The organism is Micromonospora mangrovicola, from assembly GCF_047200535.1.
GTDB lineage: Bacteria > Actinomycetota > Actinomycetes > Mycobacteriales > Micromonosporaceae > Micromonospora.
Window position 1 is genome coordinate 56,203 of sequence record NZ_JBJZOG010000003.1, and the last position, 55,209, is coordinate 111,411.

The following is a 55,209-nucleotide window of genomic DNA, read 5'->3' on the forward strand; positions in this document are numbered from 1 at the left end:
CGTCCGGCCCGACCAGGCACAGCCCGCCCCGGTCGTCCAGGCCCAGCACGGTCACCTCGTGCGTCGTCCCGTTGTTGTCACGGGTCAGCACCGGCGCGCCGTCGGCGGTGAGCGCGGTGCGCAGCGCCGCCACGTCGACCGGGATCCGGTACGTCGGCGCGCCGCTGAACTGCCCGTGCAGCAGCCGGCGGTAGTCCGGGAAGTCGTACGGCAGCGCGGCGGCGGCCACCGGGCGGCCGGCGACCGAGACCGCCACCCGGTCCGGGGCGACGGTGAGGTGCGCCTCCCGGGTGATCCCCACACCGGTGTCGAGCAGCGCGCGCAGCTCGTCGACCGCCTCGACCGGCAGCAGCGCGCGCACCGGCGGGCCGTCGACCTTGCCGCCCGCCCGGGCCACCGCCAGCCGGTGCCGGTCGGTGGCGACCAGCCGTACGCCGTCCGGCTCCACCTCGAGCAGCACGCCGGCCAGCACCGGCAGGTCGGGGTCGGCGCCGACGGCGAACCGGACCGCGTCCACGGCGGCGGCCAGGTCGGTGCGGGACAGCACGAGTCGGGTGGTCACAGGGATCTCCTCCGGGTCGAGCAGGGTACGGATCCGGGAGAGCTCGCGGCGGGCATCGGCCAGGCCGTCCTCCAGCCGGCGCAGGTGCGCGTCGAGCAGCCGATGCACCACCGCCGGCTCGTGCCGGTGCCGCAGCGCCTCGGCGATCCCGGCCAGCGGCATCCCGACCCGGCGCAGCCCGGCGACCAGCCGGGCCGGGCCGACCTGATCGTCGGTGTACCAGCGGTAGCCGGTGGCCGGGTCGACCAGGGCCGGCACCAGCACGCCGGAGCGGTCGTAGAACCGCAGCGCGCTGACCGTCAGCCCGCTGGCCCGGGCCAGCCCGCCGATGCTGCGCAGTTCACTCTCCACGACGTCCGATGCTGGGCCCTCAACCCGGTCGAGGGTCAAGCGGTCGCACCCCCGTCGAGCACCCGGAACGTGATGCCGGCCTTGACCAGCCGGTCCAGCAGGGCGTCACCCATCGCGGTCACCGTGGTCACCTGCCCGGCGGTGGGCGGCAGGTCGTCGAAGGCCAGGCAGAGGGCCGACTCGGCGAGCATCTTGGCGGTCTCGTCGTACCCGGGATCGCCGCCGGCCACCTCGGTGCGCACCGTCCGGCCGCCGCCGGTGCCGACGAACCGGACCCGGAACCAGGACTTCGCCCGCTGCTCGGCGCTCGGCCCCTGCCCGGAGGAGAGCCGGCCGAGCAGCCAGCGCCGGGCGGGCGGTAGCTTCACCAACCCGACCAGACCGGCCATCCCGACCCCGGCGGCCAGGATGGTCGGCAGCCGCTTCACCGCGGCGAAATGGCGGTAGCGGAAGTCCGGGCCGTACTCGGGCCGGGCCGCCGCCGAGCGGCGGACCACCTGCGGGTCGATGGTGGGCAGCGGCACCGCCCACAGGCCGAACTCCTTCACCCGGCCGACCTTCCCCGGCACGGCGCGGACCCGCCGCCCCGCCGGCCGCGGCTCGACCGCCTTGCGGGCCTTCGCCGCCCTGCTCATCTCCCCGGTCCGGGAGAACGCGGTGAGCGCCGAGTGGTACGTCCCGGCGGAGAACCGGCCGCCGGCCCGGACGTAGCCGTCGACGGTGACCGGCCCGTCGGTGGGCAGCTGCCGGACGGTGAACCAGGCGCCCAGGTCGTGCGGGATCGAGTCGAAGCCGCAGGCGTGCACCAGCCGCGCCCCGGTACGCACGGCCTCGGCATGATGCCGCACGTACATCAGGTCGACGAACTCCGGCTCACCGGTGATGTCCAGGTAGTCGGTGCCGGCGGCGGCGCAGGCCGCGACGAGCGGCTCCCCGTGGTGGACGTACGGGCCGACGGTGCTGGCGACCACCCGGCCGCTCTCCGCCACGGCGCGCAGCGAGGCCGGCTCGGTCACGTCGGCGGTCAGCAGCGGCAGGTCGGCCAGCTTCGGGTCGATCGCGGCCAGCCGGTCGCGTACCCCGGCCAGCTTGCCGGGGTTGCGGCCGGCGAGCGCCCAGCGCAGCCCGTCCGGGGCGTGCCGGGCCAGGTACTCGGCGGTGAGGCCACCGGTGAACCCGGTGGCGCCGAAGAGAACGAGATCGTACGAGCGGTCGTCGGGCATCCGCCGAGTGTGCCACCCGCGGCCGCGCCGATCACGGGGCGAAGACCGCCCGGACGCAACCGTCGGCCCGCTCGCGGAACAACGCGTACCCGTCGGCGCCCCGCTCCAGGGGCAACCGGTGGGTGGCCAGGTGCTCGGTGCGCAGCTCGTCGCGGGCCATCCGGTCGAGCAGCGTCGGGATCCAGCGCTGCCCGTGCTGCCGGGCGCTGCGGACCGTCAGTCCCTTGCTCAGCACCGCGCCGAGTGGGAACGCGTCGACGAATCCGGTCCAGGTGCCGAGCACCACCACGGTGCCGCCCTTGCGGCAGGCGTGCACCGCCTCGCGCAGCGCCAGCGGCCGCTCCGCGCCGCCACCGAGCCGGCCCAGCAGCCCTGGCGGTTCGGCGGCCATCCCGACCGCCTCCACGCACACGTCCGGGCCCCGGCCGCCGCTGCGCTCCCGCAGCTCGGCGGGGACATCCGCGTACCGGTAGTTCAGCGGCTCCGCCCCGACGTGCAGCTCGGCCATCCGCAGCCGGTCGTCGTGATCGTCAACCACCACCACCCGGTCCGCGCCACGGGCCAGAGCCGCCCCGGCGGTGAGCTGGCCGACGGCGCCCGCGCCCCAGACCGCCACCACGTCGCCCGGCCTCACCTCGCCCAGCTCGGCGCCGAGCCACCCGGTCGGCGCGGCATCCGAGGCGAACACCGCCCGGTCGTCGCTGACCGCCTCGGGCACGGTGAACGCCCCGACGTCGGCGTACGGCACCCGGACGTACTCGGCGTGGCTGCCGGCGAAGCCGCCCGCCCGGGCCGGGTGGCCGTAGCAGCCGCCGGTGGGCTGGTCCCAGGCAGACTCGACCTCCGGCGCGCCGGGCGTGCCGTTGTCGCAGCAGGCGAAGAGGCCCTGCCGGCAGAACCAGCAGGCCCCGCAGGCGATCGTCGCGCAGACCACCACCCGGTCGGCGACCCGGTGCCGGAGCACGTGCGGCCCGACCTCGACCACCTCGCCGAGGAACTCGTGCCCGAGCACGTCCCCGGTGGCCAGGTACGGCAGCCGCCCGGCCAGCAGCGGCAGGTCCGCCCCGCAGGTGACGCTGCGGCGGACCCGGACGATCATGTCCTGCGCGTTGCGCAGCTCCGGGTCGGGGACCTCGCGGACGGCCAGCTCGTCGCCGCCCACCCAGCAGAGCGCCCTCATCCGGCCACCTCCGACCGGTCGAGCCGGGACCGGTCCGCCCGGAGCACCTCGCCGGTCTCGGCGAGCTGCTTGGCCTCCCGCAACGCCTGCCGGATGAACCGGCCCGGATCGTCGCCGACCAGGTGGGCGGCCATCCCGGGGAAGCCCCGGTCCCCGCCGAGCGGCCGGGCGGCCAGTTCGGTGCCGCGTCCGCCGGGCGCCGGGCGGGCGTACAGCTCCACCGCGCCGTCCAGCCGGCGCAGCGGCTCGGGCCACCGGCCGAGCGGCAGTACCTCCTCGGGCCGGCCGGCCACCGTCACCACCTGCCAGCGTCCGGGTCGCGGATCGGTCCGGGGCGTGCCTGGCGAGCGCCTCAGACGGCGTACCAGGGCGCGTGCGGCGGTCGCGCCTGCCGCCACGAGGGCGATCCCGGATCCGGTCAGCCGTCCCATCCGTGCCACCTGCCCCTCACGTCGCCGCGGGCCGCCGGGCGGCCGGTCACGCGCGGCCGGCCGCCCACGGAGGCGTTCCGCCCCGTGCCTCCAGGGTCCGGCGGCCCGGGTGAAGCGGGTTCGCCCCGAAGGGGTGAACCGGCCCGCGCCGGGTAACCGGGCCCGGCACTGGCGGAGTGGACGCGACGGGGAGGGCCGGATGCCGGAACGGGCTGACCGCGTCGAGGTCGCGGAGACGCCGGGCGATGTCACCGGACCGGCGAGGGGCAACGCCCCGGCGGGCGGCGCCGGGGCGGTCGGCGGGATCGTGCGGGCCGACGCCGGCACCGACGCGCCGGCCGGGGGCGCCTGGCCGGCGGCCCGGCCGCTGCTGGCGTCGCGGTTGGCCGCGCCCGCGCCGCCCGAGCCGGTGCTGGTCCGGCCCCGGCTGCTGGACCGGCTGGATCAGGGGGTGGCCGGACCGGTGACGCTGGTCTCCGGCCCGGCCGGCTGGGGCAAGACCACGCTGCTCGCCTCCTGGGCGCGTGCCTCGCGGGCCGAGCCGCCGCCGGCCTGGGTGTCGGTGGAGGGCGGCGACACGGGGGAGCGGCTCTGGTCGTACCTCGCGGCGGCGCTGCGGGCCGCCGTGGCGGGTGGGCCGGACGGGGGATCGCAGCCACCCGTGCCCGACGTACCACCCCGGCCGGACCAGCTCGAACTGCTCGCCGCGGCGCTCGCCGGGCGGGAGCGCCCGGTGCTGCTGGTCCTGGACGACCTGCACCGGGTCACCGATCCGGCCGTGCTGACCGGCCTGGAGTTCCTGCTCCGGCACGCCGAGGGGCGGCTGCGGCTGGTGGTCGGGGCGCGGACCGGACCGGCGCTGGCCCTGCATCGCTGGCGACTGGCCGGCGAGCTGACCGAACTCGGCCCGGCGGAGCTGGCGTTCACCGACGACGAGGTGGCCGACCTGCTGGTGGCGCACGGCGTGCCGCTGCCCGCGGCGGCGGTGCCCGGGCTGCGGGAACGCACCGGCGGGTGGCCGGCCGGGCTGCGCTTCGCCGCGCTGGCGCTGCGCGTCGAGGCCGACCCGGCGCGGGCGGCCGAGCGGTTCGGTGGCGACCAGCCGGACGTCGCCGGCTACCTGCGCGACGAGGTGCTCGCCCCGCTCGACCCGGCGGCCCGGGAGGTGCTGCGCCGCAGCGCCGTCGCGGCGGCCGTCTGCCCCGACCTGGCCGACGCGGTGACCGGGCGGTCCGACGCGGGCCAGTTGCTCGCCGGCCTGGCCCGGGCGGGCGGCTTCCTCCAGCAGGACGGCGGCAGCCCGCCCTGGTACCGGTGCCACCCGCTGCTGGCCGACCTGCTCCACGACGAGCTGGGCCGGCTCCCCGGCGACGAGCTGCGCGAGCTGCACCGGCGGGCGGCCGACTGGTACGCGGGCAACGGCCGGCCGGCAGAGGCGTTGCGGCACGCGCTGGCCGGGGGCGAGTGGAACCGGGCCACCGAGCTGCTGATCGCCCGATGGCCGGAGCTGATGGCGTACGACCGGGACGTACCGGCCGGGCCACCCCCGACCGGGCCGCCCGCCGAGGCGGTCCACCGGGATCCGGAACTCGCGCTGGCCTGTGCCGCCGAGCGGGCGTACGCGGGTGACGTCGAGGCGGCGGCCGGGCACCTGCGGCGCGCCGTCGAATCCGGACGCGACCTGCCCGCCCCGCGCCGGGGCCGGTTCCGGCGACTGGCCATCGCGCAGGAACTCACCCTGGCCCGGCTCACCGGCGACCACGAGGAGGTACGGCGGGCCGCCGAACGGCTGCTCGCCACCGGTACCGGCCCGGCCGGACCGGGCGACGACCCGCGGGCCGGGGCGGCGGAGGACGCCGATGTCCGGGCGGTCGCCGGGACCGCGCTCGGCCTGGTCGCGCTGGCCGAGGGGGAGCTGCCCGCCGCCCGGGAGCGGTTCGCCGAGGCGCTCGTGGCCGCCCGCGGGGCGGGCCGGTCGCGGACGGCCCTGGTCTGCGCCAGTCGGTCGGCGTTGCTGGACGCGGCCCGGGGCGACCTGCGGGCGGCGGAGCGGACCGCCCGGGAGGCGCTGGCGATGCCCGCCTGCCAGGGCTGGTCCTGCCGGCTCGACTGCGGCTACGCGTACCTGGCGCTGGCTCTGGTGGCGTGGCACCGGGACGAGCCGACGGACGCGGCGGCGAACCTGACCCTCGCCGGCCCGGCCACCGGGGAGCCCGCTGCGGGCGCGCTGGCCGTGCTCTGCCGGGCTGAGCTGCTGGCGGCCGGGGGTGAGCCGGCGGCCGCCCTGCGGGCCCTCGCCGCGGCCCGGGAGACCGCGCCCGGGCCGGAGCTGGCCGTCTGGCTGACCGCGGGCGAGGCGCAGCTGCGCGCCCTGGTCGGTGACGTGGACACCGCCCGCTCGATGCTCGGCGACGCCCTCGCCCGGCTCGGTGGCGCCGGGGAGCGGAGGCCCGGCGGCGTCCTCGGGCGGGCCGTCCTGACCGGAGGAGTGGGCGGGGATCGGAGCGTCGCCGGGCCGGCCGTGCCGACGACCGGAGGAGTGGGCGTGGACCGGAGCGTCGCCGGAGGACGGGCGGGCCCGGCGGCCGGCTCCGGGCCGGACACACGCGCGGCGGCGCTCGGGGTGGCGCTGGGCCGGGTGGAGCTGCGGGCCGGCGATCCCCGGGCCGCCGGGCGGACGGTGCCGGACTGGGCCGGGCCCGCCGCCGGAGCCTGGCCGCTGCCGCTGCGGCTCGCGGCCGGCCTTCTCGACGCGGTCGTGGCGCACGACGGGGGCGACGACCGGCGGGCCGGGCGGGTCCTGGAGCAGGTGCTCGACCTCGCCGAGCCGCAGGGCTACCGGCGGATCTTCACCCACGCCGCGCCGGTGGTACGCGACCTGCTCGCCGCGCACCTGGACTCCGGGACGGCGCACTGGGCGACGGTGAGCGACCTGGTGCGCGGGGTGGACGAGCGGCGGGCCGACGAGTCGGCCGAGCGCTCCGCCGCCCCGGCGCGGGCGCTGGACGAGCCGCTCACCGAGCGGGAGCTGACCATCCTGCGTTATCTGCAGAGCATCCTGTCCAACGTGGAGATCGCCGGTGAGCTGTCCCTGTCGGTCAACACGGTGAAGACCCACGTCCGCAACATCTACCGCAAGCTCGACGCGACCCGCCGGCGCGAGGCGGTCCGGCGGGCGCGCGAGCTCCGGTTGATCTGACGGCGGAGCCGTCCGGCAGGGTTGATCTGACGGCGGGGTCAGGTGGTGGCGGCGGCGTCGACGGCGGCCAGCAGGTCCGCCAGGTCGTAGCCGCCGTCGTGGCGGACGTCGTTGAAGAAGAGCGTCGGGGTGCCGTTCACCCCGCTGCGGATGCCGCCGACGAAGTCCCGCCGGACCCGGTCGGCGTGGGCCTGCCGCCCCACCTCCGCGCCGACCTCGTCGGGTGGCAGCCCGAGCTGCTCGATGCCGAGCGACAGGTGCACCGGATCGAGCTGGTCCTGGTGTTCGTAGAGCCAGTCGTGCATCTCCCAGAACCGGCCCCGCCGGGCGGCGGCCTCGGCCGCCTCGGCGGCGCTCTCCGCGTACGGGTGCACGTTGGCGATGGGAAAGTGCCGGTAGACCAGCCGGACGGTGTCCGCGCGCTGGCGCAACACCTCGGCCAGGTTCGGGTGCGCGGCCCCGCAGAACCGGCACTGGAAGTCGCCGTACTCGACGATGGTGACCGGCGCGTCGACCGGCCCGCGGGCGTGGTCCGTCTCGGTCACCGGGGTCCGCAGCCGGGCGGTGGTGACCTGCAGTGGCGTCGTCATCAAGTGGCCACCTGCCGATCCGCGTCCAGCCGGTCGAGGACGTCGAGGATGCCGTCCACCCCCGGGTTGACGTCCATCGGCGAGAGGTGGCTCCAGGCCACCGTGCCCGCCGGGTCGATGACCACCAGCGCCCGGGCTGCCTGCTCCTGCGGGGTGTACGCGCCGTACCGGCGGGCCACCTCGCCCTTGGGCTCGACGTCGGCCAGCAGCGGAAACCGGATCCCCCGGCTCTCCGCGAAGGCTTGGTGCGAGTCCACGCTGTCCACCGAGATGCCCAGCAGCACCGTGTCGTACCGCTCCAGCTCGGGCATGGCCGCCTGGTAGAGCGCCATCTGGTCGCCGCAGACCGGCGTGAAGTCGGCCGGGTAGAAGGCGAGCACCACCGGGCGGCCGGGGAACTGGCCGGGGCCTACCTCTCGCCCGTCCGGGGTCGCCGGCAGGGTGAACCCGGGCGCGGGCCGCCCGGGTCTGATCAGCCCGTTCGGATCAGTCATGGCTCCCACACTGGCGCGCGCCGGGGTGAGCGGGGATCACCCGCCCTGGGTGGTTCGGCTCAGCGCCCCACCGTCACGTGGTTGTGCACCTCGCGGATGCCGGGGGCGGACCAGACCACCCGTTCGATCTCCTCCCGTTCCGGGATCGAGTGCACCAGGCCGGCCAGCACGGCGGTGTCGCCGTGGACCCGGACGCTGATCCCCTCGGCCTCGGTGGCGCCGTTCCGGGCGAGCGCGTCCACGATCCGCTCGGCCAGGTCGCGCCCGTCGAACCCGACGGACGGCCGGACGGTGATCCCGTTGCTCACCCCGCGTACGCCGCTGAGCCGGCCGACCGCCCGTTCGGCGGCCCGGCGCTGGTACTCCCACTCGACTTCGCCGTGCAGGGTGACCCAGCCGTCCGCGACGGTCACGTCCAGCGCCTCGATCGGCACGAACGCGTCCCACTCGAGGGCCCGGCTGGCGGCGGTGGCGATCTCCGGGTCGCTCTTCTCGGCGGAGGTGGCGATCCGCACGGCGAGGTCGTTGGCGACCGCCCGGACCCGGGAGACCCGGTGTGCGGCCCGCTCGGCGGCCCACTTCTTGGCGTAGCTGTCCACCCATCCGGTCAGCGTCACCACCCCCTCGGTGACGGTCACCCCGATCTCGTTGGGGCGTACCCGGGGTTCCCAGGTCAGCTCGTCGAGGACGTCGGACTGGATGTCCTGGTCGGTGCGGGTGATCGTCGTGGTGGCCATGCGGTGGCTCCCTCCCGGATCGGTTGGCGGCACGAGCCGCCGGCGGCGGCGTCGAGGCGGTGCGGGCACGGGCGCCCGCACCACGATCCTGTCCGCACCCCGGGTGACCTGCCCTCATCCCTTCGGGGTGAGGGAACTGGTTGGGAGCGCTTCCAAATTCGGGAGCGCAGCGGTTAGGGTGAATGCCCCTCGGCCTGCGGGAGCCGAGCACGCCGACGGGGAGCCCCGGGCAGCTCCCCACCGTCCCCACGTCGCTCCCGTCACGGGCAACCGAGAGGAACCCGCCCATGCGCAGAAGTCTCGCCGGCGCGGCCGCAGCCGCGCTGGCCGCCACCGCCGCGGCCGTCGCCGTGCAGTTCGCCGCCGCTCCCGCCACCCCGGCCGCCGCCGCCTCGGCCGAGCCGTACACCTGGAAGAACGTCCGGATCGACGGCGGCGGCTTCGTTCCCGGCATCATCTTCAACCAGACCGAGAAGAACCTGATCTACGCGCGCACCGACATCGGCGGCGCGTACCGCTGGGAACAGGCCACCCAGTCGTGGACGCCGTTGCTGGACTCGGTCGGCGCGGACAAGTGGGGCCGGAACGGAGTGGTCAGCCTCGCCACCGACCCGGTGCAGACCAACCGGGTGTACGCGGCGGTCGGCATGTACACCAACGACTGGGACCCGAACAACGGGGCGATCCTGCGCTCCACCGACAGGGGCGCCACCTGGCAGGCCACCGAATTGCCGTTCAAGAACGGCGGCAACATGCCCGGCCGGGGCATGGGTGAGCGGCTCGCGGTCGACCCGAACAAGAACAGCATCCTGTACTACGGCGCCGAAGGCGGCAACGGCCTGTGGCGCAGCACCGACTACGGGGTGACCTGGGCCAAGGTGGCGAACTTCCCGAACGTCGGCAACTACCGCGCCGACCCGAACGACAGCAGCGGCTACCAGAGCCAGAACCAGGGCCTGACCTGGGTCAGTCTCGACAAGAGCACCGGCACGGCGGGCAACGCCACGCAGACCGTCTACGTCGGGGTGGCGGACAAGCAGAACCCGGTCTACCGGACCACCAACGGCGGCGCCACCTGGGAGCGGATCGCCGGGCAGCCCACCGGGTACCTGGCCCACAAGGGGGTGGTCGACCCGGTCGGCGGCTACCTCTACATCGCCACCAGCGACACCGGCGGTCCGTACGACGGCGGCAAGGGTGACGTGTGGAAGTTCAACCGGGCCACCGGCGCCTGGACGCAGATCAGCCCGGTTGCGTCGTCCAGCGGCGACGCGTACTTCGGTTACGCCGGCCTGACCATCGACCGGCAGCACCCGAACACCCTGATGGTCGCCACGCAGATCTCCTGGTGGCCGGACGCGATCTTCTGGCGGAGCACCGACGGCGGGGCGAACTGGACCCGGATCTGGGACTGGTCCAGCTACCCGAACCGCAGCAAGAAGTACACGATGGACATCAGCTCGGTGCCGTGGCTGACCTTCGGCACCAACCCGTCCCCGCCGGAGGAGAGCCCGAAGCTGGGCTGGATGAACGAGTCGGTGGAGATCGACCCGTTCGACAGCAACCGGATGATGTACGGCACCGGCGCCACCATCTACGGCACCACCGACCTGACCAAGTGGGACACCGGCGGCACATTCACCATCCGGCCCATGGTCAAGGGGCTGGAGGAGACCGCGGTGCTCGACCTGGTCAGCCCGCCGTCGGGCGCCCCGCTGGTCAGCGCGCTCGGGGACATCGGCGGCTTCCGCCACACCGACCTGACCGCGGTGCCGTCGATGATGTTCACCCAGCCGAACTTCACCAGCACCACCAGCCTCGACTACGCCGAGACCAAGCCGTCGATCATGGTTCGGGCGGGCAACTTCACCGACGCCGACCGGCCGGGCGACAGCCACGTGGCGTTCTCCACCGACGGCGGCGCGAACTGGTTCCAGGGCACCGAACCGTCCGGGATCAACAGCGGCGGCACGGTGGCCGCGTCCGCCGACGGCAGCCAGTTCGTCTGGGCGCCCGGCGACGCCGGTCAGCAGGTGGTCCGGTCGTTCGGCTTCGGCAACTCGTGGACGCCCGCCACCGGCATACCGGCCAACGCCACGGTCGAGTCCGACCGGGTCAACTCGAACAGGTTCTACGGGTTCAGCAACGGGAAGTTCTACGTCAGCACCAACGGCGGGGCGGCCTTCACCGCCACCGCGGCGAGCGGCCTGCCCACCAGCGGGGTCAAGTTCAAGGCGCTTCCGGGCGTGGAGGGCGACATCTGGCTGGCCGGCGAGGGCGGCCTGTGGCACTCGACCAACTCCGGCGCGAGTTTCACCAGGATGACCGGTGTCGACACCACCATCAACGTCGGCTTCGGCAAGGCCGCGCCCGGAAAGACGTACCCGGCGCTGTTCACCATCGGCACGGTGGACGGCAAGCACGGCGTCTACCGCTCGGACGACACCGGCGCGAGCTGGGTCCGGATCAACGACGACCAGCACCAGTACGGCAACGCCGGCGAGGCGCTGACCGGTGACCCGCGGGTCTACGGCCGGGTCTATCTCGGCACCAACGGCCGGGGCATCCTGGTCGCCGACCGGCTCGCCGGCACGCCCAGCCCGTCGCCGACCTCGGCCAGCCCGTCCCCGTCGCCCACCTCGCCGAGTCCCTCCCCGACCTCGCCGACCCCGTCGCCCACCTCGCCGACCCCGTCCCCGACCTCGCCGAGCCCGTCCCCGACCAGCAGCGGCTGCGCGGCGACGTACGCGGTGACGAACTCCTGGCCGGGCGGCTTCCAGGCGGAGCTCACGGTCCGCAACTCCGGCGCCGCCCCGATCGCCGGCTGGACCCTGTCCTGGACCTTCCCGGACGGGCAGCAGATCACCCAGCTCTGGAACGGGTCGTACACCCAGTCCGGGGCGGCGGTGACGGTCCGGGACGCCGGCTGGAACGGCAACCTCGGCGCCGGTGGGAGCACCACCGCCGGCTTCACCGGCAGCTGGACCGGCGCGAACCGGGTGTCGGCGGTGTCCTGCACCGCCCGCTGACCCAGCCCGGCCGCGGTGGCCGTCCCGGCCGCGGGGCGGCCACCGCCGCGTCCGGGTCCGCCGGGTTCGATCTTGGTGGGTAGGCTCGGCCCGGACCGTGACGAGAGGGGTACGTCCGATGAACCCGATCAGGACCGCCTGGCTGACTGCCGCCCGCTCGGCGGCGGCGCTGCTCGCCGACCCGGCGGTGGCGGAGAAGTGGGACGCGCCGAGCGCCCTCCCGGAGTTCCGGGTCGGCGGGCTCGCCGGCCACCTCGCCTCCCAGATCCTCGCCGTGCCCGGGGTGCTCGCCGAGCCGGTCCCGGCCGACGAGCCGATCGGCCTGCTCGACCACTACGCCCGGGGTACCTGGATCGGCGCGTCGGTCGACGACGAGGTGAACGTGGGTATCCGCGCCTCCGGCGAACGGATCGCCGCCGACGGCCCCGAGGCGCTGCTCGCCGCTGCCCGGGCCGCGCTCGCCGGGTTGGCCGTCGCGCTGCCGGCCGAGCCGGACGGCCGGGTCGTCCACCTGGCCCGGGGGCCGTGGTCGCTGAGCCTGGAGGACTACCTCACCACCCGGCTGATGGAACTCGCCGTGCACTCCGACGACCTCGCGGTGAGCGTCGGGGTACCCACCCCGGAACTGCCCACCGAGGTGCTGGACCCGGTGCTGGCGCTGCTCGCCCGGCTCGCCGTACGCCGGCACGGGCAGCCCGCGGTGCTCCGCGCGCTCAGCCGCGCCGAGCGGGCGCCGGCGACCGTCGCCGCCTTCTGACGCACCGGCGGCGTCCCCGGCCGGGGACGCCGCCGCCGGTGCGTCAGGGGCGGGTCAGTCGTCCAGGCCGACGGGGGAGTCCGGGCGGTCGACGTCCACGAACTCGATGTCGTCCAGCTCGCGGGCCCGGCTGCCGGCGGCCCGGGCGGCGGTGCCGGCGGCCCAGCCGAGCGCCGCACCGGCCAGGGCCGCGGCGATCAGCAGCGTCCAGGGCAGCGCCGGCCGGCGGCCAGCGAGGGCGTCGAAGGCGAGGCCGGCCCGGCGGCGGGCTTCGTCGGCGGCGGAACCGACCAGGCCGGTGGCGTCATCGGCCAACCCGGAGCCGTTGCGGCGGGCGGAGCGGGCGGCGTCCTTGACGCTGTCCCCGGCGGAGTCGAGGGCGGAGATCAGGTGCTGCCGCGCCTGGTCGGCGATCCGCTCGGGCTTGCTCCGGCGGTCCAGCAGATTGCTTCCGAACATCGTGCTACCTCCTTGGGGGTGCCGGAGGCCCGGCGGCGGCCGGACTCCGGTGCTCAGCCAGCGCGTGACGGTCTCCTGACCGGCCAGTGCCCGTCCCGGACCCGGCGCAAACCACGCCCGCCGGCCGGGGGCCGCCGAACGGCGCAGGCCGGGAGGAACCAGCCTAACGCGCCGGGGCGGGCTACCGGCCGGACGAGCGGGGGGCCGCTACCCTGGTTCGGCGGATCGGCCGGGGTCGGACGATCGTTGGATGAGCGGCGACACCTGTCGCAGGGAAATGGGAGCTGGAAGGTCCGGATTGGGATGCCCAGGTGTGCCCAGTCCGCGAATTGCTCATCCCGAGGGGTGGCGACCGAGGCGGTTGGAGGAATACGCTCGGTCGCGGCCCGCGTACTGATGAGGCGCCCGTACGGGCGAGTGGAGGTGCTCGCGTGAGCCTGTCGATCGTGAAGTCGGTTCTGCCGGGTGGTGTCATCCAGATCGCCCCGCGGGGCGAGATCGACGTCGATACCGCGTACGAGGTACGGGAAGCGATTGCCGAGGTGCTCGCGAAGGGCCGTCCGGCCCGGATCGAGCTGAACATGCGGTTGGTCACCTTCATCGACTCCGTCGGCATCAGCGCCATGGTCGCCGGTTTCCAGACCGCCGAGGTCAGCGGCGTCAAGCTGGTGGTCACCGAGCCGAGCCGCTTCGTGCACCGGCAGCTCTGGGTCACCGGCCTGCTGGGCCTCTTCGGCGCTCCCGAGCCCTACTTCGCCGACAGTGGCTCCGAGGTCCTCCCCGGGGCCTGACACCCACGCTCAGCCTCCGAGGCCGGACAGGTCGACGTCGGCGACCTCGGTGACCGCCCGGACCGCGGTGACCGAGGCGTACCCGCTGGCGAGCAGGGCCAGATCCGTGCCCGGCTGGACGGACTGTCCGGGTTCCTCCAGTGAGGTGCGGACGAAGCCGTGGCCGGTCTCGGCGACCGTCATCTGCACCTGACCGAAGCTGGCCAGCGAGCCCTTGCGCACCCCACGCAGCCGGCCGTGCGGCAGGTCCGGGGCGTTCACGTTGAGGATGCTCTCCACCGGCCCGGCCAACAGCCGGGGCAGCAGGTCCAGGGCCACCCGGGCGGCGGTGGACCAGTGCCGTTCGGCGTCGCGTACCCGAGCGGCGGCGGCCACCGCGGCCCCGCCGCTGGCCGCCGTGGCGTCTCCGGCGGAGAGCACGTCCAGCGACACGGCCATCGCCCGGCAGCCGTTGGCGGCGGCGGTGAACGCGGCGCCCACCGTGCCCGAGTGCAGCACCGCCCGGCCGGCGTTGGCCCCCCGGTTGATGCCCGAGAGCACCACCGTCGGCGGTGGCCCGAACGCGCCGTGCACCGCGATCAGCGCGATGAAGCCGGGCGAACCGCCGACCCCGTACGCGGGCACCCCGGGCAGCTCCGGCAGCGGGTGGTCACGGACCACGACGTGCCCGTTCTGCTCCACCGCGGTCATCGCGGCGCTGGTGCCGCTCGCCTCCTCCAGCGGCGCGGCCACCACCACGTCCAGCCCCCGGTCCACCGCCGCCTTGGCCAATGCGCCGATGCCCGGTGCGGCGATGCCGTCGTCGTTGGTCACCAGGATCCGTGGCATCATCGCTCGGCCGCCCGCTCGGCCAGCTCGTCCGGGGTGGTCCGCTCCTGCGGCCGGGAGCCCGCCGGCACCAGCCGGACCCGCTCCACCAGCCCCGTGATCGAGTCCAGCCGTCCGGTGCCCAGCCCGTGTCGGGTGACGTTGAGTGCCCCGGCCGCCGCGCCGGTGCGGATCGCGGTGCGCACGTCGCCGCCCCGGGCCACCACCGCGGCCACCCCGGCGGTCATCGAGTCACCCGCGCCGCGCGGGTCGGCCGCCTCCAGCCTCGGCATCTCCACCTCGAAGACCTCCCCGTCGACCAGGGCCAGCGCCGGCCGCTCGGCCCGGCTCACCACCACGGTCTCCGCGCCGGTGGCGTGCAGGTCGTACATGGCCCGGGTGAGCTCCTCCTCGTCGTCGCCCCCGACCCGGCCGTCGGCGATCAGCTCCTCGTGGCTGATCTTGAGGAAGAAGACGCCGCTGGCCAGCACGGCGGCGAGGTGCTCGCCGCGCAGGTCCACCACCACCCGGCTGCCGTTGGCGCCCAGATCGGCGGCGAAGCGCCGGTAGAGGTCGGCCGGGACCAGGTCGGGATGGCTGGGCCCGCTGAGCACGCTGACCGGGGCCCGCAGCCCCTCGCCGAGCGTGAGGTTGTAGAGCTCGTCCAACTCGTGCCGGCTCAGCGGGTGGCCGGTCACGTCGACGATCTCCCGCCGGCTGCCGGCCCGGCGGTCGTGCACGTAACCGCCGCTGCCGCCGGAGTCGCGCACCACCACCCTCAGTTGCACCCCCTCGCTGATCAGCAGCGGTTCGAGCACCTGGCCGATCTCACCGCCGAGGCTGGTGCAGAGCGTCACCGGCACGCCCAGGGAGAGGATCATCCGGGCCTGCCACACCCCCTGCCCGCCGGGGTGAAGGTGCAGTTCGGGGTGGTCGGCCGGCTGGTCGACGGTGACCGTGAGCCGCGGTGTCGGCGCGAACACCATCACGTGCGCGCTCATCCGGCGTACCCGTCCATGCCCGGCCTCCTTGTCGCGCCGTCCCGGCGCGCCGGATTCCCCGCCCGCCCCCGTGTCATGCCGGCACGGTGGGGACCTTCGACCGTTGCCAGGCCGGCCCGGGTACGGGACGATCGTGCGGACCGTCGACGGCGAGGGGGAAGGCTTGCTCAGCAGCGACAGCTTCAGCTACACCGTGCAGGCCCGCTGCCCGCGGGCGGAGGCGTCCGCTCTGCTCAGCGACCTGACCCGGCAGGACGAGCTGCATCCGCTGATCGTCCGGGTCCGTGAACTGCCGCCCCGGCCCGGCGCCCTGGCCAGTTACGCGATCACCGACCGGCTGGAGTTGGGTCCGCTGCACTTTCCGGTCACCTACCAGGCCGACGTGCTGATCGCGAACGACGACGAGGTGGTAACCGTGGCCCGGCAGCAGCCGGCCACCACCGTGCGCAACCACACCCGGCTGCGGGACGAGCCCGACGGTGTGGTGCGGATCGACGTCGAGATCACCCTTTCCGCCCCGGCGCCCCTGTTCGGGTACGCCTTCCGGCAGGCCCGCGCGGCCCACCTCGGCCTGGCCAGCCGGCTCGGCGCGACCCTGGAGCAGGGGCGCGCCGGCTGACTCAGGCCCGCCGCCCGGCCGGCACCGCCTGCCGGGCCGCCGGCGCGGTCGCCCGCCGCAGCCGCCCCCACGGCTTGTAGGTGGACAGCACGGTGGCGACGAGCAGCAGGGTGGTCGAGACGGCCGGCGCGACGACCAGATCGGCCCGCAGGTGCGGGGATGCGTCCGCGCCCAGCGCGCCGAGTTCCCGGACTCGTGGGGTGAGCGCCAGCAGCACCAGGCCCAACATCACCGTGGTGATCGCGAACTTCACCAGCACCCAGCGCCAGCGCAGCAGGCCCCACGGGGTGAGCAGCGCGCTGATTACCCCGATCAGCCAGACCGCCACGCTCAGCGGGGCGAACAGCCAGGTGACCAGCAGCCCGGCGGTCGGGTAGACCACCTCGGGGTCGGCCCCGCGCAGCCCGGCGACGCCCAGGGTGAGCAGCACCAGGTCCGCGCCGAGCCAGCCCAGCGAGGTGACCAGGTGCACGGTGAGCAGGGCCTTGCGCCCGGCGGGGGAGAGTCGGCTCATGCTGCCGATCCTGCGCCGCCGGACGGGTGGCGTCGTGGGGCCGGAGACGACATCCGGTGTACGCCGCCGGACGTACGGTGGCCCGCCGCACGGCGGGCCACGGTACGTCAGTAGACCGACAGGTGGACGTGGTTGGTGTGGTCGCTGGACGGGTCACCGTTGCCGCCGCTGTACGCCTTCCACCCGCTGCTCGGCAGCCAGATCTGCTTGTACCAGATCACGTAGAGCACGGCGAGCGCGTCGGAGTTCCGGATGAAGTACGCCGCCAGGTTGTTGCCGTACGTCTTGTCGCCGCCGGTGGCCACCCCGCCGAAGCCGTCCTTCTGGGCGGCGAAGTCGCAGGCCCGGCCCTTCGGGTGCTCGCCGGATCCGCTGGGCCGGTAGCAGGAGACGTACCGGGTGAACCCGGCGGCCTTGGCCTGCTGGAGGGCGTGCAGCGTGCGTGGGGTGATGCAGCCGTCGGCGGGCGTCGGGTCGTTGACGCTGCACGACTCCGGCGGCCAGGAGCCGTCGGCGTTGCGCGGCGCGGGAGTGGCGGTCGCGGTGGACGTGCCGCGGGTGCCGCTGCTGTCCGTGGTGGCGGCCTTCTTGTTGGCCACCTCCAGCGCGTGCTCGGCCTGCTGCTTGCGCTTGGCCATCACCGCGACCTGCTTGCGCTGTTCCTGGATCTCACCGTTCAGCGCGGTCTGGGTGCGGGTGGCCCGGTCCCGGGTGTCGATCAGATCGCGCAACGCCCGGTCCTCGTGCGCGGCGACCTGCCCCAGCGCGGCGGCCCGGTCGAGGAAGCCCTCCGGGCTGCCGCTGCCGAGCAGCGCCGAGGCGGTGCCGAGCCGTCCGCTCCGGTACGCCACCGCGGCGATCTCGCCGACCTTGTCGTCGCGGGTGCCCAGCTCGGCGTCGATGGTGACGAGTTGGGCGGCGAGCTCCTTCTGCCGCGCCACCGAGCGGTTCAACGCGGTCCGCGCCTCCAGCCAGCCCTTGCTGGCCGCGTCGAGCTGGGCGCGCAGGGCGGGGGTGCCGCCCTCGTCGTCGCCGGGCGCGGCGGCGAGCAGGCCGGTCGGGGAAGCCGCCGAGGCGGGGGAGACCGGCACGGTCGCGACGCCGAGGGTGAGCGTCGCGACGAGCAGGGCCGCCAACCGGGCGGCCGTCCGTCGTACAGGTGCCACTGATGGCATTCACGTTTCCTTCCGTCAACCGCCGACCGGGTTAGCTGACGGGTTCGGGACGGAAGATCCCTACCGCTGGCGCGGATGCACCCCAGGTACGTGGTTCCCCGGCTCGCCGTGCTGCGGCGATTAGGCGACGGCCGCCCCTGGCGCCGGCGGGCGCCGCCCGGCGGAGGCCGCGACCGAGCCTACCGGCGGGCCCTCGACCGGGCCCGGGTGGCGGGGCGGTCAGTCAGGGTTAAAACCGGCATAGCCACACAATAGCCACTTGGATTTAAGATTGTCCTAATTACCACTCGACCGGCCTGCAGGCCCCGGGGGACGCTCCGGGTTCGGTCTGCAACGTGGCGTGATCGATGCCGAAGTCCTCGTGCAGCGCGGCCCGGGCCGCCGCGAGGACCTCGCCGACCTCCGCGCCGGGCGTCATGGTCAGGTGCGCCGAGGCCACCTCCATGCCGGAGGTGAGCGTCCAGACGTGCAGGTCGTGCACCTCGGCGACGCCGGGCACCGCGGCCAGCCGGTCGTGCACCGCGGTCACCTGGAGGTGCTCCGGGGCGGCCTGCACCAGGATGCGCACCGCGGCCCGGCCGAGCCGCCAGGTGCGCGGCAGGATGAACAGCCCGATCGCGACCGCGACCACCGGGTCGGCCCACCACCAGTCGGTGAGCGCGATGACCAGGGCGGCGCCGATCACCCCGAGCGAGCCGAGCAGGTCGCCGAGTACCTCCAGATACGCCCCGCGCAGGTTGATGCTCTCCTGGGCGCCGCTGCGCAGCAGCGCGAACGCGGCGACGTTGGCGAGCAGGCCGAGCACCGCCACGACGAGCATCGGGCCGGCGAGGACCTCCGGTGGCTCGCCGAACCGGCGGACCGCCTCGACCAGCACGTAGACCGCGACCGCGCCGAGCAGCACCGCGTTGGCCAGGGCGGCCAGCACCTCCAGCCGGTAGAGCCCGAAGGTGCGCTGCGGGTCGGTGTCGGCGCGGCGGGTGGCGGTGATCGCGGCCAGGGCCATCCCGATCCCCAGCACGTCGGTGAACATGTGCCCGGCGTCGGAGAGCAGGGCCAGCGAGCCGGTGATGAACGCGGTCGCCGCCTCGACCAGCATCAGGGCGGTGAGCAGTCCGAACGCGGCCCAGAGTCGACCCCGGTGGCGGTGCGCGGCGTTGGCCGCCATCCCGCTGTGGTCATGACCCGCGCCCACGTCCACACCCTCTCGTCCCGCGCCCCGGCCGGGCTCAATCTATGCTCACATCGCTATGTGTGCAAATGAACGCCGGATGTCCCCGGCCCACCCGCACGGGGGACACTCAGCGCACCGGATCGAGGGTGACGAGGCGCTGGGTGGCGCGGGACAGCGCCACGTAGAGGGTCCGCACCCCGGAGCCCGGGTCGGCCCGGATCTCGCTCGGAGCGACCAGCACCACGCCGTCGTACTCCATCCCCTTGGCCTGGAGGCTGGTCACCACCTGGAGCCGGCCGCCACCGAGGTCACCCAGCCAGCCGGCCACCTCGTCGCGGCGCGGCACCGGACTGATCACGCCGACCGTGCCCTCGACCGCGTCCAGCAGAGTGCGGGCCGCCTCCACCGTGGCGTCGGGCAGCCCGGCGGCCGGCACGGTCCGCTCGATCGGAGCCACCCCGGTGGAGCGCACCGCGGTCGGCAGCGCCAGGTCCGGGTAGAGCCGGCGGATCTCCGCCGCCGCCACCGCGAAGATCTCCGCCGAGTTCCGGTAGTTGGTGGTCAGCTCGTACCGGTACCGGCGACGACGTCCCAACGCCTGGTCGCGGGCCCGGGTCAGCTCCTGCGGGTCGCCGGTCCAGGCCGTCTGCGCCGGGTCGCCGACCACCGTCCAGGAGGCCAACCGACCCCGCCGGCCGATCATCCGCCACTGCATCGGCGAGACGTCCTGGGATTCGTCGACCACCACGTGGGCGTAGTCGCGGTAATCCTCCGGCCGCTCCCGGGCCGCCGCCCGGGCCGCCCGCTGCCGGTCGGCGTACGTGCTCAGCTCACGGACACCCCCGGCGAGCTGGAACGGGTCGCGCCGGGGCTTCGGCCGCCGGACCGGCTTGCCCAGCAGCGCGTCCAGCTCGTCCAGGAGCGCCACGTCAGCGATGGTCAGTCCCTCGGTGTCCAGGCTCCGGTACGCCCCGGCGAGCAGCCGGATCTCCGCCCCGGACAACACGCCGCCGGCGTACCGGCGCAGTCGCTCCGGACGGGCCAGCCAGCCGAGCACGTGCCGGGGGTGCAGCCGGGGCCACCACGCCTTCAGGAACTCCCGGAACTCCGGCCGCTCGATGATCTCGTCCTCGAACGCGGGCTGCTCCGGCAGCCGGCCCACCCGCAGGGTGCGGGCCTGCGCGTACAGGGCGGCGAGCACGGCGTCGAAGCCGACCCGGCGCACCTCGTTGCGCCGCGCCCCGCGGGGCAGCGCCCGGTCCCGGATCGCGTCCAGCTCGGCCCGCTCCAGCCGGAGCAGCTCGCCCCGGTAGAGCAGGCGCAGTTCGGTGGGGGCGCCCGGCACCGCGTCCCGGACCGCGCGCTCCAGCACCCGGCGCATCCGCAGCGAGCCCTTCACCGCCGCCACCTCGGGCGGGTCGGTACGCGTCGCCGACATCCCGGGGAACAGCGAGCCGAGCGAGTGCAGGGTGGCGGTCTCCTCGCCGAGCGAGGGGAGCACCGAGGCAATGTACTCGACGAACACCCCGGACGGGCCGACCACCAGGATGCCGCCGCCGGCGTACCGGGCCCGGTCCGAGTAGAGCAGGTACGCCGCGCGGTGCAGGGCCACCGCCGTCTTGCCGGTGCCCGGGCCGCCGGAGACGATCGTGACGCCGTTGCCGGGGGAACGGATCGCCTCGTCCTGTTCCCGCTGGATGGTGGCGACGATGTCCCGCATGCCCCGCCCGGTGGCCCGGGACAGGGTGGCCAGCAGCGCGCCGTCGCCGACCACCGCCAGGTCCGGCGGCGCGGACTCCGGGTCGAGCAGGTCGTCCTCGATCCGGGTGACCTTCTCCGCCGACGACTGGATGGTGCGGCGGCGTACCACGCCCATCGGCTCGGCCGGGGTGGCCTGGTAGAAGGCGGCGGCGGCCGGCGCCCGCCAGTCCACCACCAGCGTCTCGGCCTGCTCGCCGCGCACCCCGAGCCGGCCCACGTGCAGGACCTGTCCGGTACGCAGGTCGAGCCGGCCGAAGACCAGCCCCTCGTGCTCGGCGTCCAGCACGTGCCGACGCTGCGCCGCGTGGAAGACCATCGCGTCCCGCTCCACCAGCGCGCCGAAGTTGCCGACCCGGGCCAGCCGGTAGCCCTCCCGCTCGGCCTCGGCAGCCGCGCGACGGAGCTCCGCGAGCCGGGCGTACACCCGGTCGAGATGCCGTTGTTCGACGGCGATCTCCCGTTCCAGGGTGGTCTGGTCGCTCAACGCGGGGGCTCCTGATGGTCACGTGGCGGGTACGGGCGGCTGAATGAGGGTACGGGCCCGGCGTTCCGGCCCGTGTCGGGGCCATGCCGGTGCCCGGTCTCCGCCCGCGCCGGTTGCCCGTTATCCGGCCGTTCCCACCCCGGCTCCGGCCGCTCCCGCCGCCGGCCGGTCATCCACGTCGTCGGGCCGCCGGGCGACCGTCCGCCGGCAGGTCGCCGGTGCCCGCACCGCGCGGGCCGGGGCCGCCGGCCGGGCCAGCGCCCGGTCGAGCACCGCGGCGAGGGCCGCATTCACCTCGTCCGGGCGCTCCATCATCAGCATGTGCCCGGCCCCGGGGCAGACGGTCAGCTCGGTGCTGGACAGCGTCGCGGCGATCGACTCGGCGCAGGGCGGCGGGGTGAGCCGGTCCCGGTCGCCGACCAGCGCGGCGGCCGGCAACTCGCCGAGCGCGGCCAGGGTGTCCAGCCGGTGCTGGGCGCCGATCGAGGCGCGGAACCCGCCGATCGAGCGGAGCGAGGCGTGCGCCACCGCCGAGGTGACCAGGCGGATGTCGAACGGGTCGCAGCGGTCGCCGAACAGCATCCAGCGGATGCTGGGCCGCAACGCGCGCAGCAGGGCGCGCGGGGGCCGCCAGGAGCCGCATCGGGCCAGCACCCCGGCGCCCGTGGTCTCGGCGAGCCGGATCAGCCGGGCGATCCGCGGCGAGAGCCCGTAGACGGTGTGGGTGTGCCCCTCGGCGGTGGTGGAGACGAAGACCAGCCCGGCGGTGCGGGCGGCGAAGTGCCCGGGGTGGCGGTGCGCGTACTCCATCACCGTCATCCCGCCCATCGAGTGCCCGACCAGCACGATCCGCCCGCGCGGGGCGATCTCGTCCAGCACCGCGGCGAGGTCGTCGCCGAGCTGGCTCAGGGTCGCCGTCCGCAGCGGCATGCAGCTCGACCGGCCGTGACCGCGGGCGTCGTAGGTCACCACCCGGATCCGGTCGCCGAACCGGGCCCGCAGCGCGGCGAGCTGGCGGTGCCAGCTGCGCCCGTCCAGCGTCCAGCCGTGCAGCAGGATCGCGGTGATCTCGGCGTCCACCGGTCCGGTGGCCTCGGCGTGCAGGCGTACGCCGTCGGAAAGCCGTACCTCCAGGTGTTCCGGCATCGTGAACCTCCCCGGGCCGGCCGGCGTCGCTCACCGGCGTAACCCGGCGGTAACAACCGGCTACCCGTCATGACAACACGCCAACCGTGGTGGTGAGAAGATTCCGAACCCGACTGCGCGCGTTCGGATCGGTGACCACCCTTGAGGCATGCCGCCGCCGAGCCGCACCCCGGCCACCCGGACCCCGCGTGGCGCCCTGGCCGAGCTGCTGGCCGGCAACCGCCGCTTCGTCAGCGGCCAGCCGGTGCACGGCCACGACGTCACCGCCGCCGCGGCGGTCGCCTCCGGTGACCAGCAGCCCTACGCCGTCGTGCTGGGCTGCATCGACTCGCGGGTGCCGCTGGAGGCGATCTTCGACCAGACTTTCGGCTCGATCTGCGTGATCCGCACCGGCGCGCACGTCCTGGACCGCGCGGTGCTCGGCTCCATCGAGTTCGTGGTCGGCGAGCTCGGGGTGCCGCTGGTGATGGTGCTCGGGCACGAGCGCTGCGGGGCGGTCGGCTCGGCGGTGGAGGCGCTGCGCACCGGACGGCGACCGGCTGGCTCGCTGGCGTACCTGGTGGCGCGGATCGCCCCGGCGGTCGCCGAGGTCGGCGCGGACGACCCGCAGGTCCACCCGCTCGCGGTCCGCCGGCACGTGCGGCGGACGGTGACCATGCTGAGCGCGGACGACCTGCTCGCCGGGCCGGTCGCGGCCGGGCGGGTGGCGGTGGTCGGTGCCCTCTACGACCTGGCCACCGGCGAGGTCGCCCTGCTCCCCGAGGAGTAACGGCCGCCCGCCGCCCGCCGCCCGCCGCCCGTCGCCCGGCTGCGGGCGGGCGGCGATCAGGGGTCTTCCGGCTGCGGGATGCCCCGGATCGCCGTGAACCGAGTCGATCAACCCGGCGGAACCAGGAAAGACAGAACCGCCCGCCGGGTGACCCCGGCGGGCGGTTCTGGGTGTCGCTGGTGAGGGGCTCAGCCCTCGAAGACGCCGGCCTCGACGAGACGCTTCTCGGTCTTGTCCCAGCCGTGGTCCGGGTGGGCGGCGGCCAGGCCGTTGATCTCGGCGCGGATCTTGGCGGCGTGGCCGGCGGCGGCCAGCGTCCGGATCTCCTCGACGAAGGCCTCGGAGTCGGTGCGCAGGTGCTCGGTCTTGCCGTTGGTCAGGTTGCGCACGTAGGCGTGCTTGCCGCCGTTCAGCGGGATCAGGTACTTGAACTCGCCCAGCACGCTGAGGGCGCCACCCTGGCCAGCCTGGCCGGCCCGGACTGACGCGCGCGCGGTCTTAGAGGTGTTGCTCGCCACGGAGGTACTCCTTGAGACGTACGGGAGGACTGAAACGTCCGGGGGCTGTTGCGGGTGACGCCCAGATGAGCCTCGGCCCGCGAAGATGTACGGCGGCGCAGAACCGCCCAGAGAACTGTACACGACCTCGACGCCTGGCTGGTCATCGCGCCGTCACGGGGGTCAACGGGGTCAGCCGCCCGGGTATTTCCCGGCCACCGGCGGCGGCGAATTTTCCGATTCGCTGGCGTACCATCCGTCACAACAGTCATCATGTGTTCCACGGACACCACTCGGGTGCACGAGGTCGTAGGGGAAGACGCACCTCGCTCACCGGGAGGTCACCGTGCCAACGCGTGGCGTCGTTTACGTCCACTCGACCCCACTCGCCGTGTGCTCGCACGTCGAGTGGGCGATCGCGCGCGTCCTCGCCGCGCCGGTCAACCTGGAGTGGACGGCCCAGCCCGTCGACCCCGCCGCCCGGCGCGCGGAGTGCGGGTGGACCGGCAGCCCGGGGACGGGCGCCGAACTGGCTGCTGCCCTGCGGCAGTGGCCCATGATCCGTTTCGAGGTGACCGAGGAACCGAGCCCGGGCGTCGACGGCGAGCGGTTCATGTACGTCCCCGGCCGGGGCCTGTTCCGGGCGACCGTCGGGGCGGCCGGCGACATCCAGCTCGGCGAGGACCGGCTGCGCGCCATCATGGCGTCGGCCCGGGCCCCGGAGGCCCTGGCGCACGCGCTGGACAAGGCGCTCGGCACCGCCTGGGACGCCGAACTGGAGCCGTACCGGTACGCCGGGGACGGCGCGCCGGTGACTCTGCTCACCAGAGTGGGCTGACCACGGGGCAAGTTGCCCCGGTGCGCGGAGCCTGGTGGGATGGGCCCTGTGTCGACCACCCCTCGACGTACCTTGCTCGTGTTCGCCGCGCTGATCGTGCTGCTCGGCTCCGGCTGTGCGAAACAGCCGGGCGGGCCGGCGGCCGGCGGCTCGCCGAGCGCGTCCACCGCACCCCCGAGCCCGACCCCGACCGCCGGTGACCCGAAGGCCCGGGCCGAGGCCCTGGCCCGCGCCCTCTCCGACGAGGACCTCGTGGGCCAGGTGCTGATGCCGTACGCGTACGGCGACTCGGCCACCAAGGTCTCGCCGGCCTCCGCCGCCGGCAACCGGGCCCTCGCCGGGGTCGACACCCCCGCCGAGATGGTGGCGAAGTACCGGCTCGGCGGGGTGATCCTGGTCGGCTTCAGCGCCGACGACCCCACCTCCGGCAATCAGGAGACCACCAACGTCGACAACCCGAAGCAGGTCCGCGAGCTGACCACCGGCCTGCGCGCGGCCGCCGGCAAGCTCCCCGCCGGCTCCGCGCCCTTCCTGATCGGCACCGACCAGGAGTACGGCGTGGTGACCCGGATCACCGACGGGGTCACCCTGCTGCCCAGCCCGCTCGCCGCCGGCGCGGCCGGCGATCCGGCGCTGACCGAGGCCGCCTGGCGGGCGGCCGGCGCCGAGCTGGCCGCCATGGGGATCAACATGGACTTCGCCCCGGTCGCCGACGTGCTGGCCACCCGGAGCACGGTGATCGGCTCCCGCTCCTTCGGCGCCGACCCGAAGAACGCCTCGGCCCAGGTGGCCGGCGCGGTCCGCGGGCTGCAGGCCGAGGGGGTCGCGGCCAGCGTCAAGCACTTCCCCGGGCACGGCCTGACCGCCGCCGACTCGCACAAGGACCTCCCGGTCGTCGGCCAGTCCCGCGCCGTGCTGGACGACACCGCGTTCCCGCCCTTCCGCGCCGGGATCGACGCCGGCGCGATGGCGGTGATGTCCGCCCACCTCGACGTCAAGGCCATCGACCCGGGCACGCCGGCCACCTTCTCGCACAAGCTGCTCACCGACGTGCTGCGCGGCCAGCTCGGCTTCGACGGGGTGGTGATCACCGACGGGATGAACATGGCGCCGGCCAAGCGTTGGCCGCCGGGAGAGGCGGCGGTCCGCGCGCTCAACGCCGGCAACGACCTCATCCTGATGACCCCGAACGTGGGCCAGGCGTACTCCGGCCTGCTCGCCGCGCTCAAGGACGGCTCGCTGCCCCGGGCCCGGCTGCTCGACGCCGTGATCCGGGTGCTGACCATGAAGTTCAAGCTCGCCGACCGGCCCACCCCGGACCTGTCCACGCTGGGCGCACCCGAGCACCGCAAGGCCGCCGACGCGCTGGCCGCCGCGGCGGTGACCGTGCTGCGCGGCACCTGCGGCGCGCCGGTGACCGGCCCGGTCACCGTCACCTCGTCGGCCGGCCGGAACCGTACCCGGGCGGCGCTGACCGAGGCGCTCACCGCCGCCGGGGTGAAGGTGGTGCCGAGCGGCGGGACCGTGGTGCACCTCGTCGGATACGGCGACGGCGCCGACGACCTGCGCGCCGGCGCGGCGGTGACGGTGGCCATGGACACCCCGTACGTGCTGGCCGGCGCGAAGTCGCCGACGCTGCTGGCGACGTACTCGTCCAGCCGGGCGTCGATGACCGGGCTGGCCCGGGTGCTCGCCGGTAAGGCCCGCCCGACCGGCCGGTCCCCGGTGAAGGTGCCCGGCCTGCCCGCCACGACCTGCGGCACCTGACCCTGCGCGGGGCCGGCTAGCGGCCCCGGGCGGGACCGGCCCACTGGTAGCGTCGGCCCCGTCCACCGCCGCAGCGAACCGGGGGGTCGAGCGTCGTGACCGCACCGCAGCCGGCCCTGTCCGTGGTGGTGCCGATGTTCGACGAGGAGGCCGTGCTGCCGCTGCTCGTCGAGCGGCTGCGCGGCGTCCTCGACGGGCTCGGCGAGACCTACGAGGTGGTGGCCGTCGATGACGGCAGCGCCGACGGGACGGCGGCGGCGCTGGCCGCGCTGCGGGCCGGCTGGCCCGAGCTGCGGGTGCTGCGGCTGAGGCGCAACAGCGGCCACCAGGCCGCCCTGCACGCCGGGCTGCTCCGGGCCCGGGGCGGGTACGTGGCCAGCATCGACGCCGACCTGCAGGACCCTCCCGAGGTGATCGTCGAAATGCTCCGCCGGGCGCGCGCCGAGGGGTTGGACGTGGTCTACGGCGTCCGGGCCGACCGCAGCCGGGACACCCGGTTCAAGCGGTGGACCGCCGCCGGCTACTACCGTCTCGTCCGCCGGCTGGTCGGTCAGCAGGTGCCGGACCAGGCGGGCGACTTCCGGCTGCTCAGCCGGACGGCCGTGGAGGCGTTGCGGGAGCTGCCCGAGCGCAACCCGGTGCTCCGGCTGGTGGTGCCCTGGCTCGGTTTCCCCAGCGGCGAGGTCGCCTACGAGCGGCAGGCGCGGGCCGCCGGGCGGAGCAGGTATCCGCTTTCCCGGATGGCCGGGCTGGCCGCCGAGAGCGTGGCCAGCTTCTCCGCCGCCCCGCTGCGGGTGGCCACCTGGCTGGGCCTGGCCGGCGTGGCGGTCTGCGGGGTGCTGGTGGTGGTCGCGGTGGTGGCCTGGTTCGCCGGGGCGACCGTCACCGGCTGGCCCTCCCTCTACGTGGCGATCCTCTTCCTGGGCGCGGTGCAGCTGCTCTGCCTCGGCCTGCTCGGCGAGTACGTGGCCCGGATCTACACCCTCGTGCAGGGCCGCCCGGCGTACGCGGTGGCCAGCGACAGCGCCGCCGGGGAACCGGCCCCGCCGGACCCCGCCGAGCTGGCCGACAGCCTGCGGTGACCGCGCTGGCCACCGGGGACGCCACCCCGTCCACCGCCGGCCCACGCCGCCGCCGGGCCCCGCACCGCTACGCCCCGGCGGTCGCCGGATACGCCTTCGCCGCCGCCGTGCTGCTCACCGCCGGCACCCCGGCCGCCGCCCTCGCCCGCTGGACGGCGTACGCGCTGCTGGCCGTCCTGCTCCCCGGCACCCTGGTGTTCCGCGCCCTGCGCCGCCGGGCCCACACCCTGGTGGAGGACCTGGCCCTGGGCGCGGCGGTCGGCCTGGTCCTGGAGCTGGCCGCCTGGGCGGTCTGCACCGGCCTCGGCGTGCCCGGCTGGCTGCGGTTCTGGCCGCTGGCGGTGCTGGCGCCGTTCGCCGCCGTGCCGCGGCTGCGCCGACACTGGCGGGTGCGGTACGCCGCCGCCGTGCCGACCAATTGGGCCTGGTCACTGGCCGGGGTGGTCGCCGGCTTCACCCTCTACCTGTACCGGTCGTTCCTCGCGGTGAACCCGGTGCTGCCCACCAGTGAGGGACAGGCGCAGTACATCGACCTGGCGTTCCAGCTCTCCCTGGCCGGGGCGGCCACCCACCAGATGCCGCTGGAGGTGCCGCAGGCCGCCGGGGAGCCGCTGCACTACCACTGGTTCGGCTTCGCCCACCTGGCCGCGACCAGCCTGGTCAGCGGCGTGGACCTGCCGACGGTGTTCTTCCGGCTCGGCGTACCAGCGCTCTGCGCGCTGGCGGCCGTGCTGGTCGCGGTGGTGGGCTGGCGGATCACCGGCCGGCCGTACGCCGGGGTGGTGGCGGCCGCGCTGATGTTCACGATCGGCGAGTTCGGTTTCGAGAACGGCTGGCGGCAGCTCTTCGGCACCCAGGCCACGTTCATCGTCTGGGGCAGCCCGTCGATGACGTACAGCTGGGTACTGCTGCTGCCGCTGCTCGCCGCGCTCGGCGAGGTCGTCGGCCGGGCACGCGGGGTGCGCGTGCCGCCGCTGGGCCGGGGCGCCTGGGTGCTGGTGGTGCTCTTCCTGGCCGCCTCGACCGGCGCGAAGGCCAGCTCCCTGCCCGTGGTGCTGGCCGCGCTGGGGCTCACCGCCGCGGCGACGCTGGCGACCCGCCGCCGGCTGCCCCGGCGCGTGCTGGTCGCCGCCGGGCTGGCCCTGGCCGCGCAGTTCTTCGCCACCGTCGTGCTCTTCGCCTTCGAGAGCCACGGGGTGACCGTCGACCCGTTCTCCGGGTTGCGCCCGTACCTGCCGGCCGGCCGCTCGGCCGGGTTCACCGTGCTGGTCTGGGCCGGCGTGTTCCTGGCGTTCCTGCTCAGCCTCCAGCTCCGGCTCGCCGGTGTGCCGGCACTGCTGCGGGTGCGCCGCGGACGCCTGGAGCCGGTGCAGGTGTTCCTGCTCGGCGGCGCGCTCGCCGGCCCGGCCGGCTACCTGCTGCTCGGCCATCCCGGCAGCAGCAACCAGTACTTCACCCGGACCGGTTTCGCCTTCGGGGTGCTGCTCTCCGGCTGGGGCTGGGCCGAGGTCGCCGACCGGGCCGCCCTTTCCGCGCGGGGCCGCCGGCTGCTCGGCGGCGGGACCGCCGGCTTCGCGGTGCTGCTCACCGCGGTCCAGCTCGCCGCCGCGACCAGCACGCCGGCCACCCCGGCGTACGCCCCGGTGCTGCCGCTGCTCTGCTGGGCCGGCGCGCTGGCCGTGGGGGCGGCGGTGGTGGCCCTGTACTGGCCGGCGCTGGTGGGCCGCTGGCCCGGGCTGGCCGGCCGGGGCGGGCTGCTGCTGCTCACCGCCGTGCTGGCGGCCGGGGCGCCCGGTCTGGTGCTGGACGCCGCGGCGGCCCGGAAGTACCCGAACGGCGGGTCGTACCCGGTGGTGGCGATGCCGGCCTCCCGGGTCGAGGCGGCCCGCTGGGTGTACGTGCACAGCGCCCCGGACGACGTGCTCGCCACGAACGTGCACTGCCGGGCGGTGGTGGACGGCTGGTGCGACGCCCGTTCGTTCTGGCTGAGCGGCTACGCGCAGCGGTCGGTGCTGGTGGAGGGGTGGGCGTTCGCGCCCCGGATGGTGGGCCGGCCCGAGGGTCCGTACGCGCCGTTCTGGGACCCCGCCCGGCAGCGGGCCAACGACGAGGCATTCACCGCGCCCACCGCCGCCGGCCTGGCCGCCCTGCGGGACCGGTACGGGGTGCGCTGGCTGGTGGTCGACCGCGAGATCGGCCGCGAGTCGCCGGCGCTGCGCAGCCTGGCCGACCTGCGGCACGACAACGGCCGGGTGGCCGTCTACCGGCTCCGCTGAACACTCACTCCCGGTTGTTCCGCGCGGTCTGCTTGGCCAGTTGGTACGCCGGCAGCATGGCCTGGTGCTCCGCGTCGTCCGCCCCGCCGACGGTCAGCAGGAAGCGTCCCCAGATGGTCGACACCAGGATCGCCCGCTCCCGGGTCCCGCCGGGCCCGACGAAGGACGCCTCGAAGGCGTCGAGCGGGCCGGCCTCGGTCCGCCGGTACTGCCGCTCCGTGGCGTCGTACGCGTCGAGGAACCTGTCCATCGTGTCCTGCTGGCCGAGGCGCGCATCCGCCGTCCAGACCCGGAGGAAGCCGAGGTGACCGGCGGGTTTGGCGTCGACCTCGCAGACCGGCACGGCGTCGCCGATCGCGGCGTCCCGGCCGACGGTGACCGCCTCCGCCCGCCACCTCGCCGGCACCGAGAAGATGACACCCATCGGGCACGGACTCGCCCTGCCGCCGATGGAGGTGGCCGGCGCGGCCGGGGGACCTCGTCGTACCAGGGCGGGCCGGCGACCACCGGCGAGGCGGTAGGGGCCGGCGACGCCGACGGGCTTGTGGTGGCCTGCGGCTGCCCGTCGCCGCAGCCGCTGGTCACGGCGAGGGCCGACGCGACCAGTGCGGCCGTCGTGGTACGGCGGAACATGCCCGGGTCCTCCTGATGCTGGTGCGGTCGCCTGGCGCCGGCCGGCCCCGATGCTAGTCGATCTTGACGGTCGGGGGAGACCGGTCTCCCGGCGACCCGTCAGGCGGGGCGGTGTGCCCGCAGCATCAGCGAGACGCCGGGCCACTCCCGCACCGGCAGGTACCGCTCGGCCGTGACGACCGTGCGCAGTCCGAGGTTGACCAGCGGGTGCGGCTCGTCCAGGTCGCTGCCGGTGGACCGGCGGCGCCGCCACGCGGCCACCGGGCGCAGCAGCACGTTCCAGCTCCACAGCTCGTCAACGACCAGCCCGGCCTTCTCCACCACCGCACGCAGTCCGGCGCGGTCGTAGCGGCGGACGTGCCCGACCGCCACGTCGTGGGCCGACCAGAGCCGCATGTCCGCCGGCACCGCGATCAGCGCCGTGCCGCCCGGGCGCAGCGTACGGCGGATCTCGGCGGCCGCGAGGTGGTCCTCGTCGAAGTGCTCCAGGATGTCGAAGGCGACCACCAGGCCCAGGCTGGCCGAGGGGACCGGCAGGTGCCGGGCGTCGGCCCGGATCACGGCCAGCCCTCGGTCCCGGGCCACGCCGGCGCCCTCCACGCTGTGCTCCAGGGCGAGCGGTCGCCAGCCGTGCGCCCGCAGCACCCGGGTGTTGCCGCCGCCGGCCGCGCCGACGTCCAGCGCCCGCCCCGGACGCACCCCGTCCGCCGCCAGCCGTCGCAGCGCCCGGCCCAGCAGGACCCGCCGCTCCCGGTACCACCAATGGGTGTCCTCGAGCGCGGCGAGCTTGCGGATCTCGGTCGCTTCCACGGGGCGCTCCTCGACGTTCGCGGCGGCGGCCTCACCCTAGCCGCCGGGGCGGCGCCCGGCCGGGACCGTCGCGAAACCAGGTGCGGGCCACGGTGGACGCTGGGAGGCTCAGCGGCCATGGGACAGCAGGCGCAGGGTTTCCGGTACGTCGAGCGGGCCGACGGGTCCGTCGTGATCACGCACCACGGCCGGGTCGCCGGCACGCTGCGCGGTGGCCGCGCGGCGGAGTTCCTCGCCGCGGTGGGGGACGATCCGCAGCTGGTCGTGGCCCGGTGGACCGGCAACCACCGGCGGGGCAACGAGCGACTCGCCCGGCAACGTCCGCGCAACCGCGGCTGAGACGCGGTCGGGGCCCGCGCCCGGATGGACGCGGACCCCGTCGGTACGACCGGTGGTTGCCGCGGGACATCGCCGCGCGCGCCCCGGCCCGGCGAGCGCCTCGGCGATCCCGCCGCCGGGGCTCCGCCGGCTCGCCGGGGCGGCTGTCAGGCCCGCGTGAAGACGAGCGCCACGTTGTGACCGCCGAAGCCGAACGCGTTGTTCAGCGCGGCCGGGATCTCCATGTGGCGTGCCTTGTGCGCGGCCACCTCCAGCGTGAGGCCCTCGTCCGGGTCGTCCAGGTTGATCGTCGGCGGTACGACGCCGTCCCGGATGGCCAGGATGGTGGCGATCGACTCCAGCGCGCCGGCCGCGCCGAGCAGGTGCCCGGTCATCGACTTGGTGGCCGACAGCACGGGGTGGTCGCCGACCGCCTTGCGCAGCGCGCCGATCTCCAGCATGTCGCCCACCGGGGTGGAGGTGGCGTGCGCGTTGACGTGCACGATGTCCGCCTTCGCGACGTCCGCGTCGGCGACCGCCTTCGCGATGGCCCGGATCGCGCCCTCGCCCTCGGCGTGCGGCTGGACGATGTCGTACGCGTCCGAGGTGATCCCGGCGCCGGCGAGGCGCGCGTAAACCCGGGCGCCGCGGGCGGCGGCGTGGTCGGCGCGTTCCAGGACGACGGTGCCCGCGCCCTCACCGAGCACGAAGCCGTCGCGGCCCTTGTCCCACGGCCGGGAGGCCTTCTCCGGCTCGTCGTTGCGGGTCGACATGGCCCGCATCGAGGCGAAGCCGGCGATCGGCAGCGGGTGGATCACCGCCTCGGTGCCGCCGGCCACCACCACGTCGGCCCGGCCGGAGCGGATGATGTCCAGGCCGAGCGCGATCGCCTCCGCGCCGGTCGCGCACGCGCTGGCCACCGAGTGGACCCCGGCCTTGGCTCCCAGTTCCAGTCCGACCCAGGCGGCCGGACCGTTCGGCATCAGCATCGGCACGGTGTGCGGGGAGACCCGCCGCGGGCCGGACGCCTCCAGGATGTCGTCCTGGGCGAGCAGGGTGGTGGCGCCGCCGATGCCGGAGCCGACGCTGACGGCCAGCCGCTCCGGGTCCAGCCCGGAGTCGGCCAGCCCGGCGTCGGCCCAGGCCTGCTGCGCCGCGATGATGGCGATCGCCTCGGAGCGGTCCAGCCGGCGCAGCCTGACCCGCTCCAGCACCTCGGACGGGTCCACCGCGAGCTGGGCGGCGATCCGGACGGGCAGTTGCGCGGCCCACTCCTGGGTGAGGGCACTCACCCCGGAGCGGCCGGCGAGCATGGCGTCCCAGGTCGACGCGACGTCCCCGCCGAGCGGGGTCGTCGCGCCGAGCCCGGTGACGACGACGTCGGGGCGACTCATGATCAGGACTGCGCCTCGATGTAGCTGACGGCGTCACCGACGGTCTTGAGGTTCTGCACCTCGTTGTCCGGGATCTTGACGCCGAACTTCTCCTCGGCCGCCACCACGACCTCCACCATGGAGAGCGAGTCGACGTCGAGGTCGTCGGTGAAGGACTTCCCCTCGGCCACGTCGTCCGGGTTCACCCCGGCAACCTCTTCGAGGATCTCGGCGAGGCCGGCGGTGATCTCGTCACGGGTCATTGCGGTTGGTTCCTCTCATCGGGGATTCACTCGACGGCCGGCGACGCCGGTCGTCGCTCCTCGGCGCGTTCGCGCCCGAGGGGGTCTCAGGGGCAGCGGACGACCTGACCGGCGTAGGTCAGGCCGCCGCCGAAGCCGAACAGCAGCACCGGGGCGCCCGAGGGCACCTCGCGCCGCTCGACCAGCTTGGACAGGGCCAGCGGGACGCTCGCCGCCGATGTGTTGCCGGACTCGACGATGTCCTTGGCGATGATCGCGTCGGGGATGTTCAACCGCTTGACGATCCCGTCGATGATCCGGGCGTTGGCCTGGTGCGGCACGAACGCGGCCAGCTCCGACGGGTCCACCCCGGCCTTCTCGCAGGCCTGCAGCGCCAGCGGCGCCAGCGCGGTGGTGGCCCAGCGGAAGACCGCCTGCCCCTCCTGCGCGATGTACGGCCGCCAGCCCTCGATGCGTACCGCGTCGCTCTTCTCCGGCACCGAACCCCACACCACCGGCCCGACCCCGGCCGGCTCGTCCTCGGTGGTCGCGGTGACCACCGCGGCACCGGCGCCGTCACCGAAGATGATGCAGGTCGAGCGGTCCGTCCAGTCGGTGAAGTCGGAGAGCTTCTCGGCGCCGATGACGATCGCGTTGCGGGCCGCGCCGGCCCGGATCGCGTGGTCGACGGTGCCCAGCGCGTACGCGAAGCCGGAGCAGGCGGTGTTGACGTCGTACGCGGCCGGGGCGGTGATGCCCAGCTTGGCGGCGACCCGGCAGGCCACGTTCGGGCTGCGGTCGACGGAGGTGCAGGTGGCGACCACGACGAGGTCGATGTCGGCGGCGGTCAGGCCGGAGTTGGCCAGCGCCTTGCCGGCGGCCGCGGTGGCCATGTCGGCCACCGTCTCGTCCCCGGCGATCCGCCGGGTGACGATGCCGACCCGGTCCCGGATCCACTCGTCGTTGGTGTCGACCATCTGGGCGAGCTCGTCGTTGGTCACCACCCGGGAGGGCTGGTAGTGCCCCATGGCGACGATCCTGCTGCCGGTCATGCGTGCTTACCTTCCGTTTGCGCCTGCCGGGCGATCAGGTTCCGCGCGGCGGGCAGGTCGTCGGGGGTGTTCAGGGTGACGATCTCGGGGGCGCCTTCGCCCTTGAGTTCCCGCTTGACCAGGCCGGCCAGGGTGCCGGCCGGCGGCAGTTCGATCACGCCGGTGACTCCGAGCTCGGCCAGGGTACGCATGCACAGGTCCCAGCGGACCGGGGCGGTGACCTGGCGAACCAGCCGCTGGACCATCTCCTGCCCGCGGTCGACCGCGGTGCCGTCCAGGTTGGAGAGCAGGACCCGGGTCGGGTCGGCCGGGGTGATGCCGGCGGCCGCCGCGGCCAGGGCGGCCTCGGCCGGGGCCATGTACGGGGTGTGGAACGCGCCGGCCACCTTCAGCCGGGCGATCCGGGCCCTCGTCGGCGGCTCGGCGGCGAGCTTGTCCAGGCCGTCGAGGCTGCCGGCGGCGACGATCTGGCCGGTGCCGTTGCGGTTGGCCGCGTGCAGCCCGTGCGCCTCGATCGCGGCGACCACCTCGTCCGGGTCGCCGCCGAGCACGGCGGCCATCCCGGTCGGCTCCAGCGCGCAGGCGGCGGCCATCTCGCGGCCGCGTACCCCGGCGAGGGTCAGGGCCGCCTCGGCGGAGAGCACCCCGGCCAGGGCGGCGGCGCCCAGCTCGCCGACGCTGTGGCCGGCGACCAGCGCGACGTCGGACATCGGCAGGTGCTCGCCGGCGAGCAGCGCGGCCGCGACGAGCAGGGGCTGGGTGCGGGCGGTGTCCTTGATCTCGTCCGCGTCCGCCTGGGTGCCGAGGTGCACCAGGTCGACCCCGGCCAGCGCGGACCACTCGCGCAGGCGCGCCTCGACGCCGGGGAGGGCCAGCCAAGGCGTCAGGAAACCGGGTTTCTGGGCACCCTGTCCGGGTGAGAGTACGGCGAGCACGTCTACGACTCTGACGGATACTCGCGGGTCGCGCTGTAACGCAGGGCACCAAACCGCACTAGAAGCTTTGGAGGATCCCTACAAAGATCGGCGGCGATCATCGCCCGTCTGCGACGTTTTCCGCACACCTGGGCTCAATGTCTGGCTCGGGACGGGTGCGACGGTGGGGACCACCGGGTCGAGCCGACCGACGGTCAACGCCACCTGCAGGGCGAACGCGTCCCGGGGCGCCAGCGGCGAGAAGCCCGTCACCTCGGCCACCCGCTTGAGACGGTAGCGGACCGTGTTCGGGTGCACGAACAGTGCCCGGGCGGCGCTCTCCAGCGTGCCGCCGGCCGCGAAGAAGGCGTCCAGGGTCTCCAGCAGCTCGCCCCCGGCGCGGACCAGCGCCGCGTACACGTCGTGGCGCAGCCGGCGGCGGGCCTCCGCGTCCCCGGCGAGGGCCCGCTCCGGCAGCAGGTCCGCGGCGGGCACCGGGCGCGGCGCGGTCGGCCAGGCCGGCGCCGCCCGGAACCCGGCCAGCGCGGCCCGCGTCGACTCCGTCGCCTCGTCCAGGCTCGGCACGGCCGGACCCACCACCACCGGCCCGTCGCCGAACGCGGTCAGCAGCTTCTCCGTGGCCGCCACCGGGTCCGCCGCGCCACCCAGCACGATCACCAGGCGGTCGCCGTGCACGCCGCCGATCACCTCGACCCCGATTCGGCGGGCCTGCCGGTAGACGGTGTGCAGCACCGCGGCCACCTCCCCGCCGGGGGAGCGGCCCACCGCCACCGCCACCGGCGGCGCGTCCGCCCAGCCCAGCGCGGCCGCCCGGCTGGCCAGCACGTCCGGCGAGTCGCCGCGCAGCAGCGCGTCCACCAGCAGTGCCTGGAGCCGGGCGTCCCACGAGCCGCGGGTCTCGGCGGCACGGGCGTACACCCGCGCGGCGGCGAACGCGATCTCCCGGGAGAAGCGCAGCACCGCCTCCCGCAAGGGCTGCTCCTCGCCCGCGACCGCCAGGTGGGAGACCTGCTCCTCGACCACCTCGATGGTCACCTTGATCAGCGCCACGGTCTGCTGGAGGCTGATCGACCGGGCGAGGGCCTGCGGCGCGGCGGCGAAGACCTCGTCCGACACCTCCTGGGTGCTGTCCGTCGCGCCGCCGCCCTGCCGGAGCCACTGCACCAGCGAGCGGACACCGGCCTGGGCGACGAGCATGACCCAGGACCGCTGGTCCGCCGGCAGCTCCCGGAACCAGGGCAGGGTCTCGTCCATCCGGGCCACGCTGGCGGTGGCCAGGGCGCCCGCCGCCCGCTCGATCCGGCGCAGGGTCGCCGACAGTTCGGTACCGCCCGGCTCGCTCACCGCTCCAGCCTGACACGCCCTGACCAGGGACTCCACCCCGAGGGTCGGGCCGGCGGCGGGGCGCCGGCGGGGCCCGGCGACAATCAGCTTTCGTGACCGACACCTCGACCGCCCGCGCCGACCTCGCCCGGGACATCGACGCCACCTGCCGACTCACCGGACGGTTCGTGCTCCGCTCCGGCCGGGTCGCCGACGAGTACTTCGACAAGTACCGCTTCGAGGCCGACCCGGTGCTGCTGGACCGGGTCGCCGCCGGCCTGGCCGAGCTGGTTCCGCCCGGCACCGAGGTGCTGGCCGGCCTGGAAATGGGCGGCATCCCGGTGGTCACCGCGCTGGCCCGGCACGTCGGCCTGCCCTGCGCCTTCGTCCGCAAGACCGCCAAGGCGTACGGGACCGCCCGGCTGGCGGAGGGCGCGGACGTCGCGGGCCGGCGGGTGCTGGTGGTCGAGGACGTGGTGACCTCCGGCGGTCAGGTGGTGATCTCCACCGGCCAGCTCCGCGAGTTGGGCGCGACGATTGGACACGCCCTCTGCGTGATCGACCGGGGCGAGGGCGGCGTGGCGGCGCTCGCCGAGCACGGGATCGCGCTGCGCGCCCTGCTGACCCGCGCCGACCTGGACGCCGCCCGGCCGGCCTGACCGCCGGACCGGGGTGGCGTCGGACGATCTCCACGGGTACGCGCCGTTCACCCCGTCGGGCCCGGCCAGTACGGTGTCAGGGCACGTCGGGGCGACCCGCCCGACGGGCGATCGCGAACGTGAGGAGACCGGGATGGCGCACGGGGAGGCCGAGCACGGCTGCGCCCAGGGCGAGCCCTGCCGGCTGGGTCACCAGGAGCAGCCGGCGTCCGCCAAGCACCCGCGCCGGACGGGGGTTACCCATCCGGGTGAGGCGACCGCCGGGCGCGGCGACGAGGATCCGTCCGCGCCCCGGCAGCGGGCCGCCGAGCCGGCCCTGCCGGCTGTGCCCGAGCCGGTCCCGGCGCAGGGCTGCCGCAGTGAGCTGCCGGGCTGGGCGGGCGCGCACCGGCACGGCGCGGTCCGGCCCCGGAGCCGGACGATCCGCCGGGAGAGGCCACCGCGCCGCTGGTGCTGACCCCCACGGCTGGCCGGTGAGGGCTAGCCTGAGCAGGGTGAAGGCGATCGCGATCGACGCGTACGGTGCGGCCGACCAGCTCACCCTGCGGGAGCTGCCCGTGCCGCCGGTCGGGCCGGACACCGTCCTGGTGCGGGTCCGCGCGGCCGGGGTGAACCCGGTCGACTGGAAGATCCGCGAGGGCCGGCTCGCCGCCGCCATTCCCACCCACTTCCCGCTGGTGCCGGGCTGGGACGCGGCCGGTGTGGTCGAGGCGGTCGGCCCGGCGGTGACCGGCTTCGCCGCCGGGGACGAGGTGGTCGGCTACGTCCGGCGCGACGACCTCCAGTACGGCACGTACGCGGAACTGGTGCCCGCCCCCGAGCGGTGCCTCGCGGACAAGCCCGTGCAGGCGTCCTGGGCGGAGGCGGGCGGCCTGCCGCTGGCGGGGCTGACCGCGTACCGAGCGTTGCAGCTGGCCCGGACGGGCTCCGGCGACACGGTCCTGGTGCACGGGGCGTCCGGCGGGGTGGGGCACCTGGCGTTGCAGCTGGCCCGGGCCCTCGGCGCCGACAAGGTCATCGGCACCGCGAGCGAGGCCAACCACGACTTCGTCCGGTCGCTCGGGGCCGAGCCGCTCGGCTACGGCGACGGCCTGCTGGACCGGATCCGCGCGGTCGCGCCCGACGGGGTGGACGTGGCGCTGGATCTCTTCGGCGGCGACGCGCTGGACGTCTCCGCCGAGCTGCTGGCCCGGCCGGCGCGGCTGATCTCCACCGCCGACCCGGAGCACGTCACCCGGCTCGGCGGCAGCTACCTCTTCGTCAAGCCGTCGACGGCGGACCTGAGCGTGCTGGCCGGGCTGGTCGACGCCGGCCGGCTGACGGTGCACGTGGCCCGGACCTTCCCACTCGCCGAGGCCGCGGAGGCGCAGCGCCTGGTGGCTGCGGGGCACGTACGGGGCAAGGTGGTCCTGGAGGTCTGACCGCCGGGCTCAGCGGGTGCGGCGACGGACCAGCAGCGCGATGCCGGCGAGCCCGCTGGTGATGACCATTATCACCCCGACGTTGAGCAGCAGCAGCCGCTGGAGTTCGCCCATCGCCGCGTTGATGTCCTGCCCCGGGTCCAGCGACTCCTCGGGGATGACCCGCTCGCCGCCGCCGATGCCGCCGCTGATCGTGTCGTACTGCCGCTCCAGCGGCACCCCGGCGGTGCGCAGCACCTCGGACATGGTCAGCCGGCCGTAGAACCAGCCGGCCCGGGTCTTGCTCAGGTCGGGCTGCTTGGCCGGACGGTAGACGCGGGGGCCGCCCTTGGCGAGCGGGTAGAGGTCGTAGGTCTTGGTCGGCGTGCCTCCGTTGAGCAGCACGACCGTGTACTTGGGACCGAGGTCCTCGGCCTTGGGGCCGCGCTGCTGGCCGGTCGCCCCCAGCCACTTCACCTGGTCGACGACGGCGTTCACCTCGGTCGGGTGGGTGTCCGCGCGCAGCCGCAGCGGCTGGTCGAGCTTGTCGCCGACAATGTCCACACCGGCCGGTGCCAACTTGGGCTTGGGCGCCGCCTGGGCGGCTGTCGGGCCGCTCAGGGTGAACGCACACGCGGCCGCGATCATCGCGCCCGCCACGGCTGCCGGCAGCCGCCTCACCTTCCGGACCATCGCCGCCTCCTCGCCCCGTTCGATGGCTGGCTTCCGCTGCAGGTCACGCTGGATCGGCCGACGGTGGTGGCCGTGCCCGAACATCGGGTGCCCACCTGAAAGACTCCGCAGAACGTCGTTCGGTTGCAGCTGCTGGAAGAGTATTTGGAACTATTTGCGATCTGCGGCCGACCAATCAGCGGCCGTTGATCAGCGGCCGGATAGTACCCGGACGGAGGGGCTCATGGGGGGCAGCTTGGCTTGCGTGGCGCGTAAATGGGCGATGGTTCTCGGTGTGGCAGCAGGTGTGTCACTGCTGCTGCCGGCCGCGCCGGCCGCCGCGCACAACTCGTTGACCGGCAGTGATCCGAAGGACGGGGCCCGGCTGGCGACCGCGCCGAAGCGGATCGAGCTGCGCTTCCTGGCCACGCCGGCCCACGACACGACGAAGATCACAGTCACCGGGCCGGACAACGCGTCCGCCTCGACCGGCGTGCCGACGTTCTCCGGCAAGCAGGTGGCGGTGCCGTTCACCCCGGGCCCGGCCGGCGTCTACACCGTCGCCTACCGGGTCACCTCGACTGACGGCCACGAGGTGCACGGGAAGCTCACCTTCACCCTGACCACCGCCGCCCCGGCCGCCACGCCCACCGCCGGCCCGGCCGCACCGACGAGTGCCTCGTCCACGCCGGCCGCCCCGGCCAGCTCACCGGCGAGCGCGGTGCCGGCCGCCTCGACTGCCGACGACGGCGGGGGTACGGGCCGGCTGTGGGCGCTCGGGGGGGTGGTGTTGCTCGTCGTGCTGGCGGCCGGGCTGCTGCTGCGCCGCCGTTCCGCCGCCCGCTGAACCGCAGCGCTCCGCGAGCAAGGGACAAGGCGGGACCCGCTCCGAAGCCGGGTGCCTTCCGGTCGCGACGCGCCCGGGTCGCGACCGGAGCCGCGGTACGACGAAGGCCCGCCGGACTCCGGCGGGCCCTTCGGCAATCCGTGGTCAGACCAGGCGCACCCGGGCGCCGCGCAGCCGGGTCAGGGTGCGCTCCCGGCCGAGCACCTCGAGGGACTCGAAGAGCGGCAGCCCGACCGTACGCCCGGTGACCGCGACCCGGACCGGGGCCTGGGCCTTGCCCAGCTTCAGGCCGCGCTCCGCGCCGACCGCCTCCAGGGTGGACTTCAGCGACTCGGCGTCCCACGACTCCAGTGCCTCGAACGCGGCGGTTGCCGCGTCCAGCAGCTCGGCCGCGCCCTCCTTCATCGCCTTGGCCCAGGCCGCCTCGTCGATCAGCGGGTCGGCCAGGAAGAGGAAGTCGACGTTCGGCACGATCTCGCTGAGCACCGCGATCCGGGTCTGCGCCAGCGGGGCCACCGCGGCGAACGCGGCGGCGTCGAACTCCTCCGGCTGCCACGGCGGCGGGACGATGGTGTCCGTGCCGGTCAGCCACGGCCGGCACTCCGTGATGAAGTCCTCGACCGGGAGGGCCCGGATGTACTCGCCGTTGAACGCGCGCAGCTTCTTCTCGTCGAAGAATGCCGGGGAGGGGTTCACCTCCGTCAGCCGGAACTCCTCCTCGATCACCGACCAGGGCACGATCTCCCGGTCGCCGGAGGGGGCCCAGCCGAGCAGCATCAGGTAGTTGCGCATCGCGTCGGCGAGGTAGCCCTCGTCCCGGTACGCCTCCAGGGCGACCTTGTCCCGCCGCTTGGACAGCTTCTGCCGCTTCTCGTTCACCACCACGGGCACGTGCGCCCAGACCGGCGGCTTGACCCCGAGCGCGTCCCAGAGCAGCTGCTGCTTCGGGGTGTTCGGCAGGTGCTCCTCGGCCCGGATCACGTGGGTGATCCCCATGGTCATGTCGTCGACCACGTTGGCGAGCAGGAAGACCGCGGAGCCGTCGCCGCGCGCGATGACGAAGTCCTCGATCAGCTTGTTCTCGAAGGTCGGCTCGCCCCGGATCAGGTCGACCACCACGGTCTCGCCCTCGTCCGGAGTGCGGAAGCGCAGCGCCCGCCCCTCGCCCGGGCCGATCCCACGGTCGCGGCAGAAGCCGTCGTAGCCCTGGTACTGCGAGCCGGTGCGCGCCTGCACCTGCTCCCGGGTGCAGTCGCAGTAGTACGCCCGGCCGCTGTCGTACAGCCGCTGCGCGGCGGCGCGGTGCTCGCCGGCGTACGACGACTGAAAGTACGGGCCCTCGTAGCTGCCCCGCTCGATGCCGATCCAGTCGAGCGCGGACAGGATGCCCTCGGTCCACTCGGGCTTGTTGCGGGCCGCGTCGGTGTCCTCGATGCGGAGCACGAACACCCCGCCCTGCTGCTTGGCGTAGATCCAGTTCTGCAGGGCCGAGCGGGCGCCGCCGACGTGGAACATACCGGTCGGGGAGGGGGCGAAGCGTACACGTACCGTCACGTCCCCCAGCCTACGGCGGGCCGCGACCGGTTTCCGGCAGGGGGCCGGTTCAGGGCACCGATCTGATCTTGAGGACCAGAGCGCTGCCGAGCAGGGTGACCGCCGCGGTGACCGCGTACAGGGTGGGATAACCGCCCAGGTGGACCACGATCGGGGCGGACAACGCCGGACCGAGCACCTGCGGCGCGGAGTTGGCGATGTTGATCACGCCGAGGTCCTTGGCCCGGTCGGTGGCGGCCGGCAGCACCTGGGTGATCAGCGCCGCGTCCACTGCCAGGTAGACGCCGTAGCCGGCGCCGAGCAGCAACGCGGCGATGACCGCCATCGGCCAGGTCGGCGCCAGGGCGAGCAGCAGCGCCGCCACCGCCATGATCAACCCGGAGGCGATCACGAAGACCTTGCGCCGGCCGGACCGGTCGGAGAGCCGGCCGGCCACCACGGCGGTGAGCATCATGCCGAGCGTGTAGAGCAGGATCAGCACCAGCAGCGCACCCTCGGGGTCGGCCACCCGGACCCCGTCGCTGAGGAAGTACAGCAGATAGAGCGTGCCGAGAGCGTTGCCGGTCTGCACCAGGAACCGGGTGAACCAGGCCCAGGCGAAGTCGGGATGCCGGCGCGGGCTGATCCACATGGAGGCCAGCAGCGCGCGTAGCCGCAGCGCCGACCGGTGCTCCCGAGGCAGCGGATCGTCCTCGGTCAGCAGCGCGAACGGCAGCGACAGCAGCAGCACCGCGAGGGCGATCGCCGCGTACCCGGCGGCGTTGCCGGTGACCACGGCGGTGACCAGCACCGCCCCCACCACCAACCCGAGCGCCTGCGGGATGCCCACCCAACCGGAGACGCCGCCGCGCTGCGCGACCGGCACCCGGTCCGGGATGGCGGCGGTGAGGCTGGCCAGCATCGCGTTGAAGCAGACCTGGGCGGCGACCCAGCCGACGGCCACCCCGGCGATGCTGTCCTGCCGGGCCAGCAGCACCAGCGCGAGGGCGCCGACCACCGCCCCGGTGGCCGTCCAGACGTGCCGGCGACCGAAGTGCCGGTTCGCCAGTCGCAGCGAGGTGCGGTCCGACAGCGCCCCGGCCAGGGGGTTCGCCAGCACCGCGGCGAGCGCGCCGAGGCCGGTGACGACCGCCAGCATCGCCTCCTTGTCGCCCGGGGCGATCCGCTCGACCTGCTGCGGCAGCAGCACCTGGATGGGGGTGAAGAAGGCCATCCAGACGCCCAGGTTGGCCGCGAAGATCAGCGCGATCCAGCTCCGCCGGACCGGCACGGTCGGCTCGGCGAGCGCCGCCGGCAGCGAGGCCGGCGTCGGGTTCACCGTGGTCACGGCCGGATCACCTGGTCCCGGAACCAGGCGTACGACGACTTGGGTGTCCGTCGCTGGGTGGCGTAGTCGACGTGCACCAGGCCGAACCGCTTGGTGAAGCCCTCGGCCCACTCCCAGTTGTCCAGCAGCGACCAGACGAAGTACCCGGTCACCTCGACCCCGGCGGCGATCGCCTCGTGGACCGCCCGGAGGTGCCCGGCCAGGTACGCGATCCGCTCCGGGTCGGCCACCCGGCCGTCGGCGTCCGGCACGTCGTCGTACGCGCAGCCGCTCTCCGTGACCTGGATCGGCGGCAGCGCGGCGCCGTACCGGTCGCGCAGTTGCAGCAGCAGGTCGCGCAGGCCGTCCGGGACGACCGGCCAGTCGAAGGCGGTCCGGGGGTACCCGTCCAGCGGCACGATCTCGAACGGCAGCGGGGAACCCTCTTCGGCGGCCCGGATGCCGGTCGGGTTGTAGTAGTTCACCCCGAGCACGTCGATCGGGGCGGCGATCACGTCGAGGTCGCCGTCCCGGACCAGGGCCGGGTCGAAGCCGGGCTCCTCGGGGTAGCCGAGGCCGAGCAGCGGGTCGGTGAAGAGCCGGTTGTGCAGCGCGTCGTACGCCGCGCCGGCGGCCCGGTCGGCGTCGGTTCCGCCGGCCAGCCGCACCGGGGAGTAGTTGTTCGCGATGGCGACCGGGCTGCTGCCCCGGGCGCGCAGCGCGGAGACCGCGAGACCGTGCCCGAGCAGCTGGTGGTGGGCCACCGGGAAGGCGTCGAAGAGCAGCATCCGGCCTGGGGCGTGCACCCCCATCCCGTGCCCGAGGCTCATGTGGATGAACGGCTCGTTGAGCGTGATCCAGAGCTTCACCCGGTCGCCGAGGCGGGCGGCGACCAGGTCCGCGTACTCGGCGAAGCGGGTGGCGGTGTCCCGGTTGAGCCAGCCGCCGGCGTCCTCCAGAGCCTGCGGCAGGTCCCAGTGGAAGAGGGTGGCGACCGGGTCGACGCCGTGTCCGAGCAGCTCGTCCACCAGCCGGTCGTAGAAGTCCAGCCCGGCCTGGTTCGCCGGGCCGGCGCCGGTGGGCTGCACCCGGGGCCACGCGATCGAGAACCGGTACGCGGAGACCCCGAGCCCGGCCAGCAGCGCGACGTCCTCGGCGTAGCGGTGGTAGTGGTCGCACGCCTCGTCGCCGGTGCTGCCGTCGACGATCCTCCCGGGGGAGTGGGCGAAGGTGTCCCAGATGGACGGTCCCCGGCCGTCGGCGGCCGCCGCCCCCTCGATCTGGTACGCGGAGGTGGACACCCCCCAGCGGAAGTCGGCGGGGAACACGGGCATCGGGTGTGTCATGCGCCCTCCCTGAAACGCGAAGCGTGTTCGCGACTCTAGGGTGCGCAGCGCCGCCGGTCCATAGGCCCGGAAAGGCAGGCGGCGCAAGGGTTTTCGGCGTGTCTTCTCCAAACGCGTCCACTTAAGTCCGATTTACACATAGAGTGCCGAATATCGCGGATGTGTTTTAAGTGGGGGAAAGACAAAGATGATCCTCGTGGAGCGTAGTGCGCACGTGATGGCGCCGGTGGAAGCGGTCTGGGACGTCGTGCAGCGGGCCGAGCAGTTGCCGGCCTGGCTGGCGGGGGTTCGCGCGGCCGAGGTCCTCTCGGGGGAGGGGTTCGGCCGGCGACAGTTGGTCCAGGCCGGGCGCGGCGCGGCGCACGAGGCCGAGGTGATCGCCTACCAGGAGCCGACCCTGATCGGGTGGCGCGAACGGGCCAAGGGCGCCGGTGCCCGGGCCGAGGCGCGCACCGAGATCTACGTACAGCTGACCCCGGACGAGGAGGAAGGCGGGACGGTCGTGCGGCTCATCGTCGTACGGTGGCCCGCCGGGCCGGTCAAGGCCGCCCTGCTCCGGCTCGGCCTGCGTCGGGTCGGCGCCGACCTGGAGGACTCGCTGGCCCGGCTGACCGATCTGGCCGCCGTCGGCTGACCGGGGCCGGTCCCGGCGTCGCCCGCGATGGTGATGGTCCGGCGTTCCCGCCAGGAACGCCGGACCATCGTCGACTCCGCCGCCGTCAGCCGGAGCGCAGTTCGGCGAGCGCGGCCCGGAGCCAGGAGCGCTCGGCCCGGCTGATGTCCCGGGCCATCACCAGCATGCCCCGCCGGAAGGGGTCGTTCTGCTCGGCGGCCCGCCGCGGCCGACCGCCGGCGTGGAAGAAGCTGGCCGGCTGGTCGAGGAAGTCCAGCCGGCGCTCCAGCACCGCGGCCTGCGCCGCCGGGTCGTCCAGCTGGCCCAGGAAGGCCAGCAGCGTGAAGAAGCGATTCTGGTCGGTGGGTCACGTCCTGCACTACGACAACCCGATCGGCTGGCGGGCTGCCGTCGAACCCTTCGTCGCCCGGCTGACCCGGGCCCACGCGACGGCGTGAGGTCCGCTTCTGCCCGTGGCAGACGGGCGGGCCGCCGGGCCGCCCCGGTTCCTAGCCTGGTCCGGTGACCACCGAACGACTCCACCCCCGGCTGCACCTGCTCGCGCTGGGCCCCTTCCAGGCGTACCTCTGGACCGACGAGGACGGGGTGACCCTGGTGGACACCGGGCCCGCCGGCCCCGGGCCGGCGATCGCGGCCGCCCTGCGCGGGCTCGGCCTGGCCCCCGCCGACCTGCGCCGGGTGGTGCTCACCCACTGCCACGACGACCACGCCGGCGCGGCGGCCGAGGTCGCCGCGTGGGGCGACGTGGAGGTGGTCGCCCACGCCGCCGACGCGCCGGTGCTCCGGGGCGAACGGCCGGCACCGCCGCCCGACTTCACCCCGTTCGAGCGGGAGCTGCACGCCCGGGTCGCGGCCGGGCTGCCCCCGGCCCCGCCCGTCCGGGTCGACCGGGAGGTGACCGACGGAGACCGGCTGGAGCTGGGCGGCGGCGCCGAGGTGGTCGGCACGCCCGGCCACACGGACGGCAGCATCGCGCTGCACCTGCCCCGGCACCGGGTGCTCTTCACCGGCGACGTCGCGGCCGAGCGCGGCGGTGAGGTGATCTTCGGGGTCTTCCACGTCGACCGGGTGCGGGCCGCGCAGTCGTTCCGCCGCCTGGCGACCCTCGACGCCGACCTGGCCTGCTTCGGCCACGGCGACCCCGTCCGTACCGGCGCTTCCGCCCGCCTCCGCACGGCCGCCACCACGCCCCCCCGAGTCCTGACACCCGCCCGCCCCGTTACGGGCTCGGGTGCGGAGACGGCGAAGGGGCCCGGCGCCACTCGGCGCCGGGCCCCTTCGGGCCGGATGGGTCAGCTGTCGCCGCCGGTCTCGCCGACCGGGGCCGCGTTGACGTCTTCCAGCGCGTACTTCTTGGCGGCCTCGGCCGGCACGTGGGCCGGCACCGTGCCGCGCAGGGCGAGCTGGCGCAGCGTGGCGACCGCCACCGACTCGGCGTCGACGTGGAAGTGCCGGCGCAGGGCGTGCCGGGTGTCCGACATGCCGAACCCGTCGGTGCCGAGCGAGGTGTAGTCGCCGGGTACCCAGCGGGCGATCAGGTCCGGTACCGCACGCATCCAGTCGCTGACCGCGACCTTCGGCCCGTCGGCGTCGGCCAGCTTGCGCTGGACGTACGGGACCCGCGGCTCGGTGCCCGGGTTGAGCAGGTTGTGCTCCTCGCACTCCACCGCGTCCCGGCGCAGCTCCGTCCAGGAGGTCACCGACCAGACGTCGGCGGCCACGCCCCAGTCCTCGGCGAGCAGCTGCTGGGCCCGCAGCGCCCACTGCATGCCGGTGCCGGAGGCGAGGATGTTCGCCTTCGGCGCGTCCCCACCCACCTGCGGGGCGGGGGAGTAGCGGTAGATCCCCTTGACGATGCCCTCGGCGTCCACGCCCTCCGGCTCGGCCGGCTGGAAGATCGGCTCGTTGTAGACGGTGAGGTAGTAGAAGATGTTCTCCTGCGCCTCGCCGTACATCCGGTGCAGGCCGTTCTCCACGATGTGCGCGATCTCGTACGCGAACGCCGGGTCGTACGCGACCACCGCCGGGTTGGTGGCGGCGATCAGCAGCGAGTGGCCGTCCTCGTGCTGGAGGCCCTCACCGTTGAGCGTGGTCCGGCCGGCGGTCGCGCCGAGCAGGAAGCCCCGCGCCATCTGGTCGGCCGCCGCCCACAGCCCGTCGGCGGTCCGCTGGAACCCGAACATCGAGTAGAAGATGTACATCGGGATCATCGGCTCGCCGTGCGTGGCGTACGAGGTGCCGGCCGCGGTGAACGAGGCGACCGAGCCGGCCTCGTTGATCCCCTCGTGCAGGATCTGCCCGCCGGTGGCCTCCTTGTACGACAGGAAGAGATCCCGGTCCACGGACGTGTACCGCTGCCCGTGCGGCGAGTAGATCTTCGCCGTCGGGAAGAGCGAGTCCATGCCGAAGGTACGGGCCTCGTCCGGGATGATCGGCACCCAGCGCCTGCCGAACTCCTTGTCCTTCATCACGTCCTTGAGCAGGCGGACGAAGGCCATGGTGGTGGCCACCTTCTGCTTGCCCGAGCCGCGCTTGACGTCGGAGAACCGCTCGGTGCCCGGGATCTGCAGCGTCTTGCCGGTGGTCCGCCGGGTCGGCAGGTATCCGCCGAGCTGCCGACGCCGCTCGTTGAGGTACTCGATCTCCTGGGACTTCTCACCGGGGTGGAAGTACGGCGGGAGGTAAGGGTTCTCCTCCAGCTGCTTGTCCGGGATGTCGAGGTAGAGCCGGTCGCGGAAGAGCTTGAGATCCTCCAGCGTCAGCTTCTTCATCTGGTGGGTGGCGTTGCGGCCCTCGAAGTGCGAGCCGAGGGTCCACCCCTTGATGGTCTTGGCCAGGATCACCGTCGGCTGGCCGGTGTGCTCGGTGGCCGCCTTGTAGGCCGCGTAGAGCTTCCGGTAGTCGTGGCCACCCCGCTTGAGGTTCCAGATCTCGTCGTCGCTGAGCTGCTCGACCATCTTGCGGGTCCGCTGGTCCCGGCCGAAGAAGTGCTCGCGGACGTACGCCCCGGACTCCGCCTTGTAGGTCTGGAAGTCGCCGTCGGGCGTGCTGTTCATCAGGTTCACCAGCGCGCCGTCGGTGTCCGCCGCGAGCAGCGGGTCCCACTCCCGGCCCCAGACCACCTTGATGACGTTCCAGCCGGCGCCCCGGAAGAACGCCTCCAGCTCCTGCATGACCTTGCCGTTGCCGCGGACCGGACCGTCCAGCCGCTGCAGGTTGCAGTTGATCACGAAGGTGAGGTTGTCCAGCTCCTCGCGGGCGGCCACGCCGATGGCGCCGAGCGACTCCACCTCGTCCATCTCGCCGTCACCGAGGAACGCCCAGACGTGCTGCTGCGAGGTGTCCTTGATGCCCCGGTGGTGCAGGTAGCGGTTGAACCGGGCCTGGTACACCGCGTTGATCGGCCCGAGGCCCATCGAGACGGTGGGGAACTCCCAGAAGTCCGGCATCAGCCGCGGGTGGGGGTAGGAAGGAAGGCCGCCGCCCGGGTGCGACAGCTCCTGCCGGAAGCCGTCGAGCTGGTCGGCGGTCAGCCGCCCCTCGAGGAAGGCCCGCGCGTACATGCCGGGGGAGGCGTGGCCCTGGTAGAAGATGTGGTCACCGCCGCCGGGATGGTCCTTGCCCCGGAAGAAGTGGTTGAAGCCCACCTCGTAGAGCGACGCGGAGCTGGCGAAGGTGGAGATGTGGCCGCCCACGCCGATCTCCGGACGCTGCGCCCGGTGCACCAGCATGGCGGCGTTCCACCGGATGTACGCCCGGATCCGCCGCTCGATGTGCTCGTCACCCGGGAACCACGGCTCGCGCTCCGGCGGGATGGTGTTGATGTAGTCGGTGGTGGTCAGGGAGGGCACCCCGACCTGCCGCTCGCGGGCCCGCTCCAGCAGGCGCAGCATGACGTAGCGGGCGCGCTTGGTTCCGCGCTCGTCGACGACACCGTCGAGCGACTCGACCCATTCGCTGGTCTCTTCAGGGTCGGTGTCCGGAAGCTGGCTCGGCAGACCAGCGGTGATCACCGGGCGCTTGCGTTCCGTAGCCACAGGCGTTCCCTCGGTTCTGTGTGGGATAGGTCTCTAGCGCCATCCTGCCCCCTGGTGCCGCTCGTCGTCACGTCTCCCTCCCCCAGACGCGACGCTCAACACAGGTACCCACCAGTAACTTTGTGCCGTCGCCGGGTCCGTCCGCCGGCCCACAAGGGCTGCCCGACGCGGCTAATCTGCCGCCATGCGGAGACGACCGGTTCTGGTGGGCGGCGCGCTGGCGGGCGCCGGCGCGCTCGTGGCGGCGGTGTGCGGCGCCGCCGTGGTGGGCGCGCTCGTGCACTCGGCCGACTTCGGGCCGGCCCCGCTGCTGGGCGCGGGCGCCGGCGTGCTGCTGGCGCTCGGGGGCGTGACCGTGATCCGGGACGCTCGCGCGGATGCCGCCGGCCAGCGGGCGGGCACCGCGCCGGTGCCGCTGCTCGGCGCGCCGTCCCACCCCGGCTTCGACTGGGACGCCGTCGACTTCTCGGCGGTCCTCGACGGCGGGCATGGCGGGCACGGTGGTGGGGGGCCCGACGGTGGCGGCGGTGGCGACAGCGGCGGCGGCTGCTGAGCCGTTGCGGCAGAATGCGCCGTATGCGCAGTGAGGTGATCAGCGTCCAGACCGGGTCCCGGCCGGCCGTCCGGGACATCACCGCCGAGGCCGAGCGGTTCGTCTCCGACCAGGGCGACGGCCTGCTGCACGTCTTCGTGCCGCACGCCACCGCCGGGCTGGCGATCATCGAGACCGGGGCGGGCTCCGACGGCGACCTGCTGCGCGCCCTCGACGACCTGCTCCCCGCCGACGACCGGTGGCGGCACCGGCACGGCTCGCCCGGGCACGGCCGGGACCACGTGCTGCCCGCGTTCGTCCCGCCGTACGCGACCCTGCCGGTGCTCGGCGGCCGCCTCCAGCTCGGCACCTGGCAGTCGATCTGCCTGGTCGACACCAACGGCGACAACCCCACCCGGAACATCCGCCTCTCCTTCCTCCCCGCCTGACCCGCCCCGCCCCCTCCCCCCAGACCGAGCGGCCTCCTTCACGGAAAGAGTGGCCATCCGACGCGGAATGGCCACTCTTTCCGTGAATCAGGGGCCTGGAGTGCGGGGGGACGGGGGTCAGCCGCGCCGCACCACGTACCGGAAGTTCTCGTCGGCGGCGAGTTCCCAGTGGATCGGGACGATCCGCGACGGCATCCCGCCGAGGCGCCGTCCTCGGCCAGCGGCTCCGGGGCTAGCCGGGTCCAGAGCACGAAGCCCTCGTGGTCCGGGTCGCCGGAGGCCACACCGAGGGTGAACGGGTCGCGGCGCAGCGGGCCGGCCGCCGCCGCGCCCGCCGCGACGGGCAGGCCGGTGACCCGTGCCGGCGGCGCCGAGCGCCGCGCCGCTGAGCAGGATGGTGCGTCGGGACAGTGCCACGGTTTCCTCCCCGGAGTCCGTTTCTCTCGACTCCGGGGAGCGTGTCGGTCGTCGATGGCCGCCAGGTGACGGTCAGGCGGCCGGCCGTGGCACTCCTTGCCGAACAGCGACCGACGTCCGGCGCTTTCAGCCGCGTCAGACGGCCAGATCGCGGCGGGTGAAGGCCCAGGTGCCGCCCGCCACCAGCAGGACCGTGGCGGCGGCGAGCAGCAGCGCCCCGCCCGGCTGCACCCCGCCCACCAGCGGCGAGCCGCCGAGATACCAGTGGAACGGGGACAGCTCCCGTGCCCAGGCGAGCGACTCCACCTGTGGCAGGACCGAGTTGGCCAGGTAGCCGAGCACGGCCACCCCGGCGCTGACGCCGAGCGCCGGGGCGCGCCGGCCGGTGGCCGCTCCGACCGCGAAGGACAGCGCCGCGAAGGCCAGCCCGAACAGCGTCAGGTGCAGGGTCATCGCGGCGAACCCGGCGACGCCGATCCCGTCGAACCGGGCCGGCCCGCGCAGGGCGACCAGCGCGAGGCCGAGCAGGACCGGTACCGTCACGACTCCGGCGGCCGTGGCCGCGTACCGGCAGAGGGCGAGCCGGGCCCGGCCGACGGGGTGGGCCAGCACCAGGTCGAGGGTGCCGGCCTCCTCGTCGCCGGCCACCGCCCGCGCGCCCGCCGCGATGGCGAAGACGGCCACCAGCAGCGGGACGAGCAGGCCGTAGACCGCGCTGCCGAGGTAGCCGGCCGCGCTGGTGAGATCGCTGTAGTTGAACGCCTCCAGCAGCCCTTTCGGGTACGACTCCATCGCCCGGGCCATCTCCGGTGTCTGCATGGTCGGCCAGAACGAGGCGTACAGGGCGCCGACCGCGACGACGGCGACGGTCCAGCCGAACAGCGACCGGCGCGCATCGTACAGCGCCTTGGTGAACGGGTCACGCAGCAGCACCACTGACCTCCTGGGGCGAGTGGGAGTAGTAGTCGAAGAAGAGTTCCTCCAGGTCCGGCTCGGCCGACAGCAGGCCGATCACGGTGTGCCCGGCGGCGGCCTTGACCAGCGCGTCCGCCCGGCCGTCGAGCCGGCAGCGCAGGGTGCTGCCGGTGACGGTGACCTCGCTGACGCCCGGCACGGCCGCGAATTCCGCCGGGTCGACCGGGTCCGCGAAGTGGATCTCCACCCGGCGGACCGCCCGTTCGCGCAGCTCCTCGACGCGTTCGACGGCGACCAGCCGCCCGTCCCGGATCACCCCGACCCGGTCGGCCGTCTGCTGCACCTCGCTCATCACGTGCGACGACATCAGGACGGTCCGGCCCGCCGTCCGAACCTCCCGGACCATCGCCACGAACTCCTGCTGGAGGAACGGGTCCAGGCCGGTGGTCGGCTCGTCGAGGATCAGCAGCTCCGGGTCGTGCATGAAGGCCTGCACCACGCCGACCTTCTGTCGGTTGCCCTTGCTCAGCCCGCGGATCCGCCGGCCGAGGTCGAGGTCGAGGCGGTCGGCCAGCTCGTCGATCCGCGCGGCCGGAACGCCGCCGCGCAGGTTCCCGAGGTACGTCAGCAGCTCCCGGGCGGTCTGTCGGCCGTCCACCACGAAGTCGCCGGCGAGATAGCCGATCCGGCGTCGCAGGGCCACCCCGTCCCGGCGCGGGTCGCGGCCGAGCACCTCGATCCGGCCGCTGGTCGGGCGGATCAGGTCGAGCAGCAGCCGGATGGTGGTGGACTTCCCGGCCCCGTTGGGCCCGAGGAAGCCGTACACCTCGCCGCGTTCGACCCGCAGGTCCAGCCCGGTCAGGGCGCGGCTGCGACCGTACGTCTTGACCAGGCCCTCGGTGCGCACCGCGGGTTCATCCATCGGCCGACTCCTTCCGTCCGTACTCAGCCTCGAAGCGTTCGACGAGCCGGGGCAGCTCGCGTTCGATGAAGGCGTAGAAGTCCCGCATCACGACCAGCCGCTCGGCGCCGGGCGACCGCTCGCCACCGGCCAGCTCCACCCCCTGCGCCATCAGCTCCCGGAACACCCGGAAGCGGCCGGGGTCGGCGGCGATCCGGATGATCGCGTCGGGCCGGACCTCGTACGCGTGGCCCCGCCGGCCGGGCAGCGGCACGCGGTGGGCGAGACCGGCGGTCTCCAGCGCCCGCATGCCGGTGCTCACCGAGCCCTTGGAGAGGCCCAGCTCGGTGGCCAGCTGGGCGCTGGTCTGCCAGGGCGGTTGCGCGACCAGCAGCCAGCCGAAGAGCTTGCCCTGCGCCGGCGCCAGCCCCATCCCGCTCATCACCACCGCCACGTGTTCGGCGTAGCGGCGCTGCGGGGAGAGATCGGACATGCAGCCCTCGTTTCGAAAGTTCAGTAAGTTCTGAACACAGAGTACGCCAGGGTTCGCCAATGGGGAAGCCTGGGATCAGCCCAGCAGTCGGCGCAGCTCGCCGGGGGTGTGCCCGAGCTGCGCGCGGACCGTGCGGGTGAGATGCGCCTGGTCGACGAAGCCCAGTTCGGCGGCGAGCGCGGCGAGGCTGTCGACCCCCTCCTCCAGCCGGTCCAGCGCCCACCCGACCCGCAGCCGGTTGCGGTAGCGGGTCAGCGGCACCCCGACCAGGGCCTGGAACTCCCGGCTCAACCGGTAGGGAGACACCCCGAGGGACCGGGCCAGCGGGACCAGCCCCGCCGCGTCGGGGTGGCCGTCGTGCAGCGCCGCCCGCGCCCGCTCCACCAGCCGGCGACTGCGGCCGGTGGCGTCGGCTGCGGGGCCGGTGGCCGTGGCGACCAGCCGGACCAGCCGCTCGGCGGCGGCGAACCCGGGGTCGCCGCCGGCCCGCAGCAGCAGCCGGTGGGCGAGATCGACCCGGGCGTCGACGTGCACCACGACGGGGACCGGGCGGTCGGCGAACAGCTCCCGCCACAGCCGCTCAGAGAAGTGCACCGAGGTGCAGTCGTCACCGCCCGCCGGGTGGGCGAAGCGTTCCTCCTCGCCCGGCACGGTCAGGTACGCCACGGTCGGCTCGACGAACTCGGCGCCACCCCGGCCCGCCCGCCGGAAGCCGCCCCGCCGGGTCAGCACCAACCCGTGCGCCGTGGCCGGCTCCGGCGCGGACCAGCCGGTGTGATCGTCCCGGCAGCGCACCGCGGTGACCCGGAAGTCCGGGTGCCGCAGCAGCTCGGTCGCGGTACGCACGCGCCCAGCGTAGGCCGCCCGGGTGACAGGACCGGGCCGCGACGCCGGTCGGGCCCGCGCCGCAAGGATCGACAAGACGAGGGGTTGGGGCGGCCGGCAGGGTGGCGGCCGTGACCCACTCGACGCGGCGGAACACCGCCCTGCTGACCGTCCTGCTCGCGGGGCAGGCGATGGCCTCAATGGACACCTCCATCGCGGCCGTCGCGGCGCCCGCGATCCGGGCCGACCTGGCCGGACCGCCGGCCGTGCAGCAGCTCGTGCTCGCCGGCTACACCCTGACCTTCGCCGTGCTCGTGGTGACCGGCGCGCGGCTCGGCGCCCGGCACGGGTACGCCCGGGTGTTTCGGCTCGGCCTGGCCGGTTTCACCCTGGCGTCGCTGGCCTGCGGGCTGGCGACCGGGCCGGTCGCCCTGGTGCTCGCCCGGGCGGTGCAGGGGGCCACCGGGGCGCTGATGGTGCCGCAGGTGCTGTCACTGATCCAGGCACACTTCGGCGGCGCGGCGCGCAACCGGGCGATCGGGGCGTACTCGATGGTGCTCGCGCTCGGGGTGGCCGCCGGCCAGGTGGCCGGCGGACTGCTGGTCACCCTCGACCTCGGCGGCCTGAGCTGGCGGACCGCTTTCCTGGTCAACGTGCCGGTCGGGCTGGTGTTGTGGTTCGTCGCCCGCCGCGCGCTGGCCGGGCCGCCGGCGGTCCCGCCGTCCCGGGAGGGCCTGGACACCCCGGGGGTGCTGCTGCTGTCGGCCGCGATGCTGACCCTGGTGGTGCCCCTGGTGTTCGGCCGGGACCTGGGCTGGCCCGGCTGGACCCAGGTCGCCGCGGTCGCCGCCGGCGCCGTCGGGCTCCGGCTCTTCGGCGGGTACGAGGCCGGCCGCGCCCGGCGCGGCCGGGATCCGCTGCTCGACGTGGCGGTGCTGCGCCTCCCGGGGGTGGCGGCCGGGCTGGCGGCGTGCTGCGTGGTGATGGGCTGCTACGCCGGGTTCCTCTTCGTGCTCACCCTGCGCCTGCAGGACGGGCTGGGCTTCACCCCCCTCGCCGCGGGACTGGCCTTCCTTCCGTACGCCTCGGGTTTCGCCCTGTGCGGGCTGGCGGTGCCGCGCCTGCCGGAGCGGATCCGGGGCGCGCTGCCGGTGGTCGGGCCGCTGCTGCTGGCGGCGGTGGTGGTGACGGTGCTGGCCGGGGTGTCCCGGCAGGGCTGGCCGTGGCCGGCCGGCAGCGCGCTGTTGCTGATCGGCGGCGCGGCGCACGCGGCCTCGTTCAGCCCGCTGGTCGGCCGGCTCACCGGCATCGTGCCGGTCGCCTCCGCGGCCGCGCTCTCCGCTCTGGTCTCCACCGGCACCCTGCTCGCCGCGGTCCTGGGGGTGACCGTGATCGGCGGCCTGCACCTGGCGCTGCCGGACCGCCCGCAGGCCCCGGCCGCCCTCACCGCCGCCCTCCTGGTCGCCGGTGCCCTGGCCGCCCACCGCGCCCTCCGCCCCGCCCCGGCCCGCGCGGACCGGGACGTCGTCGCCCGGCCGGCCGAGGTGGCGGAGCGGTGACCGGGATGACCGGCGGGGCGGGGCGGGGGGTCAGGCGGCGGCGAGCTGGCTGACGCGGATCTTGGTGGTCAGGGCGTCGAGGAGGGTGCGGAGCAGGGCCTCGGTGGTCTCGTCCTTGACGGTGCCGTCCAGGGCGAGCTTCTCGTGGGCGTTGGTCACGATGATCTCGGGCTTGGTGACCACGGCCGAATCGGTCCAGAGGAAGAGCTGCCGGAGCTGGAGCTGGGCGCGGACCGTGCCCATGCCGGTCGGGGCGGCGCCGAC

General features: G+C 74.6%; 54 protein-coding genes, 1 pseudogene and 1 riboswitch (2 of these 56 cut by a window edge). Of the genes and pseudogenes, 20 read left to right on the plus strand and 35 right to left on the minus strand.

The genetic code is table 11. From position 1 onward, the window contains the following. The 4 genes in view from ACL02O_RS01975 to ACL02O_RS01990 are tightly spaced (at most 47 nt apart) and all read right to left on the minus strand, a layout consistent with a single transcriptional unit that may run on beyond the window. A protein-coding gene (locus ACL02O_RS01975; protein WP_412816270.1) for a DNA polymerase III subunit beta family protein crosses the window boundary here: on the minus strand, positions 1-901 show its 5' portion. The gene continues 179 nt to the left of window position 1, outside the view; only the first 901 of its 1,080 coding nucleotides appear in the window; its start codon is at positions 899-901; the stop codon falls past the left edge of the window. Between the two features lie 47 nt (positions 902-948). Further along, a complete protein-coding gene (locus tag ACL02O_RS01980) occupies positions 949-2,136 on the minus strand; it encodes a saccharopine dehydrogenase family protein (protein WP_412816175.1) in 1,188 nt (395 codons plus the stop codon). Positions 2,137-2,167: 31 nt separating this feature from the next. After that, entirely contained in the window at positions 2,168-3,316 is a 1,149-nt protein-coding gene (locus ACL02O_RS01985; protein ID WP_412816176.1) for an alcohol dehydrogenase catalytic domain-containing protein, read from the minus strand. Beyond that, positions 3,313-3,747 carry a hypothetical protein gene (locus ACL02O_RS01990; RefSeq protein WP_412816177.1) on the minus strand — a complete coding sequence of 145 codons (435 nt, stop codon included), beginning with the start codon at positions 3,745-3,747 and terminating at the stop codon, positions 3,313-3,315. Before ACL02O_RS01990 ends, ACL02O_RS01985 begins: the two co-directional genes overlap by 4 nt. A 199-nt stretch (positions 3,748-3,946) precedes the next feature. Here ACL02O_RS01990 and ACL02O_RS01995 point away from each other — a divergent pair, with 199 nt between their 5' ends. Next, positions 3,947-6,946: a LuxR C-terminal-related transcriptional regulator gene (locus ACL02O_RS01995; RefSeq protein ID WP_412816178.1), complete on the plus strand. Its 3,000-nt coding sequence runs from the start codon at positions 3,947-3,949 to the stop codon at positions 6,944-6,946. 38 nt (positions 6,947-6,984) lie between these two features. On the opposite strand, the gene ACL02O_RS02000 is transcribed toward ACL02O_RS01995, so the two are convergent. From ACL02O_RS02000 to ACL02O_RS02010, 3 genes are read right to left on the minus strand one after another with little or no spacing between them, the layout of a single operon-like run. Then, on the minus strand, positions 6,985-7,536 hold the full coding sequence (locus tag ACL02O_RS02000) for a DsbA family protein (RefSeq protein ID WP_412816179.1): 552 nt from the start codon (positions 7,534-7,536) through the stop codon (positions 6,985-6,987). After that, positions 7,536-8,030 (minus strand): redoxin domain-containing protein, encoded by a 495-nt coding sequence (locus ACL02O_RS02005; RefSeq protein ID WP_412816180.1) that lies wholly within the window; start codon positions 8,028-8,030, stop codon positions 7,536-7,538. The genes ACL02O_RS02000 and ACL02O_RS02005 overlap by 1 nt, the downstream gene beginning before the upstream one ends. Before the next feature lie 59 nt (positions 8,031-8,089). After that, on the minus strand, positions 8,090-8,767 hold the full coding sequence (locus tag ACL02O_RS02010; RefSeq protein ID WP_412816181.1) for a BON domain-containing protein: 678 nt from the start codon (positions 8,765-8,767) through the stop codon (positions 8,090-8,092). Between the two features lie 287 nt (positions 8,768-9,054). Between ACL02O_RS02010 and ACL02O_RS02015 the strand changes: the two genes are divergently transcribed. Together ACL02O_RS02015 and ACL02O_RS02020 are read left to right on the plus strand one after the other, a co-directional pair. Beyond that, entirely contained in the window at positions 9,055-11,796 is a 2,742-nt protein-coding gene (locus tag ACL02O_RS02015) for a cellulose binding domain-containing protein (protein WP_412816182.1), read from the plus strand. A 118-nt stretch (positions 11,797-11,914) separates the two neighbouring features. Continuing rightward, positions 11,915-12,553, plus strand: coding sequence for a maleylpyruvate isomerase N-terminal domain-containing protein (locus tag ACL02O_RS02020; RefSeq protein ID WP_412816183.1), 639 nt, complete (start codon positions 11,915-11,917; stop codon positions 12,551-12,553). 54 nt (positions 12,554-12,607) lie between these two features. Here ACL02O_RS02020 and ACL02O_RS02025 read toward each other — a convergent pair whose 3' ends face one another. Then, positions 12,608-13,012 (minus strand): hypothetical protein, encoded by a 405-nt coding sequence (locus tag ACL02O_RS02025; protein ID WP_412816184.1) that lies wholly within the window; start codon positions 13,010-13,012, stop codon positions 12,608-12,610. Between the two features lie 431 nt (positions 13,013-13,443). On the opposite strand from ACL02O_RS02025, the gene ACL02O_RS02030 reads away from it, so the two are divergent. Next, a complete protein-coding gene (locus ACL02O_RS02030) occupies positions 13,444-13,803 on the plus strand; it encodes an STAS domain-containing protein (RefSeq protein ID WP_393184951.1) in 360 nt (119 codons plus the stop codon). 9 nt (positions 13,804-13,812) lie between these two features. Here the strand turns inward: ACL02O_RS02030 and surE are convergent, their stop codons facing one another. Continuing rightward, the gene (surE, locus tag ACL02O_RS02035) at positions 13,813-14,634 is read right to left on the minus strand and encodes a 5'/3'-nucleotidase SurE (RefSeq protein ID WP_412816185.1); all 822 of its coding nucleotides are present in this window, start codon (positions 14,632-14,634) and stop codon (positions 13,813-13,815) included. Continuing rightward, on the minus strand, positions 14,631-15,611 hold the full coding sequence (locus ACL02O_RS02040; RefSeq protein WP_412816186.1) for a 1-phosphofructokinase family hexose kinase: 981 nt from the start codon (positions 15,609-15,611) through the stop codon (positions 14,631-14,633). Before ACL02O_RS02040 ends, surE begins: the two co-directional genes overlap by 4 nt. Before the next feature lie 133 nt (positions 15,612-15,744). Between ACL02O_RS02040 and ACL02O_RS02045 the strand changes: the two genes are divergently transcribed. Beyond that, positions 15,745-16,230 carry an SRPBCC family protein gene (locus tag ACL02O_RS02045; RefSeq protein WP_412816187.1) on the plus strand — a complete coding sequence of 162 codons (486 nt, stop codon included), beginning with the start codon at positions 15,745-15,747 and terminating at the stop codon, positions 16,228-16,230. Position 16,231: 1 nt separating this feature from the next. Here ACL02O_RS02045 and ACL02O_RS02050 read toward each other — a convergent pair whose 3' ends face one another. From ACL02O_RS02050 to ACL02O_RS02070, 5 genes are all read right to left on the minus strand, one after another. After that, positions 16,232-16,744: a hypothetical protein gene (locus ACL02O_RS02050; RefSeq protein WP_412816188.1), complete on the minus strand. Its 513-nt coding sequence runs from the start codon at positions 16,742-16,744 to the stop codon at positions 16,232-16,234. A gap of 107 nt (positions 16,745-16,851) precedes the next feature. Continuing rightward, positions 16,852-17,919 (minus strand): coiled-coil domain-containing protein, encoded by a 1,068-nt coding sequence (locus ACL02O_RS02055; protein ID WP_412816189.1) that lies wholly within the window; start codon positions 17,917-17,919, stop codon positions 16,852-16,854. Positions 17,920-17,924: 5 nt separating this feature from the next. Continuing rightward, positions 17,925-18,056: riboswitch (cyclic di-AMP (ydaO/yuaA leader) on the minus strand. A 143-nt stretch (positions 18,057-18,199) separates the two neighbouring features. Then, positions 18,200-19,114: a cation diffusion facilitator family transporter gene (locus ACL02O_RS02060; protein WP_412816190.1), complete on the minus strand. Its 915-nt coding sequence runs from the start codon at positions 19,112-19,114 to the stop codon at positions 18,200-18,202. Positions 19,115-19,220: 106 nt separating this feature from the next. Then, entirely contained in the window at positions 19,221-21,338 is a 2,118-nt protein-coding gene (locus ACL02O_RS02065; protein WP_412816191.1) for a HelD family protein, read from the minus strand. 120 nt (positions 21,339-21,458) lie between these two features. Further along, positions 21,459-22,484 carry an alpha/beta fold hydrolase gene (locus tag ACL02O_RS02070; protein WP_412816192.1) on the minus strand — a complete coding sequence of 342 codons (1,026 nt, stop codon included), beginning with the start codon at positions 22,482-22,484 and terminating at the stop codon, positions 21,459-21,461. A gap of 148 nt (positions 22,485-22,632) precedes the next feature. Between ACL02O_RS02070 and ACL02O_RS02075 the strand changes: the two genes are divergently transcribed. Further along, entirely contained in the window at positions 22,633-23,253 is a 621-nt protein-coding gene (locus tag ACL02O_RS02075) for a carbonic anhydrase (RefSeq protein WP_412816193.1), read from the plus strand. A 188-nt stretch (positions 23,254-23,441) separates the two neighbouring features. Here ACL02O_RS02075 and ACL02O_RS02080 read toward each other — a convergent pair whose 3' ends face one another. Beyond that, positions 23,442-23,771: a hypothetical protein gene (locus tag ACL02O_RS02080; RefSeq protein ID WP_412816194.1), complete on the minus strand. Its 330-nt coding sequence runs from the start codon at positions 23,769-23,771 to the stop codon at positions 23,442-23,444. Between the two features lie 325 nt (positions 23,772-24,096). On the opposite strand from ACL02O_RS02080, the gene ACL02O_RS02085 reads away from it, so the two are divergent. The 4 genes from ACL02O_RS02085 to ACL02O_RS02100 all read left to right on the plus strand — a co-directional run bounded on the left by ACL02O_RS02085 (position 24,097) and on the right by ACL02O_RS02100 (position 29,713). After that, the gene (locus ACL02O_RS02085; RefSeq protein WP_412816195.1) at positions 24,097-24,588 is read left to right on the plus strand and encodes a DUF3145 domain-containing protein; all 492 of its coding nucleotides are present in this window, start codon (positions 24,097-24,099) and stop codon (positions 24,586-24,588) included. 39 nt (positions 24,589-24,627) lie between these two features. Beyond that, the gene (locus tag ACL02O_RS02090; RefSeq protein WP_412816196.1) at positions 24,628-26,355 is read left to right on the plus strand and encodes a glycoside hydrolase family 3 protein; all 1,728 of its coding nucleotides are present in this window, start codon (positions 24,628-24,630) and stop codon (positions 26,353-26,355) included. 95 nt (positions 26,356-26,450) lie between these two features. Then, positions 26,451-27,437: a glycosyltransferase family 2 protein gene (locus tag ACL02O_RS02095; protein WP_412816197.1), complete on the plus strand. Its 987-nt coding sequence runs from the start codon at positions 26,451-26,453 to the stop codon at positions 27,435-27,437. After that, the gene (locus tag ACL02O_RS02100; RefSeq protein ID WP_412816198.1) at positions 27,434-29,713 is read left to right on the plus strand and encodes a hypothetical protein; all 2,280 of its coding nucleotides are present in this window, start codon (positions 27,434-27,436) and stop codon (positions 29,711-29,713) included. The genes ACL02O_RS02095 and ACL02O_RS02100 overlap by 4 nt, the downstream gene beginning before the upstream one ends. Before the next feature lie 4 nt (positions 29,714-29,717). Here ACL02O_RS02100 and ACL02O_RS02105 read toward each other — a convergent pair whose 3' ends face one another. Together ACL02O_RS02105 and ACL02O_RS02110 are read right to left on the minus strand one after the other, a co-directional pair. Next, complete coding sequence (locus ACL02O_RS02105; protein ID WP_412816199.1) at positions 29,718-30,491, minus strand: lipoprotein; 774 nt, start codon at positions 30,489-30,491, stop codon at positions 29,718-29,720. Next, entirely contained in the window at positions 30,446-31,156 is a 711-nt protein-coding gene (locus tag ACL02O_RS02110) for a class I SAM-dependent methyltransferase (RefSeq protein WP_412816200.1), read from the minus strand. Before ACL02O_RS02110 ends, ACL02O_RS02105 begins: the two co-directional genes overlap by 46 nt. Before the next feature lie 117 nt (positions 31,157-31,273). Between ACL02O_RS02110 and ACL02O_RS02115 the strand changes: the two genes are divergently transcribed. Beyond that, the gene (locus tag ACL02O_RS02115; RefSeq protein ID WP_412816201.1) at positions 31,274-31,495 is read left to right on the plus strand and encodes a hypothetical protein; all 222 of its coding nucleotides are present in this window, start codon (positions 31,274-31,276) and stop codon (positions 31,493-31,495) included. A gap of 146 nt (positions 31,496-31,641) precedes the next feature. On the opposite strand, the gene fabF is transcribed toward ACL02O_RS02115, so the two are convergent. From fabF to ACL02O_RS02140, 5 genes are all read right to left on the minus strand, one after another. Continuing rightward, on the minus strand, positions 31,642-32,868 hold the full coding sequence (gene fabF, locus ACL02O_RS02120; protein WP_412816202.1) for a beta-ketoacyl-ACP synthase II: 1,227 nt from the start codon (positions 32,866-32,868) through the stop codon (positions 31,642-31,644). Positions 32,869-32,870: 2 nt separating this feature from the next. Continuing rightward, positions 32,871-33,110 carry an acyl carrier protein gene (locus ACL02O_RS02125; RefSeq protein WP_007072348.1) on the minus strand — a complete coding sequence of 80 codons (240 nt, stop codon included), beginning with the start codon at positions 33,108-33,110 and terminating at the stop codon, positions 32,871-32,873. An 86-nt stretch (positions 33,111-33,196) separates the two neighbouring features. Continuing rightward, complete coding sequence (locus tag ACL02O_RS02130) at positions 33,197-34,141, minus strand: beta-ketoacyl-ACP synthase III (RefSeq protein WP_412816203.1); 945 nt, start codon at positions 34,139-34,141, stop codon at positions 33,197-33,199. After that, complete coding sequence (locus ACL02O_RS02135; RefSeq protein WP_412816204.1) at positions 34,138-35,076, minus strand: ACP S-malonyltransferase; 939 nt, start codon at positions 35,074-35,076, stop codon at positions 34,138-34,140. Before ACL02O_RS02135 ends, ACL02O_RS02130 begins: the two co-directional genes overlap by 4 nt. Positions 35,077-35,154: 78 nt before the next feature. Further along, positions 35,155-36,456 carry a PucR family transcriptional regulator gene (locus tag ACL02O_RS02140; protein WP_412816205.1) on the minus strand — a complete coding sequence of 434 codons (1,302 nt, stop codon included), beginning with the start codon at positions 36,454-36,456 and terminating at the stop codon, positions 35,155-35,157. Between the two features lie 56 nt (positions 36,457-36,512). Here ACL02O_RS02140 and ACL02O_RS02145 point away from each other — a divergent pair, with 56 nt between their 5' ends. The 3 genes from ACL02O_RS02145 (at position 36,513) to ACL02O_RS02155 (ending at position 38,479) form a co-directional block, all read left to right on the plus strand. Continuing rightward, positions 36,513-37,058, plus strand: coding sequence for an orotate phosphoribosyltransferase (locus tag ACL02O_RS02145; protein WP_412816206.1), 546 nt, complete (start codon positions 36,513-36,515; stop codon positions 37,056-37,058). Between the two features lie 133 nt (positions 37,059-37,191). Beyond that, entirely contained in the window at positions 37,192-37,515 is a 324-nt protein-coding gene (locus tag ACL02O_RS02150) for a hypothetical protein (RefSeq protein ID WP_412816207.1), read from the plus strand. A gap of 37 nt (positions 37,516-37,552) precedes the next feature. Next, positions 37,553-38,479, plus strand: a complete 927-nt coding sequence (locus ACL02O_RS02155) for an NADP-dependent oxidoreductase (protein ID WP_412816208.1) — start codon at positions 37,553-37,555, stop codon at positions 38,477-38,479. 9 nt (positions 38,480-38,488) lie between these two features. Here ACL02O_RS02155 and ACL02O_RS02160 read toward each other — a convergent pair whose 3' ends face one another. Beyond that, a complete protein-coding gene (locus ACL02O_RS02160) occupies positions 38,489-39,151 on the minus strand; it encodes a hypothetical protein (protein WP_412816209.1) in 663 nt (220 codons plus the stop codon). Positions 39,152-39,425: 274 nt separating this feature from the next. On the opposite strand from ACL02O_RS02160, the gene ACL02O_RS02165 reads away from it, so the two are divergent. After that, positions 39,426-39,977, plus strand: coding sequence for a copper resistance CopC family protein (locus ACL02O_RS02165; RefSeq protein ID WP_412816210.1), 552 nt, complete (start codon positions 39,426-39,428; stop codon positions 39,975-39,977). A gap of 144 nt (positions 39,978-40,121) precedes the next feature. Here ACL02O_RS02165 and gltX read toward each other — a convergent pair whose 3' ends face one another. From gltX to ACL02O_RS02180, 3 genes are read right to left on the minus strand one after another with little or no spacing between them, the layout of a single operon-like run. Further along, entirely contained in the window at positions 40,122-41,531 is a 1,410-nt protein-coding gene (gltX, locus tag ACL02O_RS02170) for a glutamate--tRNA ligase (protein WP_412816211.1), read from the minus strand. Between the two features lie 49 nt (positions 41,532-41,580). Further along, the gene (locus ACL02O_RS02175; protein ID WP_412816212.1) at positions 41,581-42,858 is read right to left on the minus strand and encodes an MFS transporter; all 1,278 of its coding nucleotides are present in this window, start codon (positions 42,856-42,858) and stop codon (positions 41,581-41,583) included. Continuing rightward, entirely contained in the window at positions 42,855-44,183 is a 1,329-nt protein-coding gene (locus ACL02O_RS02180; protein ID WP_412816213.1) for a GH1 family beta-glucosidase, read from the minus strand. The genes ACL02O_RS02175 and ACL02O_RS02180 overlap by 4 nt, the downstream gene beginning before the upstream one ends. Positions 44,184-44,370: 187 nt before the next feature. On the opposite strand from ACL02O_RS02180, the gene ACL02O_RS02185 reads away from it, so the two are divergent. Further along, the gene (locus ACL02O_RS02185) at positions 44,371-44,817 is read left to right on the plus strand and encodes an SRPBCC family protein (RefSeq protein WP_046570642.1); all 447 of its coding nucleotides are present in this window, start codon (positions 44,371-44,373) and stop codon (positions 44,815-44,817) included. 85 nt (positions 44,818-44,902) lie between these two features. Here the strand turns inward: ACL02O_RS02185 and ACL02O_RS02190 are convergent, their stop codons facing one another. Beyond that, entirely contained in the window at positions 44,903-45,088 is a 186-nt protein-coding gene (locus ACL02O_RS02190; protein ID WP_412816214.1) for a hypothetical protein, read from the minus strand. Between the two features lie 230 nt (positions 45,089-45,318). On the opposite strand from ACL02O_RS02190, the pseudogene ACL02O_RS02195 reads away from it, so the two are divergent. After that, positions 45,319-45,939: pseudogene (locus ACL02O_RS02195) on the plus strand (MBL fold metallo-hydrolase); the annotation flags it as partial. A gap of 170 nt (positions 45,940-46,109) precedes the next feature. Here the strand turns inward: ACL02O_RS02195 and aceE are convergent. Then, a complete protein-coding gene (aceE, locus tag ACL02O_RS02200) occupies positions 46,110-48,854 on the minus strand; it encodes a pyruvate dehydrogenase (acetyl-transferring), homodimeric type (RefSeq protein WP_412816215.1) in 2,745 nt (914 codons plus the stop codon). Between the two features lie 184 nt (positions 48,855-49,038). On the opposite strand from aceE, the gene ACL02O_RS02205 reads away from it, so the two are divergent. Continuing rightward, entirely contained in the window at positions 49,039-49,407 is a 369-nt protein-coding gene (locus ACL02O_RS02205) for a hypothetical protein (protein WP_412816216.1), read from the plus strand. 23 nt (positions 49,408-49,430) lie between these two features. Next, complete coding sequence (locus ACL02O_RS02210; RefSeq protein ID WP_412816217.1) at positions 49,431-49,835, plus strand: YjbQ family protein; 405 nt, start codon at positions 49,431-49,433, stop codon at positions 49,833-49,835. Between the two features lie 38 nt (positions 49,836-49,873). Here ACL02O_RS02210 and ACL02O_RS02215 read toward each other — a convergent pair whose 3' ends face one another. The 5 genes from ACL02O_RS02215 to ACL02O_RS02235 form a co-directional block, all read right to left on the minus strand. Further along, the gene (locus ACL02O_RS02215; RefSeq protein ID WP_412816218.1) at positions 49,874-50,119 is read right to left on the minus strand and encodes a fibronectin type III domain-containing protein; all 246 of its coding nucleotides are present in this window, start codon (positions 50,117-50,119) and stop codon (positions 49,874-49,876) included. A gap of 268 nt (positions 50,120-50,387) precedes the next feature. Next, the gene (locus ACL02O_RS02220; protein ID WP_412816219.1) at positions 50,388-51,185 is read right to left on the minus strand and encodes an ABC transporter permease subunit; all 798 of its coding nucleotides are present in this window, start codon (positions 51,183-51,185) and stop codon (positions 50,388-50,390) included. Beyond that, positions 51,172-52,089: an ABC transporter ATP-binding protein gene (locus tag ACL02O_RS02225; protein WP_412816220.1), complete on the minus strand. Its 918-nt coding sequence runs from the start codon at positions 52,087-52,089 to the stop codon at positions 51,172-51,174. The genes ACL02O_RS02220 and ACL02O_RS02225 overlap by 14 nt, the downstream gene beginning before the upstream one ends. Continuing rightward, positions 52,082-52,561: a GbsR/MarR family transcriptional regulator gene (locus tag ACL02O_RS02230; RefSeq protein ID WP_412816221.1), complete on the minus strand. Its 480-nt coding sequence runs from the start codon at positions 52,559-52,561 to the stop codon at positions 52,082-52,084. Before ACL02O_RS02230 ends, ACL02O_RS02225 begins: the two co-directional genes overlap by 8 nt. A gap of 75 nt (positions 52,562-52,636) precedes the next feature. Beyond that, positions 52,637-53,407, minus strand: a complete 771-nt coding sequence (locus ACL02O_RS02235) for a helix-turn-helix domain-containing protein (RefSeq protein WP_412816222.1) — start codon at positions 53,405-53,407, stop codon at positions 52,637-52,639. Positions 53,408-53,517: 110 nt separating this feature from the next. On the opposite strand from ACL02O_RS02235, the gene ACL02O_RS02240 reads away from it, so the two are divergent. Next, entirely contained in the window at positions 53,518-54,945 is a 1,428-nt protein-coding gene (locus tag ACL02O_RS02240; RefSeq protein ID WP_412816223.1) for an MFS transporter, read from the plus strand. A gap of 30 nt (positions 54,946-54,975) precedes the next feature. Here the strand turns inward: ACL02O_RS02240 and ACL02O_RS02245 are convergent, their stop codons facing one another. Further along, a protein-coding gene (locus ACL02O_RS02245; RefSeq protein ID WP_412816224.1) for an NADPH-dependent FMN reductase crosses the window boundary here: on the minus strand, positions 54,976-55,209 show its 3' end. The gene runs 348 nt beyond the window's last position; the window shows 234 of its 582 coding nt (coding positions 349-582); its start codon lies off the right edge, out of view; the stop codon is at positions 54,976-54,978.

Excerpts from the sequence above, each read along its gene's own strand:
- ACL02O_RS01980 (WP_412816175.1), bottom strand. The coding sequence starts at position 2,136 with ATGCCCGACGACCGCTCGTACGATCTCGTTCTCTTCGGCGCCACCGGG.
- ACL02O_RS01985 (WP_412816176.1), bottom strand. The coding sequence starts at position 3,316 with ATGAGGGCGCTCTGCTGGGTGGGCGGCGACGAGCTGGCCGTCCGCGAG.
- ACL02O_RS01990 (WP_412816177.1), bottom strand. The coding sequence starts at position 3,747 with ATGGGACGGCTGACCGGATCCGGGATCGCCCTCGTGGCGGCAGGCGCG.
- ACL02O_RS01995 (WP_412816178.1), top strand. The coding sequence starts at position 3,947 with ATGCCGGAACGGGCTGACCGCGTCGAGGTCGCGGAGACGCCGGGCGAT.
- ACL02O_RS02000 (WP_412816179.1), bottom strand. The coding sequence starts at position 7,536 with ATGACGACGCCACTGCAGGTCACCACCGCCCGGCTGCGGACCCCGGTG.
- ACL02O_RS02005 (WP_412816180.1), bottom strand. The coding sequence starts at position 8,030 with ATGACTGATCCGAACGGGCTGATCAGACCCGGGCGGCCCGCGCCCGGG.
- ACL02O_RS02010 (WP_412816181.1), bottom strand. The coding sequence starts at position 8,767 with ATGGCCACCACGACGATCACCCGCACCGACCAGGACATCCAGTCCGAC.
- ACL02O_RS02015 (WP_412816182.1), top strand. The coding sequence starts at position 9,055 with ATGCGCAGAAGTCTCGCCGGCGCGGCCGCAGCCGCGCTGGCCGCCACC.
- ACL02O_RS02020 (WP_412816183.1), top strand. The coding sequence starts at position 11,915 with ATGAACCCGATCAGGACCGCCTGGCTGACTGCCGCCCGCTCGGCGGCG.
- ACL02O_RS02025 (WP_412816184.1), bottom strand. The coding sequence starts at position 13,012 with ATGTTCGGAAGCAATCTGCTGGACCGCCGGAGCAAGCCCGAGCGGATC.
- surE (WP_412816185.1), bottom strand. The coding sequence starts at position 14,634 with ATGATGCCACGGATCCTGGTGACCAACGACGACGGCATCGCCGCACCG.
- ACL02O_RS02040 (WP_412816186.1), bottom strand. The coding sequence starts at position 15,611 with ATGAGCGCGCACGTGATGGTGTTCGCGCCGACACCGCGGCTCACGGTC.
- ACL02O_RS02050 (WP_412816188.1), bottom strand. The coding sequence starts at position 16,744 with ATGAGCCGACTCTCCCCCGCCGGGCGCAAGGCCCTGCTCACCGTGCAC.
- ACL02O_RS02055 (WP_412816189.1), bottom strand. The coding sequence starts at position 17,919 with ATGCCATCAGTGGCACCTGTACGACGGACGGCCGCCCGGTTGGCGGCC.
- ACL02O_RS02070 (WP_412816192.1), bottom strand. The coding sequence starts at position 22,484 with ATGCCGGAACACCTGGAGGTACGGCTTTCCGACGGCGTACGCCTGCAC.
- ACL02O_RS02075 (WP_412816193.1), top strand. The coding sequence starts at position 22,633 with ATGCCGCCGCCGAGCCGCACCCCGGCCACCCGGACCCCGCGTGGCGCC.
- ACL02O_RS02090 (WP_412816196.1), top strand. The coding sequence starts at position 24,628 with ATGGGCCCTGTGTCGACCACCCCTCGACGTACCTTGCTCGTGTTCGCC.
- ACL02O_RS02115 (WP_412816201.1), top strand. The coding sequence starts at position 31,274 with ATGGGACAGCAGGCGCAGGGTTTCCGGTACGTCGAGCGGGCCGACGGG.
- fabF (WP_412816202.1), bottom strand. The coding sequence starts at position 32,868 with ATGAGTCGCCCCGACGTCGTCGTCACCGGGCTCGGCGCGACGACCCCG.
- ACL02O_RS02125 (WP_007072348.1), bottom strand. The coding sequence starts at position 33,110 with ATGACCCGTGACGAGATCACCGCCGGCCTCGCCGAGATCCTCGAAGAG.
- ACL02O_RS02130 (WP_412816203.1), bottom strand. The coding sequence starts at position 34,141 with ATGACCGGCAGCAGGATCGTCGCCATGGGGCACTACCAGCCCTCCCGG.
- ACL02O_RS02150 (WP_412816207.1), top strand. The coding sequence starts at position 37,192 with ATGGCGCACGGGGAGGCCGAGCACGGCTGCGCCCAGGGCGAGCCCTGC.
- ACL02O_RS02160 (WP_412816209.1), bottom strand. The coding sequence starts at position 39,151 with ATGGTCCGGAAGGTGAGGCGGCTGCCGGCAGCCGTGGCGGGCGCGATG.
- ACL02O_RS02180 (WP_412816213.1), bottom strand. The coding sequence starts at position 44,183 with ATGACACACCCGATGCCCGTGTTCCCCGCCGACTTCCGCTGGGGGGTG.
- ACL02O_RS02185 (WP_046570642.1), top strand. The coding sequence starts at position 44,371 with ATGATCCTCGTGGAGCGTAGTGCGCACGTGATGGCGCCGGTGGAAGCG.
- ACL02O_RS02205 (WP_412816216.1), top strand. The coding sequence starts at position 49,039 with ATGCGGAGACGACCGGTTCTGGTGGGCGGCGCGCTGGCGGGCGCCGGC.
- ACL02O_RS02210 (WP_412816217.1), top strand. The coding sequence starts at position 49,431 with ATGCGCAGTGAGGTGATCAGCGTCCAGACCGGGTCCCGGCCGGCCGTC.
- ACL02O_RS02225 (WP_412816220.1), bottom strand. The coding sequence starts at position 52,089 with ATGGATGAACCCGCGGTGCGCACCGAGGGCCTGGTCAAGACGTACGGT.
- ACL02O_RS02230 (WP_412816221.1), bottom strand. The coding sequence starts at position 52,561 with ATGTCCGATCTCTCCCCGCAGCGCCGCTACGCCGAACACGTGGCGGTG.